The following is a 57,161-nucleotide window of genomic DNA, read 5'->3' on the forward strand; positions in this document are numbered from 1 at the left end:
CCGCCCCGCCAGCCGGCGGATCTTTGTCGCCCACACCGCCCCCGGGCGCTCCTGGATCCGCGCCACATCGGCCGATGATCTCGCCGCGCTGCCCGCGCTGGACTTCGCGGCCCTGGGCGCCGGCGACCACGACGGCCTCTGGGAGCCGTACACCGGAGACCCGCTGGCCCTGGTGTGCACCAATGGCAAGCGCGACCGGTGCTGCGCCCTGCTGGGCCGCCCGCTGGCCGCCGAGCTGGCCGCCACCGGGGCGGTGGATGTCTGGGAGATCACCCATATCGGCGGCCACCGCTTCGCCCCCACCCTGCTGGTGCTGCCCTATGGCTACGCCTATGGGCGGGCCACGGCGCCCGGGGTGAAGGAGGCGCTGGAGGCCGCCCGCCGGGGCCGGATGGTGACCGCCGACTGCCGGGGCCGGTCCTGCTGGGAGCGCCCGGCCCAGGCCGCCGAGCTGGCGGTCCGCCGGCTCACCGGGGAACGCGCCGCGGACGCCCTGGACGTCACCGGCACCGAGGGTGCGGCGCCCCGCTGGACGGTGACCGTGGCCCACGCCGACGGCCGCTCCTGGCGGGTGGTGGTCGAGCAGGGCACCGCCGGGCCGCCCCGGCCGGAGAGCTGCGGCAAGGCGCCCGCCACTCCGGCCCGGATGGATGTGATCTGCGTCACCCCGCTTTCTTGACGAACTCGGTGGTGTAGGTCTTCTCCAGATTCACCTTGGCGCCCTTGAGCGCCGGGTTGAAGGACTTGAGAACCTCATGGACGGTCTGCGGCCCGCCCTCCGGCATCACCCCGTCCTTGGTGAACATCGGCAGGGAGTTGGCCACCGCCTGGACATAGAGGTCCTTGCCGCCGCCCTTGGCGTAGTCCGGCGGCATCTTGGCGGCGATCTGCTCCGCCTTGTGCTGCGAGATCCATTTGAGGCCCTTCACCAGGGCGTTGGCCAGCTTCTGGACGGCATCCCGGTGCCCCTCCACCCAACTGGTGTTCATATAGAGGCTGGAGGAGGGGTAGAGCCCGCCGAGCGCGGCCTTGGAGCCCTCTGGGGTGCGCATATCGAGGATGACCTTGCCGGCGCCCTTGGCCAGGACCTGTCCCACCGTCGGGTCGGTGGTCATGCCGCCGTCTATGGAGCCGCGCTGCAGCGCGGAGATGAAGGTCTGGCCGGCGCCCACCGACACCGGGGTGAAGTCACTGGTGTTCACGCCGTTCTTGACCGCCAGGTACTTGGTCAGGAAGTCGGTGGAGGAGCCCAGTCCGGTGACCCCCAGCTTCTTGCCCTTGAAGTCCTTGGGTGAAGTCAGCTCCGTGGCGGCCTTGTTGGAGACCACCTCCACCTCACCCGGCGTCTGTCCCAGCTGTACCACCGACTCCACCTGCTTGCCCTTGGCCTGCAGGTCGAGGGTGTGGTCATAGAAGCCGACGGCGCCCTGGACATCGCCGGAGACCAGCGCGGTGGCGGCCTGCACCCCGGCCGGCTCGGTCAGCAGCTTGACCGAGACACCCTCCTGCTGGAAGTAGCCCAGCCGTTCGGTGAGCATCATCGGCAGATAGATCACCTTGTCCAGGCCGCCGACCATGATGGTCACGGTGTCCCCCTTGGCCGCCTCATTGGCCTTGGCCGACTCCGAGTTGGAGGAGGAGTCGTCGGCACAGCCGGCGAGCGCTAGACACAGCGCCCCGGCGGCCGTCAGCGCGCGGACTCTGGTGAACGTGCCGAACGTACGCATCTGCGGTTCCTATCGGTTCAGAGATCACGAGTCGGGGGGTGTGACTGCGGTGGGGGCCGGTTCAGCGGCTGCCGTCCGGGTGCCCGGACTTCCAGCGGAAGAGGCGCTTCTCCACGAAGGTCAGCAGCCCCTCCGCCAGCAGCGCGACGGCGGCCAGGATGGCCATCCCGGCATAGACGCCGGCCGGGTTGAAGTTGTTCTGGGCGGTGTAGACCAGGAGTCCGAGACCCTTGCTGGCGCCGAGGTACTCGCCGACGATGGCGCCGATCAGGGCGAAGCCGAAGCTGATGTGCAGACTGGTGAAGATCCAGGAAGTGGCAGAGGGAACCACCACTTGGAGGGTGACCTTCCGGTTACTGGCGCCCAGGACACGGGCGTTGGCCACCAGATTGCGGTCAACCTCCCGGGCGCCCTGGAAGGCGTTGAAGAAGACCGGGAAGAACACCAGCACCACCGCCGAGGCCACCTTGGAGGCCGGCCCCAGGCCGAACCAGAGCAGGAAGATGGGCGCCAGCACAATGCGCGGCAGTGCGTTGAGCACCTTGATGAACGGCCCCACCACCTCGGCCAGGAAGGGCATCCGGCCGAAGGCGATGCCGAGCACCACCCCGGCCGCCACCCCGATCACCCAGCCCTGCAGGGCCTCTTGGAGGGTGCACCAGATCTGTTCGCCGAGTGAGCCCTGGGCGGTGCCGTGCAGCGTCCACTGCTTGAGCTGGTCCCAGATCTTCGAGGGCATCGAGAAGTTGAAGGGATCGATGACCTTGGTGCGGGCCAGCACTTCCCAGGCCACCAGCAGTCCGGCCAGCAACAGCACCCGGGCGGCGAGCACCAGCAGACGGCGGTTACGGGCGGCGCGCGCCCTGGCCGCCGTACGGCCGCCCGCCCGCTGCCGCACGGCCGGTACGGTGACGGTCTCAGGCGACATGGGAGGCCCCCCTCTCCCTGGTGATACGGACCTCTTCGCCCAGCGCGGACCAGATCTCGCGGTAGATCTCGATGAACCGCGCCTCCAGGCGCACCGATTCCACCCGGCGCGGCCGGGGCAGGGCGATGGGGAACACCTGCTTGACGGTGGCGGGCCCGGCGGTCATCACCACCACCCTGTCGGCCAGGGCGATGGCCTCCTCCAGGTCATGGGTGACAAAGACCACGGAGGCCCTGGACCGTCCGTCCCGCGCACCGCCCCACAGCTCCAGCAGTTCGTCCGACATCAGCGCCCGGGTCTGGACGTCCAGCGCCGAGAACGGCTCGTCCATCAGCAGAATGGCCGGATCGTTGACAAAGGTCTGGGCGAGGGCCACCCGCTTGCGCTGGCCGCCGGAGAGCTGATGGGGGTAGCGGTCGGCGAAGGCCGCCAGTCCCACCCGGTGCAGCCAGTCCCGGGCCCGCTTCCTGGCCTCCGCCTTGGGCACGCCGCGAAAGCGGGGGCCCGCCATCACATTGGACAGCACGGTCCGCCAGGGGAAGACGGCGTCCTGCTGGAAGACAAAGCCGACCTGGGGATGGATGCCGTCCACCGGCCGGCCGCCGATCAGCACCTCACCCTCGGTGGGCTCCTCCAGGCCGCTCACCAGGGTGAGCGTGGTCGATTTGCCGCAGCCGGTCGGCCCCACGACCGCCACGAACTCCCCCTGCCCCACGGTGAGATCGAGCTCGCGCACCGCCGTGTGCGCGGCACCCGACGGCGTTCTGAACACCTTGCTCGCACCGCGCAGCTCAATCGCCGGGGTCCCGCCCGGTGGTGTGTCGTTGGTCATCCATCGCCTCCGCTAGCGGCTCTTCGGCTCCGCGGCCCTGTGCGGAACGCCGGTGGTGGAGGTTAGGAGTTGCCTACGACGCGTGGGCAGTCTTGTGCGCGCTGTGTGACTTGAGTGCACGAACCCTGTTCTACTCGTTTTGCTCACGCTAGAACAAGTGACAGGCATAGAAGTGCTGGGTAACCGGGCATGCTCCCAAGGCTGTTCGGTGCCCGGCCGCCGAATCGAACCCATGCTGCACTCCGACAAGGGGTGGTACCGACACGAAAGAGACGCTTATGCGCCCCCGGTGGCCCCGTCGGGTCTTCGCCCAAGTGCTGTCCGTACAGCTGCTGATCATCACTGGAGTGACCCTGCTCACCGCCGGCCTCATCCTGGCGCCACTGAGCTCCCAGCTGGATGACCAGGCGGAACAACGGGCGTTGGCCATCGCCGAGGCCACGGCAGCCCAACCCGGCGTGGCCGGAGCGCTGTTGGCCGACCCTCCCTCGCCGGACGGGCCGGTGCAGAGCGCCGCCGAACGCATCCGCCTTGCCACCGAGGCGAGTTATGTGGTGGTCGTCGACACCCAGGGCATCCGCTACTCGCACCCCACCCCCTCGCTGATAGGCCGTCATGTGAGCACCGACCCGCGGAAGGCACTGTCCGGGGCGGAGTGGACGGGCATCGAGAAGGGCACCCTGGGCCGCTCGGCACGCGGCAAAGTGCCGCTGCGGGACGGCGAGGGCGCCATCGTGGGCGCGGTGTCGGTCGGCATCCCCTACCAGAGCGTGCGACTGACGCTGCTGCGCTCGGTGCCCGGCATCCTGCTGTACGCCGGTGCTGCGCTGGGCGCCGGCGCGATCGCGGCACTGGCCGTCTCCTGGCAGCTGCGCAAACGCACCCATGGCATCGAACTCTCCGAGATCTCCGCCCTGCTCGGGGAGCGCGAGGCCATGTTGCACGGCATCCGCGAGGGCGTGCTGGCCCTGGACCGCGAGCAGCGGATCAGGCTGGTCAATGACGCGGCGCGGCGGCTGCTGGGCCTGGGGCCGGAGGACGTCGGCCGGCCCCTGGATGACGTCCTGCCGGCCGGCCGCACCGCCGATGTGCTGGCCGGCCGGGTGGCCGGCAGCGATCTGCTGGCGGTACGGGACGGCCGGGTCCTGGTCGTCAACCGGATGCGGACGGTCGACGGCGGCGCGGTGGCCACCCTGCGCGACCGCACCGAACTGGAGGAGCTGGGCAGGGAATTGGACGGCACCAGGGGACTGACCGAGGCGCTGCGCGCCCAGGACCACGAACACGCCAACCGGATGCACACCCTGCTGGGGCTGCTGGAACTCGAGCTCTACCAGGAGGCGGCGCAGTTTGTCGCCGAGGTGGCCGGCGCCCACCGGGCCACCGCCGAACAGGTCACCGAGCGGGTGCGCGAGCCCCTGGTGAGCTCACTGCTGGTGGGCAAGAGCGCGGTCGCCGCGGAACGCGGGGTGCTCTTCCGGGTGAGCACCGCCACCTGGCTGCCGGACCGGGTGACCGACCCCCGCGATGTGGTCACCGTGCTGGGCAACCTGGTGGACAACGCCCTGGACGCCGCCGCCTCCCGCACTCGGCGCGAAGACGAACCCCCCCTGGTGGAGGCGGACTTGCGCGCCGAGGGCAGCACCTTGGTGCTCCAGGTCTCCGACAACGGCCCGGGCGTCCCCGCCAAGGCCAGGGAACTGGTCTTCACCGACGGCTGGAGCACCAAGCAACCCACCGCACACCGCCGCCGCGGCCTGGGCCTGACCCTGGTACGACGCCTGGCCGAACGCTATGGCGGCACGGCCCGGGTGACCGAACGCGAGGGAGGCGGCGCGGTGTTCACCGTGGAACTGCCGGAGGCACTGCGCATGCGGGAAGAGGTGAACCGGTGATCGACGTCCTGGTCGTCGACGACGACTTCCGGGTGGCCGACATCAACTCCGCCTATGTGGCCAAGGTTCCGGGCTTCCGGGTCACCGCCAAGGCACACAACGCGGCCCAGGCCCTGTCCGTACTGGAGCGCGAACCGGTCGACCTGATGCTGCTCGACCACTACCTGCCGGACGAAAGCGGCCTGTCCCTGATCCAGCGCATCCGCCAGCTCGGCCACCTCACCGACGTCATCATGGTGACCGCCGCCCGCGACGTCGCCACCGTGCAGACCGCCCTGCGCTATGGCGCCCTGCAGTACCTGGTCAAGCCCTTCGCGTTCGCCGGACTGCGGGTGAAGCTGGAGGCATACGCCCGGCTGCGCCGGACACTGGAGGTCACCGCGGAGGCGGAACAGGACCAAGTCGACCAGATCTTCGGGACCTTGCGCACCGCCGCCGCCGGCGCTCCCCTGCCCAAGGGCCACTCCGCCCCCACCGCCGAGCTGATCCGCCAAGTGCTCTCGGACGCCGGCCAGCCGCTGTCCGCGCACGAGGTGGCCCTGCGCTCGGGGCTCAGCCGCTCCACCGCCCAGCGCTACCTCAAACGCCTGGAACAGTCCGGCCGGCTCAGCCTCACCCTCCGGTACGGCGAGACCGGCCGGCCGGAACACCGCTACACCTGGGCCGTCCGCTGACCACGGCCGCCGTCAGCCGCGCCGCGGCCGTGGCGGCTGGGCGATGCCGTGCTGGAAGGCGTACCGCATGGCCTGCGTCCTGTCCCGCAAACCGGCCTTGGCGAAGAGGTTGTTGATATGCGTCTTCACCGTCGCCGGGCTCACCTGCAGCCGCCGGGCGATCTCCGCATTGGACAGCCCCTCGGCGACCAGGGCCAGCACCTCCGCCTCCCGGGCCGTCAGCCCGTCCGGCAGCACCCGCGGACCCAGCCGCCCCGCCACACCCCCTCCGACGGCGGCGGCCGGCCCGCCATCCGAGGCGAGCCGCTCCAGCAACCGCCGCTGCACCTGCGGCGACAGCCCGGCCTGTCCCGATATCACGTTCCGCATCGCCTGCACGATCTCCTCCCCTCCGGCGTCCTTGGTGAGATAACCCCGCGCTCCGGCCTGCAGGGCCGGAAAGAGCGAGTCATCATCGCCGAAGGTGGTCAGCACCACGACCTGGGTGGCCGGGTACTCCGCCCGGATCCGCCGGGTCGCCTCCACCCCGTCGCACCGCGGCATGCGCAGATCCATCAGCACGATGTCCGGGGCGTGTTCGGCGACCTGCCGCAGGGCCTCCAGCCCGTCGGAGGCCGAACCCACGACCTCGACACCGGGCAGCAGCCCCAGCAGTATCACAATGCCTTCCCGCACCACCGTCTGGTCATCGGCGACCACCACCCGCACCGGCCGGTGTCCGTCCCCGCCCAACTCCCCGCTCCCCGGGCCCACTTCCCCACCACCGGCACCAGTCCTCATGCCGGCACCCGCAAACGCACCACAAAGCCCTCCTGATCAGGACCCACGGGCCCCGCCTCCAGCGTGCCGCCGAGCAGTTCGGCGCGCTCCCGCATCCCCAGCAGACCGTACCCGGCACCGGAGGACGCCAGACCGTTGATCTCCCCCCGTGCCCCTCCATCACGAACCAGCAGCTCCACCTCACCATCCAGATAGGCGAACCTCATCTCCACCCACGCTCCGGGAGCGTGCTTGCGCACATTGGTCAGCGCCTCCTGGGCGACCCTGCGCACGGCCAGTGCGGCCTCGGCCGGCAACCGCCTTGGTTCACCGGTCACTTCGAGCCGTGCCCCCTCGGAGGCCGCGACCTCCTTGAGGAAATCCTCCGTCTGTGCCAGCTCGCCCCGCAGCGCCGACAGCGCCTGCCGGGTCTCGGCCAGCCCCTGCCGCGCCATCACCCGGGCCGCCGTCACCCGCTCCAGGACGCGCTCCCGGTCCGCTCCGCTCTCCACCAGCAGCCGGGCCGCCTCCAGGTGGACCAGCTGGGCGGAGAGGCTGTGCGCCAGCACATCGTGGATCTCCCGGGCGATCCTGGCCCGTTCGGTCAGAGCCGCCGACTCGGCCTCCGCCCGCCGCGCCGCCCGCTCCTGGGCCAGCAGCCGGAAGCCGGCCCCGCGCGCCTCGTCGTCCAGCCGGAGCGAGTACCCCACCAGCAGGACCGCGGCCACCGTCCCGGCGCTCGCCAGGGGCCGGCCGGTACCCACCAGGGCGTAGTAGGCGCTCATGCAGACCAGGCCGCCGGTCAGCCCGAACCCGAGGGGAAGCCGTTCGATCGCGATGGCCCCGGCCACACACCACAGCCCGGCCGCCGCCACATGCGCCCCGCCGGCCACCGCGCCGACCCCCATCACCACCAGCACCGCCAGCCAGGCCACCGAGGGCAGCAGCCGCTGGGCCAGCGTCGAGTGGTAGTAGCCCCACACCGCGGTGGCGCAGATCAGGAACCCGATTGCGAAGGGCACATAGCCCCATCCCTGGATGGCCCCCTCATGAAGCGCCGCCCAGAGAAACCCGCCGGTCAGGACGATCCGCACGGTCCAGGTCAGCACCCGGCGCCGCCGGGGCACCCCCACCCTGGACAGCGCTTCCCGGGCAGGCCACTCGGTCCAGTTCTCGATCGGCACCTGGGGTTCCTCCGCCGCCATGGGGCGCTCAGCCACGGACAGGAACACCGTACGCCGGGCCCAGCTCCGCGGCCCGCCTGACCAGCAGCCCCGTACGTGCCAGCAGCATCGCCGCCATGGTCAGCAGCAAGGCCCCGGTTCCCTGGTGGACCCCGGCCAACACGCCCGCCCCGTACAGCCCCAGTCGCAGCAGGATCCCGCCCAGCCATACCCCCGCCGTGGCCTTGCCGCCCCGGGCCCATATCGCCCCGGACTCATCGGCCCATATTCGGGTGGTCCATGCCCAGGCCGCCCCCACCGCGAGCCCGCTGAGCAGCCCGCCGACCAGCAGCGCCAAGGACGCCGTGGGATGCGCGGAGTCGACCAGATCCGGCTTGCGCAGGGCCACGAACACCAGCACGGCCGGTAGCAGCCACCAGCGCCTGGCGTCCGCGGACAGCCGCCGCGGCCTGGCCTGCCCTACCAGCAGGAAGGCCACGACCGCGATGATCACCACCGCGTCGATCGGACCGGACATCGGAAGAGCCTCCGTGGAAGTGGAAGTGCGGATCAATGACACATCCGACGTTACGGAGGGTGCGCCCGGGCCCGGATCGGAGCAGGGGTGGGCTTCGGGTGGAGATTGACTCTCCACCCGGGGGTGGAGAGATCAGAAAGAGAGATCAGAAAGGCGGAGAGATCCGAGGCGCGGGGATCAGGCGTCGATACGCGAACGGTCCAGGGTGGCCGCGGAGTTGGTGATGAACTCCTTGCGGGGCGCCACCTCGTTGCCCATCAGCAGGTCGAAGGCGCGCTCGGCGGCCTCCAGGTCGCTGATATTGATCCGCCGCAGGGTGCGGTGGCGCGGGTCCATCGTGGTCTCCGCGAGCTGGTCGGCGTCCATCTCGCCCAGGCCCTTGTAGCGCTGGATGGAGTCCTTGTAGCGGATCCCCTTGCGGTCCAGCTCCATCAGGGTCTGCCGGAGCTCGTTGTCCGAGTAGGTGTAGATGTACCTGTCCTGGCCCTTCTTGGGGTGGGTCAGCTCCACCCGGTGCAGCGGCGGCACCGCGGAGAAGACCCGTCCCTCCTCCACCATGGGCCGCATATAGCGCTGGAAGAGCGTGAGCAGCAGGCACCTGATGTGCGCACCGTCGACATCGGCGTCGGCGAGGAAGATCACCTTCCCGTACCGGGCCGCGTCGATGTCGAAGGTACGGCCCGACCCCGCTCCTATCACCTGGATGATCGCTCCGCACTCGGCGTTCTTGAGCATGTCCGAGACCGAGGACTTCTGGACGTTGAGGATCTTGCCGCGAATGGGCAGCAGCGCCTGGAACTCGGAGTTCCGGGCCAGTTTGGCGGTGCCCAGCGCGGAGTCGCCCTCGACGATGAACAGCTCGCTGCGGTCCACGTCGTCACTGCGGCAGTCGGCCAGCTTGGCCGGCAGCGAGGAGGACTCCAGAGCGGTCTTCCGCCGCTGGGCCTCTTTGTGCTGGCGGGCGGCGATACGGGTGCGGGCAGCCGCGACGATCTTCTCCAGCACGGCCCTGGCCTGCTGCTTGGCATCCCGCTTGGTCGAGGTCAGAAATGCCTTGAGCTCCTTGGCGACCACATTGGCGACGATCCTGGAGGCCGCCGAGGTGCCCAGCACCTCCTTGGTCTGCCCCTCGAACTGGGGCTCCGCCAGCCGCACGGTCACCACCGCGGTCAGGCCCTCCATGGCGTCGTCCTTGACGACATCGTCCTCGGCGACCCGCAGCAGCTTGGTGGCCCGCAGCGCCTCGTTGACGGTCTTGGCGACCGCCCGCTCGAATCCGGCCACATGCGTGCCGCCCTTGGGGGTGGCGATGATGTTGACGAAGGACTTCAGGGTGGCGTCATAGCCGGTGCCCCAGCGCAGCGCGATGTCCACCCCGAGCTCACGGGTGACCTCGGTGGGGGTCATATGGCCACGGTCGTCGAGGACCGGGACGGTCTCCTTGAAGGTGCCCTGGCCGGTCAGCCGCAGCACATCGCAGACCGCCTTGTCCTGCGCCAGGTACTCGCAGAACTCGCTGATGCCGCCGTCGTAGCGGAAGACCTCCTCGGAGGTCTCCTCGCCGTTGAGCCCTCGCTCGTCCCGGACGACGATGGTCAGCCCCGGCACCAGGAAGGCCGTCTGCCGGGCGCGCCCGTACAGCGTCTCCAGCGAGAGCCTGGCGTCCTTGAGGAAGATCTGCCGGTCCGCCCAGTAGCGCACCCGGGTACCGGTGACCGCCTTGGCCACCTTCTTGCCCTTGAGCAGGCCGTTGGCCGGGTCGAAGGGCGCGTCCGGGCCGGACTCGGTGAAGATGCCGGGCACCCCGCGGCGGAAGCTGATCGAGTGCGTCCGGCTGTTGCGGTCCACCTCGACGTCCAGCCGGGAGGACAGCGCGTTGACCACCGAGGCGCCCACACCGTGCAGACCGCCGGAGGCCGCGTAGGAGCCACCGCCGAACTTTCCGCCGGCGTGCAGCTTGGTCATCACGACCTCGACGCCGGACAGCCCGGTCTTGGGCTCGACGTCCACCGGGATGCCACGGCCGTTGTCCCGGACCTCCACCGAGCCGTCGGCGTGCAGGACGACCTCGATGCGGTCGCAGAAGCCGCCCAGCGCCTCGTCGACGGAGTTGTCGATGATCTCCCAGAGGCAGTGCATCAGGCCGCGGCTGTCGGTGGAGCCGATGTACATGCCGGGACGCTTGCGAACGGCTTCCAGTCCCTCGAGGACGAGCAGGTGCCGCGCGGTGTAATTGGATCCGTCCCGGTCTGCCCCGGTCAGCACGGCGGTGGACGGCACGGACGTATCGGCGGTCACGCGGTTCGCTCCTCGCTGAATTTCTCTCTGGCCCGACTGCGGGCGCACTGGTTGGCTCGGTGCCGTTCAGAGGGTACCGAGGCCTGATAGAGCCTTTGCGCCGCCACCCGCGGCACAGCCATGCTAGTCGAATATCGGTCACACGTTCGATGACTCTATGGGGTGACGTGCACATCACGTTCCCTTCGAGGCATGAACCATTTAGGCTCCGGGCACGTCCTCAAGAACAACCCGGCAAGCCAGCCGGAGGACGAAAGCCCCAGCAACGTAAAACCGTAAGCCCCGAGCACAACGGCTCATTCGCCGCCAAACGTCAAGATCCGGCTCACTCGGAAGGAAGTTTCGAGGAAAAGCCACGAGCGGGAACGTTTTCGGCCTGGTTGGATGTTGACCCTGGTACGACAGCTCGTCGAGCTAGAGAAGAGGCGACGTGACTACTGTTCTGACCCCCGCGAGCCCGCTGACGGCCGCTGACCGCTGCGACCGGTGCGGCGCTCAGGCATACCTGCGCGTCGTTCTCCTGAGTGGCGGCGAACTGCTCTTCTGTGCCCACCATGGGCGCAAGTTCGAGCCAGAACTCAAGAAGATCGCCGCGGAGATACAGGACGAGACGGAGCGGCTCACCACCGTCCCGGCGTCCGCGTCCGACGAGGACCGCTGAGTCCGCAAGCATCGCTGACACATCGCATCCGACGACGAGCGAGGTCCGGCCGACCAGGGCCGGGCAGCCGCGGGCGGCCACCCCTCGGGGTGGCCGCCCGCTCTCGTGCCTTCAGCGGCCGGGTTTCGGGGCCCCTCCCGGTGGCGGCCCCGCCACCGGCGGTGCCGGGGGCGCCGGCTTCGGGGCCACCGGAGCCGGAGCGGCCGGTGCGGGAGCGGGAGCCGGAGCGGGCGAGGCGGGAGCGGGTGAGGCCGGCACGGCCGGCGCCGGAGCGGGCTTGGCGAAGTCCGGGCTGTGCTCCCTTACCAGGGGTGCCACGGCCGCGATCCGGGTGTAGACGCCAGGACGTCCGGGCAGCGCGCATCCACTCCCCCAGGACACCAGCCCCACCAGCCGCCCATGCACCACCAAGGGGCCGCCACTGTCCCCCTGGCAAGCGTCCAGCCGCCCCTGGGGCCATCCCGCGCAGAGCATGGACTCCTTGGTGTAGACCCCCTCCGGACCGCCCGGATAGGCCTGCTCGCACAGGTCGTCCTGCAGCACCAGCAGCGGGGCACCATGCAGGGTCTGCGGGTAGGCGCCACTGCCGGTCAGATCGCCCCATCCATAGACGGCGGCCGCGGCACCAGGCACATAGGCGGCATCGCCCAGCTGCGCTATGGGCAGCGCATACCCATCGGCCAGCCGCTGTGTCAGCGTGATCACGGCCACGTCCCCCGCATTGGTGCGGGTGTCATAAGCGGGGTTGACCCAGGTGTCCCGCACCGGCACCTCCGCTCCACCCGGCTCCCGCAGATCACTACGGCCGACGATCACCTTGAGGTCCTTGGCCTCGCCTGGCTCGACGCCCAGCACCTCACGGGAGAGGCAGTGGGCCGCGGTGATCACGGTGACGGCGCCGACCACCACACCACCGCAGAACTGGCCCGCCCTGGTGTCACCGAACCGCTGCCGACTCGCCAGAGCCACTGTCCACGGGGCGTCAGAAATCTTCACCAGCTGCCCGCCGACCACCGACCGGTCGTCGGCCGACGCCGGACCGGGCACCGCCAGCAGCAGCACGATCAGCCCGGCCAACGAATAGCTCAACGCGGCGCGCATACGGTCTCCTGACGGTCTGAATCCTCTTGCCTACCCAGCGTCAACCCGAAGACCACTCGGCGCATCCGGAAGAGCGGTTGGGCCCGGCCCCTCCGAGGAGAGACCGGGCCCAACCGGTGCCAAGAGATGGCCGGAACTAGTCCAGGTAGTCCCGGAGCACCTGGGAGCGCGACGGGTGACGCAGCTTGGACATGGTCTTCGACTCGATCTGACGGATGCGCTCACGCGTCACCCCGTAGACCTTGCCGATCTCGTCGAGGGTCTTGGGCTGGCCGTCGGTGAGACCGAACCGCATGGAGACCACGCCCGCCTCACGCTCGCTGAGCGTGTCCAGAACGGAGTGCAGCTGCTCCTGGAGCAGGGTGAAGCTCACCGCGTCGGCCGGCACGACCGCCTCGGAGTCCTCGATGAGGTCACCGAACTCGCTGTCGCCGTCCTCGCCCAGCGGGGTGTGCAGCGAGATCGGCTCACGCCCGTACTTCTGGACCTCGATGACCTTCTCCGGGGTCATGTCGAGCTCCTTGGCCAGCTCCTCCGGGGTGGGCTCACGGCCCAGGTCCTGGAGCATCTGGCGCTGGACGCGTGCCAGCTTGTTGATGACCTCGACCATGTGCACCGGGATGCGGATGGTGCGGGCCTGGTCGGCCATGGCGCGGGTGATCGCCTGGCGGATCCACCACGTCGCATACGTGGAGAACTTGTAGCCCTTGGTGTAGTCGAACTTCTCGACGGCACGGATCAGACCGAGGTTGCCCTCCTGGATCAGGTCCAGGAAGAGCATGCCGCGGCCGGTGTAGCGCTTGGCCAGCGAGACCACCAGTCGGAGGTTGGCCTCCAGCAGGTGGTTCTTGGCCCGGCGCCCGTCCTCGGCGATGATCTCCAGCTCGCGCTTGAGCTTGGGGGCCAGCTTGTCGGCGTTGGCGAGCTTGTCCTCGGCGAACAGGCCGGCCTCGATGCGCTTGGCGAGCTCGACCTCCTGCTCGGCGTTGAGCAGCGGGACCTTACCGATCTGCTTGAGGTAGTCCTTGACCGGGTCGGCGGTGGCACCGGCCACCGCGACCTGCTGCGCGGGGGCGTCGTCCTCGTCCTCGTCGGACAGGACAAAACCCTTGCTCTCGCCGGTCTCGTCCTCGTCGTCGCCCTTGCCGGGAGTGGGGGTCTCGTCGACGAGCTCGTCCTCGAGGAGCTCGTCGGCGTCCTTCTTGGCGGCGGCCTTCTTGGTCGTCGCCTTCTTGGCGGTGGTCTTCTTGGCCACCGTCTTCTTGGCAGCCGTCTTCTTGGCGGCGGCCTTCTTGGCGGGAGACACGGCTTCCTCACCCGCGTCGTCCCCGTATGCACCGGACTGGGCGGAGGCGGGAGACACGGCGGACGCCGTGGCCGTGGCGGACCGGGACGTGGCCGTCTTGGAGGAAACGGCCTTGGTGGCGGTGCGCTTCGCCGGGCTCTTCGCTGCGACGCTCTTGCGGGTGCGCTTGGGCGCCTCTGCGGCACTGACCATCAGCGTCACACCCTCCTCGTCGAGGACCTGGTTGAGGCTGCGCAGAACATTCTTCCACTGGGTTGGCGGAATCTGGTCAGCCTCGAAGGCCCGACGCACGTCGTCGCCGGCGATCTGCCCCTCGGCCTTTCCCTGCTCGATGAGCGCCATCAGAGACTCGGATTCGGCGATCTCCGGCGGGAGCGTACGGGATGTGCTGGCCGACACGAACAACCTCTCGGAACGATGGAAACGGCTTCCGGCCCCGTCCGCGGCGGACTGGAGCCGACGACCGCCGGCAAGGATGAACCGACGGCGCAGGCAGTGGTGCGGTGCAACACAGCGCCTCAAACGAGGCTTGTATTCCCTCCGCGGCCACCACCTCTTTAGTCATCGCGCAGCCTCAGGGAGCGTTACGCCCAATCCCCGTGGCCCGAGTCACACCGCATAACGGCCTGAAAGGCGACTGAACTGGACAGATCGCCGCGATACTCGTCCGCCGCGGGCGCCACAGGGGGCTGTTCATCCGGCTCGCGCGCACGGTCGTACGCGGGAGCCGGATGAACAGCCCCGCGCGTACCGTCCCGTCCGTCCGGCGCTGTCGCCGCGGTCAGTGCTCGCGCGGCGCGGGTACCACCCGCTCGACCTCGGGGTGGGACACGAGGAGTTGACGCATCGCGGCTTCTGCGGCGGCGGCGTCCCCGGCCCCCACCGCGTCCACGACGCGCAGGTGGTGGCCCACGCCGGCCTCGGTGGGCCGGTCACAGCCTCCGGCGGAGGCGCCGGAGACGTGCAGGGCGGCGGAGACGATGCCGGAGAGGTGCTCCAGCATGCGGTTGCCCGCCACCTGAAGCAGCAGGGTGTGGAACTCGGTGTCGGCCCGGGAGAAGGTGAGCGAGTCACCCTGGGCCAGCGCGTGCCCCATGATCTCGGCCATGTCGGCCAGGCGCCGCTGGACTTCCTCGCGGCCGTGGCCGGCGGCCAGCCGGGCGGCCAGCGGCTCGATGATCCACCGCAGTTCGCACAGCTCGCGGCGCTGGTCGTCGCGCTGCGGGCCGAAGGCCCGCCACTCGATGATGTCGGGGTCGAGCAGGTTCCAGTCGCTGACCGGACGGACCCGGGTGCCGACGTTCGGCCGGGCACTGACCAGGCCCTTGGCCTCGAGGACGCGCAGGGATTCACGGACGACGGTGCGGGAGACTTCGAAGCGCTGCCCGATCTCCTCGGGGACCAGCGGGCGGTCGGCGCCTAGATCGCCGGAGACGATCATCTGCCCCAGCTGTTGCACGAGTTGGCCGTGCAGGCCCCGGCCGCGGCTTCCGGCGGAGCGACGGCCGGCCCGGCCCAGTTCCGCCTCGCCTTCCCAGGCGGTGGCGGGGCCGCGGTCCACCCCGGTGGCATCCGCGTAGGAGTAACGGTCAAGCTCGCCCGGGCCCGAAAGGCCGGAGTCGGCGGGGCGAGCCGCGGTCATCATGGTGTGCGCAAGGGTACTCACGCTTCCTTTGTCGGCGACCGGCGGAAGCGCCTTGAGGTCTTTGGTGAAAAGCACACGAAAGGGTGATCGCCCATTACCTTACAATTGACGCCGAAACGGACACAAAGGGGCACGGTCCGAGGTTGCGTCAATACGGAGAGCGACCGAGGTGGCGCCGCTCCGGCGGGCGGCGGACCGCGCTGGGCGCATATCCACGGATCTTGACGGGCGCCGCGGTGACTCCTTCCTCTCCTTCGTTCACGCTGTGTTGACCGGTCGCGGCCGGCTCCCGGGGTCCGGCCCAATAGCACAGCTCTCAGCGCGGGCGGCCCCTGAGAACGGTGAGCACATAGGCACCCAGGAGGCCGGTGAGCGCCAACACCAGGGCCCAGCCGATGGGTTGGGACAGCAGGCGCAGCGCCGCCGAGAGCCCCTGGTCCAGGCCGGACGGCCACTGCAGGAGCACCGTGGAGCGCAGACGCTCCGGAAGGCCGATCAGGGAGCGGGCCGCGGGCCGGGCGAAGAGGGCGGCGAGCAGCGGCACCACCAGCGTCGGCACCGCGAGCACCGAGAGCAGCCCCAGGACAGTGGAGCGGAACAGGCCGGCGGCGAGCAGGCCCGCCCAGGCGCATCCCAGCACCAGGGCGATCCACCCGGTGAAGGCCACGGTCCGGGCGCCGGGAAGCGCGACCGCGGAGCTCCCGAACAGCAGCCAGCCCGCCAGCGCGTCGAGGGCGAGTGAGGCCAGAGCGAGCAGGGTGGCGGCGGCGCCGGTGATGGCGACCTTGGCGCCGAGCAGCCCCAGGCGGCGGGCGGCGGGGCCGTCGGGATCGAGTGCCGGATAGCGGAACTCCTGACCGAAGGCCAGTGCGCCGAGCAGGCCGGCCCCAAAGGCGGCCGGGGGCAGCGGCAGCGCGGCGGGCCAGCCCGTGAGGACGTCGGTGGGCGGGGCGCCGAAGCGGCCCAGCAGAACGGCGGCGAGCAGGGAAGCCGCGACGGTGGCGGCCGCCACCACCCACGGGGTACGCACCCCGGTGGTCCGGCGCAGTTCGTACCGCAGCGGCCACACGAGGCCGGGCGTGGCCAGGGCCGGGTGCACCTCGCCCTGGGGGGCGGTGGCCGGGGCCTCGGGCGGGCCGTCCTCGCGGACCGGGCCGGTGTCGCTCGTCTCCTCTGTCAGCCGGTGCACCAGGATGCCGTGCCGGAAGGCGGCCTCTCCGACGGCGGCGCAGTTGCTGCCGTAGACGAACAGCCGGCTGCCGCCGTCCTGCACCACTTCCGGCACCGGCGCGTCCGGCACTGGGGTCACCTCGGCGCCGAGGACCTGGGCGAGGCGGCTCGCGTAGGGGGACTGGACGACGATCCGGGGACGCAGCCGGGCGCCGGTGAACTCGGTGACGGTCTGGTCGGCGATGAGCCGGCCCTGGCCGATGGTGACGACCTGATCGGCGATGCGGGCCGCCTCCCCGGGCGCCCGGGAGGTGGCCAGAACGGTGCCGCCATGGGCCGCGAAGCCGCGCAGCAGGCCGTGCAGCCAAGAGATCTCCCGGGGCGACAGTTCATGGGAGGGCTCGTCGAGCACCAGGGTGTGGGGGTCGCCGAGCAGGGCCGCGGCGAGGCCCAGCCGGCGGTCCATGCCCCGGGAGAGGTCCCCCAGGCGCTGGCCGGCCAGCCCGGCGAGGCCGACCACCTCGAGCACCTCGTCCACCCGCTTCAGGGGTACTCCGGCGGCCGCGGCGAGCATGCCCAGGTGGTTGCGGGCGGTACGGGCGGGGTGGCCGGGGGCGTCGCCGAGGAGGACGCCGATCTCGCGGGCGGGATGCGGGACGCGGTCCAGGGGGCGGCCGCGGAAGAGGGCGATCCCGCGTCCCGGGTCGCGGCGCAGCAGCAGGCGCAGGGCGCTGGTCTTGCCCGCGCGGGGCTCGCCCAGCAGGACGGTGATGCGGCCGGGGCGGGCTTCGAAGGACAGGTCGGCGACGGCGAGGGGCTGGTTGCGGCGGGGGGCGCTGGTCAGTCCGATGGCCTGGATCATGGCTTCACTCGCGGAACGGGAGACGGCCCTGCGCTCGGGCGTGGGCGGTGCGGGACGCTTTCCGCAGCACCGTAACCCGATATGTCCTATTTGCTGCGGAGCGTAGCCACTACCGGCCCGTGTCACCTCCGGACGGCGGACGGCCGCTTCCGGCGTGCGGGCAACCGGCCCCCTTACGCCTCGGGGCGCAGCATGGGCGGGTTGAGGAGGGTGGCGCCGCCGGCCCGGAAGAGCTGTGCCGGGCGGCCACCCTGGCGGGTGGTGGTGCCGCCGGTGGGCACCAGGAAGCCTGGGGTGCCGGTGACCTTGCGGTGGAAGTTGCGCGGGTCCAGGGCGACTCCCCAGACGGCCTCGTAGACCCGGCGGAGCTCGCCGACGGTGAACTCCTGGGGGCAGAAGGCGGTGGCGAGTGAGGAGTACTCGATCTTGGAGCGGGCGCGTTCCACTCCGTCCGCAAGGATGCGGGCGTGGTCGAAGGCGAGCGGGGCGGCGGGCTCGCCTTCCCGTTCGTCGAGCAGTTCGTTCACCGGGGCCCAGCGGACGCTGTGCGCGTCGCCGCCGGCCCGCGGGGCGGGCAGGTCGGGGGCCAGGGCGAGGTGGGCCACGCTGACCACGCGCATCCGGGGGTCGCGCTTGGGGTCGCCGTAGGTGGCGAGCTGTTCGAGGTGGGCGGCGTTGGCCGGGGCCGGGCCGGCCGGGTCCTGAACGTGCAGCCCGGTCTCCTCGGCCAGTTCGCGGGCGGCCGCGGTGGACAGGTCCTCGTCTCCGCGTACGAACCCGCCGGGCAGCGCCCATCGGCCTTGGTAAGGGGGCTCGCCCCGGCGCACGGCCAGCGCACACAGCGCGTGGCGGCGCACGGTGAGCACGACCAGGTCGACGGTGACGGCGAAGGGCGGGAAGGCCGACGGGTCGTAGGGCATGACGCGATCATAGTCGTCTGCCTGACGATAAACAGGGCCTTGACCACGGACGATCCCCCTACCGCGCGGACCGGCGGGCGGCTCGGCGCGCACCCCCTCTCACACCCCCAGCTGCAGGCCGTCGGCGGCCTCCTCGACCATGCCCAGGCCCAGCCTGCTGATCCGCACCGAGAACGGCTGCTCGGCGACGCGCAGGCCGGTGAACCGCAGGGCGCCGAGCGGGGCACTGCGCGGGGGACGGATGGTCACGCTGTGCGCCGGGACGTCCGGCCGTACGCCGGCGAACGCGGCCAGCAGCTGGACCATGCTGGCCGCGGCCACGGCGGCGGGCCGGCAGGCGGCTGGGTGGGGCAGCGGGACGCTGCCCGCGGTGCGCTGCTCGCCCGCGTACATCTCGGGCAGCCGATGGCCGAAGGCCTCGGCGGCGTCAAGCGCTCCCCGGGCCAGGGCGCCCGCTTCCGTCTCGTAGCCCGCGACGGCCAGGCCGGCCACGGCCACCACGGTCTCATGCACCCGCACCGCGCCTCCGCGGTGACCGAAGGGGTTGTACCCGGGCTCCTTGACGCCGAGGCTGCGCAGGCCCCAGCCGCAGTCCAGCGCCGGGCCGCCGAAGAGCCTGGCCAGTTGTTCGGTCCGCACCTTGTCCAGCAGCCCGGGCGCGTAGGTCCCGCCGCCCAGCAGGCCGGTGTCCAGCAGGTGGGCGGCGGCGCTGCCCAGATGGGGTATGCGGTGGCCATCGGGGGTGAGCGCCGCCAGCGGGCGGCCGCCGGAACGGTCCTCGGCCCAGAACTCTTCCTGGAACCGGTGGCGCAGGGCGGTTGCCCACTCCCGCCACTCCCCGGCGCCGGGCCTGCCACAGGCCGCCAGTAGGTCGGCGCCGAGCAGGGCGGCGCGGTGGGCATGGGCCTGTACCTCACAGCGGTACGGCCCGCCCGGGAAAGGGTCGGCCAGATAGCCCCGGCGGCCGACCGCCGCCCGCAGCCAGCCCAGACAGCGCTCGGCGGCCGGGAGGAGCGCGTGGGTCTCCTGCTCGGACAGGCCCCACCGCCGTGCTTCGGCGAGGACCACCGGAAACAGCAGCGTCGCTTCGACACCGGTGCAGCCGGGCGGCAGATGGGGGCCGGACTGGCGCAGCGCCCCCGGGATGCGGCCGTGGTCGGGACCCGGCCCGGACACCTGGTTACGGGCCAGGGCGCGCAGCGTGCCGGCCGCCAGCCTGACTCCCAGCGGCAGGGTCATCCGGGCCGCCCAGAGGGCCTCGGCGGACGAAGGGCGGCCGCAGCGCCAGGGCACCCCGGCGGCCACCTGGGCATCGGTGGATCCGGGCTCGCGGACCAGCAGGGCGCGGAGGTCGTCCAGGCAGGTCGCCAGCAGCGCCGTCACCCGGGGGTCGTCCCCCTCGGCCTGGGCATCGGCCCAGAAGGTGCCCGAGCGGCCGCGTGCGGCCGGTTCCGGGCGCCGGGGACGGCCCGGGAACTCCGGCCGGACGCGCAGCTCAATGCTCCGGGTACCGCCGGCCGGCAGCCGTATCTCCCAGCAGAGCAGGCCGGCCGATGCCAGCACATCGTCCGCCGGGGGGTCCGCGGTGAGCACCGCGTGCAGCCCGGGGGCCGTCCAGCGCAGGCCGGAGCCGTGCACGGCGGCGGGGATCTCCGGGCCCGGCCGGCCCGCCGCCACCGCGCCCAGCTCGGCCAGGTCGGTACCCAGCGCGACCTCGACCGCCAGCCGCAGTTCGCGGGCGGCGGCGCTGTGCACCATGATCCGTTCGACGCCCTCCGCATCGCGCAGCCGCTCCACGGTGACCACCGGGTCGGGCCCCTCGTCGGCGTGGGTGCGGACGGTGCCCATGAACCGGGCCCGGGCCGCGTCCAGCAGCCGGCCCTGGACCGGGACCGGTTCCGCCCCCGCCACGCGCACCCGGCAGCGCGCCAGCAATCGCCGCCCTTCCCGGTAGAAACCGTCAAGCCCTTGGCCGGTGAGCTGCCCCTGCTCGGTGGAGATCGCCAGCGCGGGCAGCGCCACACAGATCAGCGCCTGGTGCACCGGCTGCGGGCCGGGTGTGCGGGCGGGTACGGCACCGGCGCCCCGGGGTGCCGGCGGGCGGGGCACCGGACGGGGCTGGGCTGCGGTGTCATGCACTTCTCTGCGCTCCCTGCGGGCGGCTGGAACGGGACGACGGATCGCGGCCGAGGGGGCCACTCAGGTGAACGGCGACGCCCCCGGTGAGGTCACGCGGGCCGGGCGCGAGGAGCCGGTCAGCGCCGGTCGCGCACCCCGCGCCGGCCGGTGTGCCGCTTGGAACGCGGCTTGCCGGCCGGTCCGCCGGCGGCGCCCGGACCGGCGGAACCGCCGGGCGCACCGCCCTTCGCGCGCCGGGGCTCCGGCTTCGAGGGCGAAGGCGCCGGGGACTCGTGTCCAGCGGAATCCTTGGGCGGTGCCGCGTTGGCGGGGCCGGGCGGGCTGCCCGCCGCGTCGCGGCCGGTCCGGTCCCGGCGCAGGCAGCGGCGCAGGCGCTCGGGGTCCATCCCCTCGTTGCACGCCTGGTGCAGGAGGCGGGCGAAGAGGTAGTGCGGGTCGGCGCTCAGCGCCAGGCCGAGGGCGACCCTGGCCTCCGGGATGCCGCCGGTGGACCAGGAGACCCAGCCGGCCAGGGCCAGCGGGGCGGCGGCGTGTTCGGTGTAGGGCGCCACGCAGCGCCGGGCCAGCGCCCGCCACAGGCGCAGCACGGCGCTTGCCCGCGGCCCCTCCATCCAGGCGGCAGCGCCGTCCCGGGTCGCGCGGTCCTGCAGTCCGATCAGGAGGGCGGCCGCCTCCTCGGCGGTGAGCAGCGCGTCGTCCCGCATGTCCTGCTCGGCCATGCCGGTCGCCTGCGGGGCTTGCCCGAACCTCCGGACCACCAGTTCCGCCAGGTCCAGGGTCTCCCGCCGCACGGTGTCGCGGCCCGGGCCGCTCAGGATGCGCGGGACCAGTCCGGCCGCCGCCGCGTCCAGCGCCCGGCACTGCTCCTCGGCCCGGCCGCCGGTCAGCGGTGCGAACCGGGCTTCCAGCTGGCGCAGCGAGCCGACGACCTGGATCCCTGCGTAGGCGGCCGCCGCGGCCATCACCGAGGTGCCGGGCACGGCCAGGGGCGTGCCGTCCGGTGGACAGCAGCGGGCGTCGGAGCAGCAGTAGGACCAGAAGCGGCCGTCGGAGACGCACAGCGCCTCGAAGACCGGGACGTCGAGCCCGCCGCAGGCCAGCCGCAGGGCCTGGGCCAGGGGTCGCAGGGCCTCCATGGTCTCGCGGCCGGTCCCGTCCGGTCCGGGGTCCCGGCACAGATACAGGACCAGGCCATCCGGCCTGGCACCGCGCTGGACGCATCCGGCGACCAGTGTCTCGGCGAGCTGTTCGCCGATGGCGGGCCATTCCTCACGGTCGGCCGGGATGCCGGTGCGCAGGCGCCCGCCGAAGCGGCCGCGGTCGCCGTGCAGGGCGATCATGACGATCGAGTCGTCGGGGTGGTAGCCCAGCAAGTACGGGAGAGCGTCGGCCAGTTCGGCCGGGCTGCGCAGGACGACATGACCCTCGTCGGGCGCTCGGCGGCCGGCGGACGGGGTGGACGGGCGGGCGGGTTCCTCGTGATTGACCATGGGCCGAGCGTCCCGTGGTTTCGCCCCGGTCCGCCAGGCCTGTGGATAACTCCCGCATATTGTCCTACCGGGATTGTGGACAGCGTTCGCGCCTTGTCGGTGGTCTCGTGTTGCATGGGGTCATGACCAACGAAGCCCTCCGCACCTCGGCCGACGCCGTCCTCGCCCGTCTGGTGGCCGACCCCACGGGCACGGCCCGGCTGCGCACCGACCAGTGGCGCGCCATCGAGGCCCTGGTGGCCGACCGCCGTCGCGCGCTGGTGGTGCAGCGCACCGGCTGGGGCAAGTCAGCGGTGTACTTCGTGGCCACCGCGCTGCTGCGGGAGCGCGGCAGCGGCCCCACGGTGATCGTCTCCCCGCTGCTGGCGCTGATGCGCAACCAGGTGGAGGCGGCCGCCCGGGCGGGTATCCGGGCCCGGACGATCAACTCCTCGAACACCGAGGAGTGGGAGAGCGTGCAGGCGGAGATCTCGGACGGCGAGGTCGATGTACTGCTGGTGAGCCCGGAGCGGCTGAACAACCCGGACTTCCGCGATCAGGTGCTGCCCAAACTCGCCGCCTCCACCGGGCTGTTGGTGGTCGACGAGGCGCACTGCATCTCCGACTGGGGCCATGACTTCCGGCCGGACTACCGCCGGCTGCGCACCATGCTGACCGAACTTCCGCCCGGGGTGCCGGTGCTGGCGACCACCGCCACCGCCAACGCCCGGGTGACCGCCGATGTGGCGGAGCAGTTGGGCACCGGCGAGGGCGGCGGCCGGGCCCTGGTGCTGCGCGGGCCGCTGGACCGGGAGAGCCTGCGGCTGAGCGTGCTGCAACTGCCCGATGCCGCCCACCGGTTGGCCTGGCTCGCCGACCACCTGGACGAACTGCCGGGTTCCGGCATCGTCTACACCCTGACCGTCGCCGCCGCCGAGGAGGTCACCGCCTTCCTGCGCCACCGGGGCCACACCGTGGCCTCCTACACCGGCAAGACCGAGAACGCCGACCGCCGGCAGGCCGAGGAGGATCTGCAGGCGAACCGGGTGAAGGCGCTGGTGGCGACCTCCGCCCTGGGTATGGGGTTCGACAAGCCGGACCTGGGCTTTGTGGTCCACCTCGGCTCGCCCTCCTCCCCCATCGCCTACTACCAGCAGGTCGGCCGGGCGGGGCGCGGGGTGCGGCATGCCGAGGTGCTGCTGCTGCCCGGGCGTGAGGACGAGGCGATCTGGTCCTACTTCGCCTCGCTGGCCTTCCCTCCCGAGGAGCAGGTGCGCCGCACCCTCGAGGTGCTGGCCTCGGCCGGGCGCCCGGTCTCGCTGCCCGCCCTGGAGCCCCTGGTGGAGCTGCGCCGGTCCCGGCTGGAGACCATGCTCAAGGTCCTGGACGTGGACGGCGCCGTGCGCCGCGAACGCGGCGGCTGGACGGCCACCGGGCAGCCCTGGTCCTACGACGCCGAGCGGTACGCCTGGGTCGCCCGGCAGCGCGAGGCGGAACAGCGGGCGATGCGCGAGTACGCCGCCACCGAGGACTGTCGCATGGAGTTCCTGCGCCGCCAGCTGGACGACGAGCAGGCGGCACCCTGCGGGCGGTGCGACAACTGCGCGGAACCCCGGTTCGCCGCCGAGGTCTCCGCGGCGGCGCTGGCCGCCGCCCGGGGCGAACTGGGCCGTCCGGGAACGGAGGTCGAGCCCCGCCGGATGTGGCCCACCGGGATGCCGGCGGTGGGGGTCGATCTCAAGGGCCGCATTCCCGTGGCGGAGCAGGCCGAGCCGGGGCGTGCCCTGGGGCGGCTCTCGGACATCGGCTGGGGCAACCGGCTGCGGCCGCTGCTGGCAACCCAGGCTCCGGATGGTCCGGTTCCGGTCGATGTCGCCGAGGCGGTGGTGACGGTACTCGCCGACTGGGCCCGCGGGCCGGGCGGTTGGGCGTCCGGCGAGCCAACCGCCCCTGCGCGCCCGGCCGGTGTGGTGACCCTCGCCTCCCGCACCCGGCCACGGCTGGTGCAGTCCCTGGGCGAACACATCGCCACCGTGGGCCGCATACCGCTGCTGGGTACGGTCGTCTACCGGGAGGGGACGGCGGACACCCGGATCTCCCGCACCAACAGCGCCCAGCGGCTGATGGCGCTGGAGGGTGTGCTGACGGTGCCGCCGGCGCTCGCCCAGGCGTTGGCCGCGGCGGACGGCCCGGTCCTGCTGGTGGACGACTTCACCGACACCGGCTGGACGCTCGCGGTGGCGGCCCGGCTGCTGCGCCGGGCCGGTGCGAAGGGGGTGTTGCCGATGGTCCTGGCCGTGCAGGGGTGAAGCGTGCCGGGCCGGGCAGGAGGCGATGAGGTAGTGGAAGGGCGGCGGCGGAAGGCGCGATACCGGTCACTGGCGTCAATTGATCGTTGCCGCAGCGTAGTCGGCGCCGCGAGAATTGAACCGGCTCCCCGTTCCCGCCCGTTCACCCTCCCTGGGGCGTGGTCCCGGTATGCCCTCACCGAAGCCCGCCCCGGACCGTGGGCACGCAGACGAAGGGACAATCATGGCCTTCGGCTTGGCTCCGCCCCCGTCCACCCAATCCGCCGCTCCCACCGGCCGGTTGCTGGAACCGGCGGAGTGGGCCAGAGCCGGGATCCCGCTGCTGCGCAACCCCCGGGACGTGGTCACCGGACTGCACATCCGCCATCTGCCGACGCCACCCACCGCGGTCATCGCCGTGCTCGACCCGGACGAACGGCTGGTGGCCAGTGCCTCCTTCGGATACCGGGACGCCACCGCGGACGGCTGGCAGCGCCGCAACGCGCTGCTCACCCAACTGCGCCGGGTGATACCGCACGACCTGCGCAGGCGCGTTCCGGTGCGCACGGCGGTGCTGCTCTACTGCCGCAAGGGCGAGGCCCATTGGACCCCGGAGGACGGTGCCTGGATGTGGGGGCTGCGGGACGCCTGCCTCCTGCACGGGCTGCGCTGCGGCGCGTACATCACCCTGACCGAGACGGGGTGGCACATCCTCGGCGAGGGCCGCAGCGGGCGCCAGCCGCGCTCGCCCGCGCCCCTGGGCAGGCCGCTGGGCACGCCATTGTGCTCCGGCACGGCGCTGCCCGACGCGCTCCCGGCGGCCCGCTGAACCGGGCGGCGTGCCGCCGCCCGTGCCCGGCCACCGGAGTGCGGCAGGGCGGGCGAGGTCCCGGCCGGCCTGCCCCCGGAGGAGCGGACCGCGGCCGGGTCAGGGCGTCAGACGCCCGCGGACAGCAGGCCGTTGACCCGCTGCGGATCGCCGCAGACGATCAGCAGCGCGCCGGCCAGGCCCAGGGCGGCGGGCAGCGCCTTGGCCACCGAGGCGTCGCCGCCGTTGACGGCGACCACCACGACCGGGCGGCCCTTGACCTGCCCGGCGTCGGCGGCCGCGTAGAACACATCGTCCGCGGCCTCGTGCTGCGCCCAGTAGGAGGCTTCGCCGAAGGAGAGTTCATGCGCCGCCCATGGGTGGGGGGCGCCGGTGGTGAGCACCAGGATCTCGCCAGGTGCTCGGCCGGTGTCGAGCAACAGGTCTACGGCTTCGTCCGCGGCGTCCAGGGCACCCTCCGCGGAGGCGGGTATCAGCTGGATCTGCGGGGCGGCCGGGGCGGCCTGGGCCGGGGCACGGCGCGGACCGGGATTGCCGGGCCGCATCGGTGCCGGACGGGGGCCGGGAACAGGGCGGGGGGTCGGCGCGGTGCGGCCGGCGGCCGGAACAACGCGGGGACCCGGGACACTCTCGTGAATCTGAGGCTCCTCGGGGATGAGAGGCATGAGTTGATGTCTATCAAACGCCGGTGCGATTCGCATCGGCGGGTGGCCCTTCGCGGGTCAGAACTCGAAACCGAGCTGACCACTGGCTTCCAGGGCGTTCCTTCCACGGTGTTCAGGGTCTTCAGGACTGGCGGGCGCGATTCGAACCCGCTTCAAATGCTGCCACTTGGGCAGGGCGTCCAGGTAGGCCCAGGACAGCCGGTGGTGCGGGGTCGGGCCCAGCCGCTCCAGGGCCTCGCGGTGCACCGGCGAGGGATATCCGGCATTGTCGCAGAAGCCGAAGTCCGTGTGGGCCAGGCCCAGTTCGGCCATCATGGCGTCCCGGCGCACCTTGGCGATCACCGAGGCGGCCGCGACCGCCACGGAGGACCGGTCCCCCTTGATCACCGTGCGGACCCGCCAGGGGGCTCCCAGATAGTCGTGCTTGCCGTCCAGGATGATGGCGTCGGGCCGCACCGGAAGCAGTTCCAGAGCACGGCATGCCGCCAGCCTGAGCGCCGCCGTCATTCCGAGCTCGTCGATCTCCTCCGGCAGGGAGTGCCCCAGGGCGTAGCAGGTCACCCAGGACTCCAGCTCGACGGCGAGCGTGGTGCGCCGCTTGGGCGTCAGCAGCTTGGAGTCGGTGAGGCCCTCCGGCGGCCGGCGCAGACCGGTGACGGCCGCGCACACGGTGACCGGCCCCGCCCAGGCACCGCGGCCCACCTCGTCGACACCGGCGACGATCTTTGCTCCGGTGGTCGCTCGAAGCGAGCGCTCGGCGCTGTGAGTGGGCGGTTGGTAGGGCATGGCGCCAGCAAGGTTACGCCCCCGCGGCCGCCGGTGCGGCCCCGGGGGCCCCTTCGTCGCGGGGGTCAGCGGGGGGCGTGCGGAAGCCAGCCGGGAAGCGCCTCGGTGGCGGCGAGCCAGTCGGCCGGCGGTGCGCCCCGGCCGCCCGCCGCGATCACTCCGCCGACGATGGCACAGGTGGTGTCCACATCCCCGCCCGCCTGGGCGGTGGTCCAGAACGCCGCCTCGAAGGAGTCCAGATGACGGGCGGCGGCCCATAGCGCGAAGGGCACGGTGTCCATGGCGCTGGTGCGCCGACCGCAGCCCAGCACGGCCGCCACGGTGGTGGTGTCCGCGTAGTCGAGCATGTCGCGGGCCCGGCGCAGGGCGGCCTGCACAGCGCTGCGCGGCACCAGGGCGATCACCCCGTCCAGCAGCGCCTCCGGCTTCACCGGGCCGCCCGGGGAGGCGGCGAAGGCCGCTGCGGCGGCGACCGCCATGGCGCCGGCCACCGCCTCGCGGTGCTGGTGGGTGGTGTAGGCCGAGATCTCGGCCTGGTGGGTGGCCTGCTCGGGGTCGTCCGCGTACCAGGCGCCCAGCGGGGCGATGCGCATGGCCGCGCCATTGCCCCAGGAGCCCTGGCCCTTGAACAGGGCGGCCGCCAGTTCCCGCCAGTCGCCGCCTTCCCGGATCAGGCGCAGCATCCGGTTGACCGCCGGTCCGTACCCCCGGTCGAAGTCGTGGTGCTCGGCGAACGACCGGGCCAGGGCGTCCTGGTCGATGCGGCCGTGCGCGGCGAGGACGGCCAGCACGGAGCAGGCCATCTCCGTGTCGTCGGTCCACTGCCAGGGGCCCGCGGGCACCTCCCGGCGCTTGAGGAGCGGGTAGTTGGCGGGTACGAAGTACTGGGAGCCGAGGGCGTCCCCGACGGCCAGCCCGCGCAGGGAGGCCGTGGCCCGGTGGAATCGGTCAGCGGTCATCGCAGCGAACTCTAGCCGCTGAAGCCGTACGACTCGGGGGTGCACCAGCGCTCGAAGGGGCGGTCGAGGTGGTAGCGGCCGTCCAGTCCCAGCAGCAGGGCGCGGGTCTCGCCGTTGCCGGGGTTGGACAGGCTCTCGAACTCGGCCACGGTCCAGTGCAGCCAGCGCATGCAGAACAGCCTCATGGTCAGTCCATGGGTGACCAGCAGGACGTTGGGCGGATGGGCCGGGTCCTCGAAGCTGCGCCACAGGCTCTCCAGGAAGGCGCCCACCCGGTCGTAGACATCGGCCCCCGACTCGCCCTGGGCGAAGCGGTAGAAGAAGTGGCCGTAGGCGTCCCGGTAGGCCTTCTGCCGGTGCACATCCGCGCGGTCCTGCCAGTTGCCCCAGTCCTGTTCGCGTAGCCGGGGCTCCTCGCGCACCCTGACCCGGCGCGGGTCGAGCCCCAGGGCCTGGAAGGTCTGGTGGGTGCGGCGGTAGGGGGAGACATAGGCGGAGATCTCCTCGTCCCCGAAGAGCTCGCGCAGCCGCTCCCCGGCCTCCTCGGCCTGCCGGCGGCCCCTGGCCGTCAGGCTGAGGGCATGGTCGGGCTCCCGCTCGTAGACCGTGTCATCGGTGTTGCCCACCGATTCGCCGTGCCGGAGGAGAACGATGCGCCGGGGCCGTGCCATGCGGCCACCCTAATTCGAACATCATCCGGGCGCGAAGTGGCGACCGGAAGCGGATGACCGGGGCGCGGGCCTTCAAGCGCGACCGCCGTTACCTCACCCCCGGCGGAGCAGCGGCCCGGGCCGCCCGCGCCTCGGGAGCCGCCCGCGCCCTGCACCGCCGCGCTCCGGTCCGAGCGCGCCGCACAGGGCCTGCGGCGGCTCCACGAGGAACGCTTCACGCGGCGCGACGGGCACCGCGGCCGCCGTGCGGGCGGCTGCCCGGCCCGGCGGGGCGCCGAGAGAGCCGGGCGCTCAGACCGTCCACGAGGGCTCTATCCGCACCACGTCGCCGCTGATCGCCGCGACATCCGCCTCGGTCTGTGCCCGCAGCGCCAGCCGCTCCACCCGGTCCTCGCGGTACTTGCCGTGCTCGGCCTCGGAGTTCCACATGGACAGCACCAGGAACTCCTGGCCGGGCGCCTCGCCGAAGATCCCGCGGAGCATGCCCGGCGAGCCCGCCATGGCCGGGTTCCACACCTTCTCCTGCATCAGCATGAAGTGTTCCACCCGGTCCTCACGCACCCGGCAGTGCGCAAACCGCACCACATCGGCATCCGTGAACTGCGGCCGGAATCCCACCTTGACATCGAAGCGGTGCTCGAACAGCCGCACCTGGATGTCCTTGTAGGTACCGGCCTGGGCGGCGGCCAGTCTGTCGTGCGACCGCGCCATGAAGGAGTCGTAGAACGCCCGGCTCTCCCAGAAGTTGAACAGATGTACCACCCCGGGACGCCCCCGGCTCCAGCCTCCCCCCTGTCCCCGGAACCCCGGTTCGCCCAGCAAACCCGCCCATTTCCGCTGCCCCCGTTCGAAACCGCGGCGGTCCACCACGGTGCAGCGAATCCACTTGACCAGCACCGACCCATGGTACGACCAGGGACGTGGCGTGCGTCACGGTGCGACGGAGCACACCCGTGCGAGCGCCTCGGCATCCGCGTCGTCCAGCTCGATCAGAAACTGACCGCGCAGCACCTCGCGCAACTCCCCAACCGCCACGTCCCGTTGCTCCCAGGCGCCGTCGGCGCGCACCACCGTCAGGGACGAGCCCACCAGCGACCGGCGTACGCCCGCCTCGGTGCGCTGCACCACCAGCCGGGAGACAAACGGAGAGCCGGCATGGGTGGAGGTGTAGTGGTTCATCACCGCGTAGTCGGCCGGAAGGCGCCGCTCCGGGCCAATGGTGTAGAGGGCGGACCAGCCCCCGGGGCGCCGGGTACGCAGCACCCGCGCCCCATGCCGTTCCCTTTCGATCGCGAACTCCCGGCCGTCCTGACGCACTTGGGCCGCCGCCCGCAGCGGCATGGGCTCCAGCAGACCGTCCCCGCCGAAGCCGACGTCGCACAGCCAGTCCCGGCCCTTGGCCCGGACCCCCAGCGCCATGTGCGTGACCGGCAGCACCTTGCCGTCGCCCCTGTTCAGCCGGGCGCCCAGGCCCCAGACGGTAAAGCCGAGGCGCTCCAGTACCGCCGCCAGCAAGAGATTGTGCTCAAAGCAGTATCCGCCGCGCCGCCGGTCCACCAGCTTCTCCTGGAGGGCCTTGATATCCAGCAACACCGGCCGCCCCAGCAGGATTTCCAGGTTCTCGAACGGGAATACCGCCAGATGTGCCCGGTGGATCACCCGCAGTGTCCCGGCATCGGGGCCCGGCACCCGGTCCACACCGATGCGCGCCAGATAGGCGTCCAGGTCCAACTCGTCACTGTTCCAGGTGAATTCCCTCATCGCGGTACGCCCTCCGCACGCCGGTGAACGATTGCCAGCCTCGCCCCATCGACGCTCAGCGCCGGAAAAGGGGGCAGCGGAAAAGGGTGAGGCGGAAGGAAACCCTCCAGGGTCTCCTTCCGCCTCACCGCGCTACTCCGGGCGCTCGGTCAGCTGCAGCCGCTGGTCGAGCCGCAGCCCTCGCACAGATAGCAGCTGCCCGCGCGGCGCATCTTGGTGCCGCAGGAGAAGCACAGCGGCGCGTCCGCGCTCAGCCCCAGCCGCATCTCCGCCAGTTCGGTGGAGTTGTGGGCCTGCTTGGCGGCGGCCGGCGCGGGGTTCACCGGCTGGGCCGGCAGCTCCGGCCTGGGGCTCTCCAGCTGGCGCGGGGCGGACTGGGCCAGGCCCTCGACGTCCATCTCCTCGTCGGCCGGCTCATAGGAACCGGTCTCCAGGTGGCGCTGGCGCTCCTCGGCGGAGTGGATGCCCAGCGCGGAGCGGGTCTCGAAGGGCAGGAAGTCCAGCGCCAGGCGGCGGAAGATGTAGTCCACGATGGACTGGGCCATCCGCACATCCGGGTCGTCGGTCATACCGGCCGGCTCGAAGCGCATGTTGGTGAACTTGGAGACATAGGTCTCCAGCGGCACGCCGTACTGCAGACCCACCGAGACGGCGATGGAGAAGGCGTCCATCATGCCCGCCAGGGTGGAACCCTGCTTGGACATCTTAAGGAAGACCTCGCCCAGGCCGTCATCCGGGTAGGAGTTGGCGGTCATATAGCCCTCGGCGCCGCCCACCGTGAAGGAGGTGGTGATGCCGGGACGGCCCTTGGGCAGCCGCTTGCGCACCGGGCGGTACTCGACGACCTTCTCCGCCGCGGCGGTGGCCGCGGTCTCGACGACCTTGTCCTCCTTCTTCTTGGCGGAGAGCGGCTGGCCGACCTTGCAGTTGTCGCGGTAGATCGCCAGCGCCTTCAGGCCCAGCTTCCAGCCCTCGAAGTAGACCTCCTCGACCTCCTCGACGGTGGCCGACTCGGGCAGGTTGACGGTCTTGGAGATGGCGCCGGAGAGGAACGGCTGGGCGGCGGCCATCATCCGGACATGGCCCATGGCGGAGATCGCCCGCTCGCCCATGGCGCAGTCGAAGACCTCGTAGTGCTCGGGCTTGAGGCCCGGGGCGTCGATGACATTGCCGTGCTCGGCGATGTGCGCGACGATCGCCTCGACCTGCTCGGCCTGGTAGCCGAGGCGCTTGAGCGCCTTGGGCACCGTGTTGTTGACGATCTGCATCGAGCCGCCGCCGACCAGCTTCTTGAACTTCACCAGCGCCAGGTCCGGCTCGACACCCGTGGTGTCGCAGTCCATCATCAGGCCGATGGTGCCGGTCGGAGCCAGCACGGAGGCCTGGGCGTTGCGGAAGCCGTTCTGCTCGCCGAGGCGCAGCACGTCCTGCCAGGCCTCGGTGGCCGCGGCCCACACCGGGGTGTCCAGGTCGTCCATCCGCTTGGCGACGGTGTTGGCGTCGGCGTGCTGCTTCATCACACGCTGGTGGGCGTCGGCGTTGCGGGCGTAGCCCTCGTACGGGCCGACGACCGAGGCCAGTTCGGCGGACCGGCGGTAGGAGGTGCCGGTCATCAGCGAGGTGATGGCACCGGCCAGGGCGCGGCCGCCGTCGCTGTCGTAGGCGTGGCCGGTGGCCATCAGCAGGGCGCCGAGGTTGGCGTAGCCGATGCCCAGCTGGCGGAAGGCGCGGGTGGTCTCGCCGATCTTCTGGGTGGGGAAGTCGGCGAAGCAGATGGAGATGTCCATCGCGGTGATGACCAGCTCGACGACCTTGGCGAAGCGCTCGGCGTCGAACGACTGGTTGCCGGCCTCATCATCGCGCAGGAACTTCATCAGGTTCAGCGAGGCCAGGTTGCACGAGGAGTTGTCCAGGTGCATGTACTCGCTGCACGGGTTGGACGCGGTGATCCGGCCCGTCTCCGGCGAGGTGTGCCAGTGGTTGATGGTGTCGTCGTACTGGATGCCGGGGTCGGCACAGGCCCAGGCGGCCTCGGCCATCTTGCGGAACAGCGACTTGGCGTCGACCTCCTCGATGACCTCGCCGGTCAGCCGGGCGCGCAGCCCGAACTTCGAACCGGTCTCGACGGCCTTCATGAATTCGTCGTTGACGCGGACCGAGTTGTTGGCGTTCTGGTACTGGACCGAGGTGATGTCATCGCCGCCCAGGTCCATGTCGAAGCCGGCGTCGCGCAGGGCGCGCACCTTCTCCTCTTCCTTCACCTTGGTCTCGATGAATGCCTCGACGTCCGGGTGGTCGACATCCAGGACGACCATCTTGGCCGCGCGGCGGGTGGCGCCACCGGACTTGATCGTTCCTGCGGAGGCATCGGCGCCGCGCATAAAGGAGACCGGACCGGAGGCATTGCCACCCGAGGACAGCAGTTCCTTGGAGGAGCGGATGCGGGAGAGGTTGAGGCCGGCGCCGGAGCCGCCCTTGAAGATCATCCCCTCTTCCTTGTACCAGTCGAGGATCGACTCCATGGAGTCGTCGACGGACAGGATGAAGCAGGCGGAGACCTGCTGGGGCTGGGCGGTGCCGACGTTGAACCACACCGGGGAGTTGAAGCTGAAGACCTGGTGCAGCAGCGCGTAGGCCAGCTCGTGCTCGAAGATCTCCGCGTCCGCCGGGGAGGCGAAGTACCCGTGCTGCTCACCGGCCTTGCGGTAGGTGCGCACCACGCGGTCGATCAGCTGCCGGAGGCTCGCCTCGCGCTCCGGCGAACCCACGGCGCCGCGGAAGTACTTGCTGGTGACGATGTTGACCGCGTTCACCGACCAGAAGTCGGGGAACTCCACGCCGCGCTGCTCGAAGTTGATCGAGCCGTCGCGCCAGTTGGTCATGACGACGTCACGACGCTCCCAGACCACCTCGTCATACGGGTGCACGCCCGGGGTGGTGTGGATGCGTTCGATCCGCAGACCCTTGCCGCCCTTGTTTCCCTTGGAGCGGGAACCACGTGCCGGGCCGCTCGCCGTCTCTGTCATGCCGCCTCCCTCTACCGGGCAAAACGCCCTTGTGCGCCCATTTCTTCCGTGACGCGATGTGTGTCTTCCGCCCTGGCGCGCACCGCGCACCGGGCTGGTCTGAGCTGTCGCCGCTGCCGCTGTCAGTCGGCGGCCGCGGCGGGGGCCGGGACCTCGGGTTCCCGGTCAGGGCCGCCGCCGGAGGCGTCCCGCCGCAGTTCCGCGACGGCGGCCTCGAAGTCCTCGAGCGAGTCGAACGCCTGGTACACGGAGGCGAACCGCAGATACGCCACCAGGTCGAGATCCTTGAGCGGGCCGAGTATGGCCAGGCCCACGTCATGGGTGGAGAGCTCGGCGCTGCCGGAGGCGCGCACCGCCTCCTCGACCCGCTGGCCGAGCTGGGCCAGGGCATCCTCGGTGACCGGGCGGCCCTGGCATGCCTTGCGCACCCCGGAGATCACCTTGTTACGGCTGAACGGCTCGGTGACCCCGCTCCGCTTGATCACCATCAGTGACGCGGTCTCCACCGTCGTGAACCGACGGGAGCAGTCGGGGCACTGCCGGCGTCTGCGGATCGAGCAGCCGTCATCGGTGGTCCGGCTGTCGACCACGCGACTGTCGGGGTGCCTGCAGAAGGGGCAGTGCATGGCTCTCCACCCTCCTTCACCCTCGAGGTGCCTCGACCAGTTGTGTACGACTCGCGGTACGACTCGCGACTCCGCCAAGGCCGTTCACTGCCCCGCGAAGCAGCCACAAGCATAGGCGATAGCCGTCACCGGAGATGACCGGGACCGGCCGGGGACCACAACCTGTGGGCGATAGCCGTCATCAAAGCACTAGATCTGGTGCCCGGGGGTCAGGCACGCCCTATGCGTGTCGCCCGGCGGCGGCAGCATGGAAGCCTACGCGAGGGCCCGCCAAGCCCGGCGGAGGGTGCGCGGATGACACACTTGGGGCCCGGCCCAAGGCGTCCGCGGCCGCCCGGTGAGCGGCCAGGGGCGGCTCCACAGGCGAAGTGATCTTCGCCCGTACACCCTCCCGACTGATCAAGTCAGCGAATCGGCGATATTTCACTCGAACGTGTGTTTGGCGCAACCTTTCGAAAGCAACTACCGTTGTCCAGCTAGGGAGAACATTTCGAGAGGGGCCGACGTGACCACCACCGCAAACAGCGCCACCATCACCGCCCAGGACCGCTCCCAGAACCGACTCGACCAGACACACCCGATGAATGACAGCACCATGAACACCGAGGGGCCCAAGCCGGCCCGCTCGCTGCCAGGCCGCCCCCCAGGAATCCGGGCCGACAGCTCGGGCCTCACCGACCGGCAGCGCCGTGTGATCGAGGTAATCCGGGATTCCGTCCAGCGCCGCGGCTACCCACCCTCCATGCGCGAGATCGGGCAGGCGGTGGGGCTCTCCAGCACCTCCTCGGTGGCCCACCAGCTGATGGCCCTGGAGCGCAAGGGCTTCCTGCGCCGGGATCCGCACCGGCCCCGCGCCTATGAGGTCCGTGGCTCGGACCAGCCCAGCACCCAGCCCACCGACACCACCGGCAAGCCCGCCGCCTCCTATGTCCCCCTGGTCGGCCGGATCGCGGCCGGCGGCCCGATCCTGGCCGAGGAGTCGGTCGAGGACGTCTTCCCGCTCCCCCGCCAACTGGTCGGCGACGGTGAGCTCTTCGTTCTCAAGGTGGTGGGCGACTCCATGATCGAGGCCGCCATCTGCGATGGGGACTGGGTGACGGTGCGCCGCCAGCCGGTGGCCGAGAACGGCGATATCGTGGCGGCCATGCTCGACGGCGAGGCCACGGTCAAGCGCTTCCGGCGCGAGGACGGCCATGTGTGGCTGCTGCCGCACAACGCCGCCTACCAGCCGATCCCGGGCGACGAAGCCACCATCCTGGGCAAGGTCGTGGCGGTACTGCGGCGGGTGTGAGAGCACCGAGACCGGGCCCCGGAGCCACTGCGCCGGTTCCGGGGCCCCGCCGTGTCCACGCCGGGGCCCGCCCCGGCCGCTTCTCCCGCCCCGGCTACTTCTCCTGCTCGCAGGCGGCGGCGTCGATGGCGGCCAGCGAGCGGCGCACCTGGTTACGGTCGGTGGTGTACCAGAAGTCCGGCATGGAGGCCCGCAGGAAGGAGCCGTACCGGGCGGTGGCCAGCCGGGGGTCCAGCACCGCGACCACCCCGCGGTCCCCGGTGGCACGTACCAGCCGGCCCGCCCCCTGGGCCATCAGCAGGGCGGCATGGGTGGCCGCCACGGCCATAAAGCCATTGCCCCCGTCCTGCTCCACCGCCCGCTGCCGGGCGCTCATCAGCGGATCGTCCGGCCTCGGGAAAGGCACCCGGTCCATCACCACCAGCTGACAGCTCGGCCCGGGCACATCCACCCCCTGCCACAGGGACAGGGTGCCGAACAGACAGGTCCTGGGGTCGGCGGCAAAGGTCTTGATCAGCTCGCCCAGGGTCTCCTCGCCCTGGAGCAGGATGGGCAGCTCCAGCCGCCCGCGCAGTTCCTCGGCGGCGGCCTGGGCCGCCCGCATCGAGGAGAACAGCCCGAGGGTACGGCCGCCGGCGGCCTCCATCAGCTCGGCCAGCTCATCGAGCATGTCCGAGCGGCTGCCCTCGCGGCCGGGCTGGGAGAGGTGCCGGGCGACATAGAGGATGCCCTGCTTGCGGTAGTCGAAGGGTGAGCCCACATCCACCCCCTGCCAGGGCGGCTGGTCCTCGCCCGTCACACCCTCGGGCGCCAGCCCCAGCGAGGCGGCCACCCCGTTGAAGTCCCCGCCGAGCTTGAGCGTGGCGGAGGTGAGGACCACCGAACGCTCGGTGAACAGCTTCTCGCGCAGCAGCCCGGACACCGACAGCGGTGCCACCCGCAGGGAGGCCCCGAAGCGGTCATGGCGCTCGTACCAGACCACGTCGTACTCCGAGCCCTCCACAATGCGCTCGGCCACCGCATGGACCGTCTCCACCGAGGCCAGCGCCTGCTTGCGCACCGCGTCCTCGTCCTGGACGGACTTGTCCCGGGTGTTGCCGATGGCGGAGATCACCGTCCGGGCGGCGTCCCGCAGCATCATCAGCACCTGGGCCAGGTCCTCGGGGACCTCCTCCAGGCGGCCGGGCAGCGCCAGCTCCATCAGCCGTTCGAAGCCCTCGGCGGCGGTCTGCAGCGCGTCTGCCGCCTTCTCGTCCACCAGCTTGGCCGCCCGGCGCACCGCCCGGTTGACCTGGCCGGGGGTGAGCTCGCCGGTCGCCACCCCGGTGACCCGGGAGACCAGCTCATGGGCCTCGTCCACGATCAGCACCTCATGGCTGGGCAGCACCGGGGCGCCTTCGATGGCGTCGATGGCCAGCAGGGCGTGGTTGGTCACCACCACATCGGCCAGCTTGGCCCGCTCCCGGGCCGCCTCCGCGAAACACTCCGCCCCATAGGCGCACTTGGAAGCCGACAGGCACTCCCGGGAGGTGACCGAGACCTGGGACCAGGCCCGGTCGGAGACCCCGGGGGTGAGGTCGTCCCGGTCGCCGGTCTCCGTCTCGTCCGCCCAGTCCCGAAGGCGCAGCAGGTCCTGGCCGAGCTTGCTGGTGGGGGCGGCGGCCTCGAAGGGATCGAAGAGGCCCTCCTCCTCTTCCTGGGGCACGCCCTCGTGCAGCCGGTGCAGGCACAGATAGTTGGAGCGGCCCTTGAGCATGGCGAACTCCGGGCGGCGGCGCAGCAGCGGATGCAGGGCCGCCACGGTACGTGGCAGGTCCCGCTCCACCAGCTGGCGCTGGAGCGCCAGGGTGGCGGTGGCCACCACCACTCTCTCCCCGTGCGCCAGGGCGGGCACCAGATAGCCCAGCGACTTACCGGTACCGGTGCCGGCCTGCACCAGCAGATGGGCGTTGTTGTCGATCACTTCGGCGACGGCCCCGGCCATGGCGGCCTGGCCCGGGCGCTCGGAGCCCCCGACGGCGGCGACGGCGGCCTGCAGCAGGTCGGTGAGCGAGGGCTTGGAGGAGGTGGCAGTCATAGCCCGTCAAGCCTACGGGGCGGCACTGACATCATGGGCCGACTTCCGTCCCGACGGCTCCTCCCTTACGACTCCTACAGCTCCTACAGCACGCCGCTCCTACAGCACGCCGCGCAGCGCTCGTTCGCGCATCATGAGCGCGGTGTGCCTGCCGGGCAGTTCCAGTTCGGCGGCCAGCCGGAAGCCGGCGGCCAGGTGGGCCGCGATGCCGGGCACATTGCGCAGATCGGGGTCGGCGATCACCCGGCCGCAGCCCGGGCGGCGCTCCAGCACCAGGTCGGCGACGGTACGCAGCAGCAAGGTGCCCAGTCCATGACCCCGGTCCGGGGCCCGGCCGAGCAGCAGCCGGACGCCGGTGTCATGGGGGCGGGCCCGGTAGTGCCGGGCGATCAGGTCGAGGTCGGCGCGGTAGATCTCCCAGTAGCTCATGGCCACGCCCGCGAGCACTCCCAGGCAGGCCGCGCTGCGCCCGTCGGCGCGCTGGAGCCCGGCCAGATGGCCGGCCGTGACCGTCCGCGGGCCATCCAGCCGCCAGACCGCGGCCACCGCTGGATCGTTCATCCACCGGCCGATCAGCGCGAGGTCGCGTTCGGGGCGTACCGGGACCAGCTGGAAGGGCCCGGCGGCGGTGGCCACCGGGCCCCAGCCGGCCAGGCCGTCCAGCAGGTCGGCGGGGCGCGGGGCGGGCGGGCCGGCGGCGATGAACTCCCGGAGTTCCTCGGTGAGCCTGAGGTCGAGGGTGTCCTCGCGGTCATCACTCATCCCGGGCCCCCGGCAAGGGGGTTGGCGATGGTGACCCGCTCGGTGCGCGGCCCGGCCGGGCAGCTGAGGGCGGGTGTGTCCAGCAGCAGGCCCGGCAGCGCGGAGCGCGTCTCGGCGGGGGCGGTGGCGGCCTCCTGGAGGAAGCGCCGCAGGGCGGCCAGCAGGATCCGTTCGTCGGCCAGACGCTGGGCGCCCAGCGCTCCGATCAGCCCCAGCAGATTGTCCACGCCCAGCCGGCAGGCGAACTCCTCGTCCGCCCGGTCGTCGGGCACGGCGGCCGGGTTCCGCGGGTGCAGCCGGCGGCGCAGCCGGTGGTGCAGGCTGCCCCGGTGCCGGCCGCCGGCCGGCCAGCCCTCGGCGTCCAGCAGCACCAGGGTGTGGTGCCGGTCCGCCCGCAGGACGATCCCGGCGGCGCCGTCCAGCCAGAGCAGCGGCCGTACCACCGTCTCCAGGTAGCGCAGGAACCACTCGGTGGAGACCGCTCCGGCCGGGCGGCCGGTGCGCCGCACCAGGCGGGCGACGATCACGGCCAGCCGGGAGCACAGCGCCGGATGCCCGGCGGGCGCGGTGCGCCCCGGCCAGGGGCGCGGGGCGAGCAGGCCGGCCAGGCTGACGGCATCCTCGCCCGGGGCGAAGGGGTGGTGGCGGATGCCCAGGCCCAGACCGGGCACCGGGGTGCCGTCGGCGGTGTCCACTCCCAGCCAGGCCGGGTCGCGCACCACATCGAAGCCCGGTCCGCAGGCGGCATGCCACCGCTCGGCCAGCCCGGCGCGCAGCATCCGGTGCAATTCCAGGCCGTCCGCCAGGAGTTGGCGGTCGTTCTCGCCCAGCCGGAGCAGGGCGGGCGCGCCAGGGCGGTACACCGTGCGCACGGCGGCGGTGGCGTACCAGGGCCCGCCATGGGCGCCGAGGTCATAAAGCAGCCCGGCGTCCAGCAGCCGGGCGACGGCCGGCTCATGATGCAGCCTCGGTACCCGGGCGGGGTGGACCGGCAGCGGCACGGTGTCCGGCGGCAGCGGCAGGCCGGGGGCGGTGAGCCGGGCGGCCAGCAGGGGCGCCTCCACGGTCCGGCCGCGTTCGGTCCAGGCGGAGTCGGCGGCCAGCACCGAGCGGTGGACACCCAGCCAGTGCAGCCGGAAGGGCTCGCGTGACTCCGGCGGATAGCCGTCCGTCTCCCCCAGCCCCGCGCCGGGCAGCGCCTGCTCACCGTGCAGGAAGTGCTCCCCGTCCTCCGTACCGGGGCCGAGGCGCCGCTGCCGCAGGAAGGCGGTGGTGCGGCGGACCAGCTCCGCTGTCAGCACGATGAGTTCGGCGCCGTATCCGGCCGGGGCCCGTCCGGAGTGCACCGCCTCCCGGCCGAGCAGGGCGGCCATGGTGACGGCGTCCAGCGCGGGGGCGCCGTCCGGGCCGTCCAGCAGGCCCGGCGGGCCGAAGCGGTGGCTGCCGGTGGCGGACCAGTAGGGGACGGGCACATGCAGCACCCGGCCGTCGGCGGCGAGCGGGATGCGCAGGCAACTGCCCTGTGGGCGGGCGATGTTGGCCTCCCGTACCCAGCGGCGCAGCAGGTGTTCCAGGACCGCGGCGTCCGCGGCGCGGGCCGGATCGGGGTGGTCCAGGGGGTCGACGGGGCCGCGCGGCCCGGGGACCGCGGCCTGCCGGGAGGGCGCCGCCACGGCGGTGGTTGCGTTCATGCGGTGTGCGGCGGGCGGCCGGTCAGGCCGGGGACGCCACGCCTTCCTCCTTGGGCTCGCTGGGCGTGGGGGCACGGTGGCCGGGGCGGGAGATCTCGGCCAGTGCGTCGGCCAGCCTGGCGAGCACCGCTTCGGCCTGTTCGTCGGTGATGGTGAGCGGGGGCAGCAGCCGGACCAGCGGAAAGGGCCGGGCGCCGATCCCGACCATCAGGCCGCGGCGCAGGCACTCCCGGCGCAGCGCCTCGGCCTGGTCGAGCAGCTCGATCTCCAGCATCAGGCCGCGCCCGCGCACCCCGCCGACGCACCCGTGTTCCGGGGCCAGCCGGCGCAGCCGGGAGAGCATCCGCCCGCCGAGCACCCGGGCCCGCTCGGCCAGTCCGTTCTCCCGGACGTGGCGCAGGGTGGCCGCGCCGGCCGCCAGGGCGAGCTGATTGCCCCGGAAGGTGCTGGCACCGCTGAGCGAGGACTCGGCGCCCAGGCTCTCCTGGTGCACCACCACCGCCAGCGGCAGCCCGCCGCCCACGGCTCCGGAGAGCACCATCACATCGGGCACCACCCCGCTGTGCTCCACCGCCCAGAAGGTCCCGGTCCGTCCGACTCCGGTCCGGCTCTCGTCGACCACAAAGGGGACCGAGTGCGCGGCGGCGGTGTCCCGCATCCGGCGCAGCCGGTCGTCGGAGGAGACGGTGGCCGGGGAGACCAGGCAGCCGTCCCGGCCGGTCGCGGAGCGCACCAGCTCCAGGGCGGCGGTGACCGCCTCGGTGTCGCCCGGCCCGCAGAACCGGATCCGGGCGCCCTCGGCCAGCTCGCCCGGCAGGGTGCGCAGCAGCTCGCCGGTGAAGGCGCGTTCGGCGGGGGTGGCCAGGCCGGGGACATGCAGCGGGGCCTCCGCGTCCAGCACGGAGCGGACCGCCTCCAGCACCACCGGGTGGTTATGGCCCAGCACCAGCGCCCCGGCGCCGGGGAAGCAGTCCAGATAGCGGCGGCCGTCGGCGCCCTCCACGATCAGACCCCGGGCCCGCACCGGCACGATGGGCAGCGGGCAGGGGGGAGTGGCAGGCCGCGTCTCGCGGGCCGCTGACGCCACGTCGGGCAGCGTCGGCGGCGGTGACTGGGTCAAGCCCACGACTACGGACCCTCCTTGTGCTGCTGACTTGTGCTGCTGAACGCCGACCGTCCCCCGTACGTACCAACGACGGCGGATGCCGGGGAACACGGCCGAGTGCAAGATCCTTCGATGCGGAACCGTTCCCCCGGCCGCTGTCGTCCTCGGCAGCATCGGCGTAGTTCGGCATAGTGTTGCCCTGCCCCACCGCCGGGGCGGTGCCTGACATACGTATAGATCGGGGGATTTCACTCCATGCCTTCCCAACGCCCGCCCGCTGCCCGCCGATACGACGGCTGGCGGGCGCTGCGTGCCCATGGCTCGCGCACACTGGCCGCCGCGGCGGTGGCCACCGCGCTGGCGCTGTCGGCCACGGCCTGCGGTCCGTCCGATGACAAGGCCGCCGGCAACGACAAGGCCAGCGCCGACAGTCAGCAGAGCGACAACACCATTCAGCTGCCCAAGGGGTTCAGCCTCAAGGACATCGAGAAGTGGAAGAACGGCGACTGGAAGCACTGGGACAAGGACCGCTGGCTGCGAGAGGCCCGTGACTTCATCAACCCCATGATCAAGGGGCACTGGAAGCCGGACACCATGAAGGACGCCCAGTCCGACGACAAGAAGTTCTCCGGCAAGGACGCGCCGGGCACCGCACCCGGCGCCGGCCAGGGCGACCAGGGCGTCACCGACCCGGCACCGCGCCCGGTGCGGGCCCAGGCCGTCAAGCTGCCCTACCACCGCAGCGTGCCGCCGGTCGGCAAGGTGTTCTTCGACTCCCCGCAGGGCCACATGGTCTGCTCGGGCACGGTCGTCAAGGACCCGGCGCACCCGGGCAAGTCCAACCTGGTGTGGACCGCCGGGCACTGTGTGCACGCGGGCAAGAGCGGTGGCTGGTACCGCAATATCGCCTTTGTCCCCTCCTACAACGACAAGGGCCTGCCCGGCACCCAGGTGAACACCGCACCGGTGCAGGATGTCGCCCCGCACGGTGTGTGGTGGGCCAACTGGGCCCAGACCTCCACCCAGTGGATCACCCAGGGCGCCGAGACGGGCGGCCTGGGCGCGCCCTATGACTTCTCGGTGCTGCATGTGCAGCAGGAGAACGGCGGCGGCAAGTCGCTGGAGGAGACCGTGGGCAGCGCGCTGACCGTGGACTTCAACGCTCCGCAGGTCAAGTCCATCAGTTCCATGGGGGCTTGGGGCTACCCGGCCGCGCCGCCCTTCGACGGACAGAAGATGTACGACTGCATCGACCGGCCGGGCCGGCTCTCGCTGGACCCCGCCCAGCCGACCATGTACCGCATCGGCTGCACCATGACCGGCGGTTCCTCGGGCGGCGGCTGGTTCGCCAAGGGGCCGGACGGCAAGGCGGAGCTGGTCTCCAACACCTCGATCGGCCCGGCCGACAGCCGCTGGCTGGCGGGACCGCACCTGGGTCCGGAGGCCAAGGGCGTCTATGACGCCATCAGCCGGAAGTTCGCCAACAAGGGCTGAACCGGCCGGACATGAGAAAGGTCCGGACAGGAGCAGAGTCCGGACAAGAGAAAAGGGCCCGTTCACCGGCTGGTGCCGGGGAACGGGCCCTTTCGCTCGCTCAGGCCTGCGCGGCGGGAATGAAACGCCGCAGGTCCGCGGCGAGTTCCTCGTGCACCCGCGCCTTGACCAGGGTGCCCTCCGGGGTGTGCTCCTCGGAGATCACCTCGCCGTCGGAGTGGATCCGGGCCACCAGCGAACCCTGGGTGTAGGGCAGCAGCGCCTCGATCTCCACGGCGGGGCGCGGCAGTTCCTCGTCGATCAGCGCCAGCAGCTCGTCGATCCCCGCACCGGTGCGCGCGGAGACCGCGATGGAGTGCCGCTCGATGCGCAGCAGTCGCTGGAGCACCAGCGGATCGGCCGCGTCCGCCTTGTTGATCACCACGATCTCCGGTACGTCGACCGCGCCGACGTCCCGGATCACCTCGCGCACCGCCGCCAGCTGCTCCTCCGGCGCCGGGTGCGAGCCGTCCACCACATGCAGGATCAGGTCGGAGTCGCCGACCTCCTCCATGGTGGAGCGGAACGCCTCGACCAGGTGGTGCGGCAGGTGACGGACAAAGCCGACGGTGTCGGCCAGGGTGTAGAGCCGCCCGCTGGGGGTCTCGGCCCGGCGCACGGTGGGGTCCAGGGTGGCGAACAGGGCGTTCTCCACCAGCACCCCGGCGCCGGTGAGCCGGTTGAGCAGCGAGGACTTGCCCGCGTTGGTGTAGCCGGCGATGGCCACCGACGGCACCTTGTTGCGGCGCCGTTCCTGGCGCTTGATGTCGCGCCCGGTCTTCATCTCCGCGATCTCCCGGCGCAGCTTGGCCATCTTCTCGCGGATCCGGCGCCGGTCCGTCTCGATCTTGGTCTCACCGGGGCCACGGGTGGCCATGCCGCCGCCGGAGGAGCCGGAGCCGCCACCGCCCATCTGCCGGGACAGCGACTGGCCCCAGCCGCGCAGCCGCGGCAGCATGTACTGCATCTGGGCCAGGGCGACCTGGGCCTTGCCCTCCCGGGACTTGGCGTGCTGGGCGAAGATGTCCAGGATCAGGGCGGTCCGGTCGACCACCTTGACCTTGACGACATCCTCCAGGTGGATCAGCTGGCCGGGGCTGAGCTCACCGTCGCAGACCACGGTGTCGGCGCCGGACTCCAGGACGATGTCCCGCAGCTCCTGGGCCTTGCCCGAGCCGATGTAGGTGGCCGGGTCCGGCTTGTCCCGGCGCTGGATGACGCCGTCCAGGACCATGGCGCCCGCGGTCTCGGCGAGCGCGGCCAGCTCCGCCAGGGAGTTCTCCGCGTCCTGCACGGTGCCGGAGGTCCAGACGCCGACCAGCACCACGCGCTCCAGGCGCAGCTGGCGGTACTCGACCTCGGTGACGTCCTCGAGCTCGGTGGAGAGGCCGGCCACCCGGCGCAGCGCCGCGCGGTCGGCACGGTCGTACTGGTCCCCGTCGCGCTCCCCGTCGATCTCGTGGCTCCAGGCGACGTCCTCTTCCATCAGGGCGTCGGCCCGGAGGTTCTCCGGAAGGCTCTGCCGGTCCTGCCGGTCCTGGGGAAGGGAAGAAGTGGAGGTCATGTGATCCTTTGCGTCCGGGGGGCGCGGATGCCGCCCCATGGGGTTGACGAATGCGGCAACGCTCGGCACCCCCGGGAGATTCCCGCGGCGCCGCTGCCGACCGGTCGATGGTCCCATGGCACGCAGCGGAGGGTCACGCGGGTTTCCGGGTGACCTTCCAGTCGGGGTGGCCCGGCATGGGCGGGGTGGTGGGCGAGTACAGCCAGGCGCGCAGGAAGGATCCCAGGTTGTGCCCGGTGACCCGGGAGGCCAGGGTGATGAAGTCGGCGGTGGTCACGCTGGTGTCCCGGTGGGCGGCGAGCCAGGCGCGCTCCAGGCGCTCGAAGGCGGGGGCACCGATCTTCTGCCGCAGGGCGTACAGCACCAGGGCGCTGCCGTCGTAGACCACCGGCCGGAAGATGCTGATCTTCTTGCCCGGCACCGGTGCCTTGATGGCGGCCGGCGGGCCGCCGTCCACCCGCATCAGGTCGGAGTACTGGTAGGCCACCCGCATCCGGTCCGCCAGCTTCCGGCCGCCCTTCTCCTCCGCGTACAGGGACTCGTACCAGGTGGCATGGGCCTCGCTCAGCCACAGGTCGGACCAGGTGCGCGGGGTGACGCTGTCGCCGAACCACTGGTGGGCCAGCTCGTGCACCATCACCGACTCCACATACCAGTCGGGCAGGGTGGCCCGGCTGAACAGGTCCCTCTCGAACAGGGAAAGGGTCTGGGTCTCCAGCTCATAGCCGGTGGACGCCTGGGCGATCAGCACGCCGTAGTTCTCGAAGGGGTAGCCGCCGATCCGGTGCTCCAGCCAGGAGAGGTGCTCCGGCGTCCTGGACGTCCACTTCTCCAGCTGCGCCCGGTCGGCCGCGGGCACCACATCACGCAGCGGCAGCCCGTGCGGCCCGGTGCGCTCGGCGACCGCGGAGTGTCCGATGGAGACCTGGGCCAGCTCGGTGGCCATGGGGTGCCGGGTGCGGTACGTCCAGGTGGTGGCCTCGCCCTCGGTGCGGTGGCCCAGGGCGAGGCCGTTGGCCACCACCGTCAGGTCCTTGGGGGCGGTGACCCGGAAGGTGAACCAGGCCTTCTCCGAGGGGTGGTCGCTGCCGGGGAAGACCCGGTGGGCGGCGTCCGCCTGGTTGGCCATCACCAGGCCGTCGGCGGTACGGATCCAGCCGCCGTCCCGCCCACTGCCCGGGTCGCTGGTGTGGTGGACGGTGATGGTGAACCAGCCGCCGCTGTGCAGCACTTCGGCCGGGGTGACCACCACATCCTCTTCGACGGGGATGAACTGGGCCGGTTTTCCGTCGACTTCGATGGACCGCACGGTGCCCCGGGCGAAGTCCAGGTTGAACCGGCGCAGCCGCTGGGTGGCACGGGCCCGGATGGTGGTCACCGCGTCCAGCGGCCGGTCGTTGCCGTGGTAGTCCAGGGCGATGTCATAGGAGTGCACGTGGTAGCCGGGGTTGCCCAGGTAGGGGAAGAGCCGGTCACCGATGCCCAGCGGCCTGGGCGGCGGGGCGGCACCGCCCAGCAGCAGCAGAGCCGCGGTGGCGGTCACGGCGGCGCACAGGCGGCGGAGGGGGAAGCGGGGCCCGGGTGAGTGCGGCATGCGCCTACCGCTATCAGCGCCCGTCGGCCGGGCATCGGCGGCGCGGCGCAAGTCTCGCCCGTAAGAGCAGACGGGATATGTGTGCGAGATACCCGGGCGAGACCTCAGGCGGGGGCGGCGGTCACCGGCCAGCCCGCGCGGCCGACGTCATAGACGCCGGGCACCCGTCGCATGGCCCGCATCAGCTCCGGAAGCTGGGCCGGGTCGGGCAGTTGCAGGGTGTAGGTGTGCCGGACCCGCTGCTGGTGCGGCGGCTCCACGGCCGCCGAGATCACCGCGGCGCCCTCCGCGGCGATCACCTCGGTGAGGTCGGCCAGCAGCCGCGGCCGGCTGAAGGATTCGGCGCGCAGGGTGACCCGGCAGTCGCCCATGGCGGCCCCCTGGGCCTCCCGCCAGCGCACCGCGACGGTCGTACGCCCGGCCGTCACCATCCGCGCCACCACCGGGCACTGCGCCCGGTGCACGGTGATGGTCCGCCCGCGCACCGCGAATCCGGTGACCTCGTCGGGCGGCACCGGGGTACAGCAGCCCGCCAGGCGGATATGGGCCGCCGCCAGGTCGGCGCCCTGGGCGGCCACCGCCACCGGTCCCGGCCCGGCCGGGGCGGCCGTACGGCCCGGGGCCCGGGCGGGGGCCGGCGGGACGGGCGGCGGCGGGGCCACCGGGTCGGGGGCCGGGTGGGTGCCATGGGTGGCCAGCCAGCGGCCGATGGCGATCCGGGCGACCGGGGTACGGGCGTGCTCCAGCCAGTCCGGCGAGGGGCCGGAGGCGGCGTCCGGCGAGGGGGACATCAGCAGGTGCAGGGTGTCCCCGTCGCGGAGCACGGTACTCAGCCGTACCAGGCGGCCGTTGACACAGGCGCCGATGCAGTGGTGGCCGTCCTCCGCGTACTGGGCGTAGGCCGCGTCCACACAACTGGAGCCGCCCGGCAGGCCGATGGTGCCGCCGTCCGCGCGGAACACGGTGATCTCCCGGTCCTGGGCCAGCTCATCGCGCAGTGAGCTCCAGAAGGTGTCCGGGTCGGGGGCGGCGCGCTGCCACTGCAGCAGCCGGGAGAGCCAGCCGGGGCGGGTGGGGTCGGTGGTCTCCCCTTCCGCGTCGGGGGTCTCGGCGGCCGCGTAGGGATTGCCCAGAGCGATCACCCCGGCCTCGGCGACCTTGTGCATCTGATGGGTGCGGATGAGGACTTCGGCGGCCTCCCCGCCCTCGCCGGCGATGGCGGTGTGCAGCGACTGGTACAGGTTGAACTTGGGGACCGCGATGAAGTCCTTGAACTCGGAGATGAACGGCGTGAAGCAGGTGTGCAGTTCGCCGAGCACCGCGTAGCAGTCGGCGTCCTCGGCGACCAGCACCAGCAGCCGGCCCAGGTCGGACCCGGTGAGCTCACCGCGCTTGAGGCGCACCCGGTGCACGGAGACGAAGTGCCGGGCGCGCACCAGCACTTCGGCGCTGATCCCGGCCTCGCGCAGCACGGCGCGCACCCGGGCCGCGGTGGCCCGCAGCGGATCGGGCGCGCCGGCGTGGGCCAGCACCAGCTCGCGGGTACGGGCGTACTCCTCGGGGTGCAGGATGGCGAAGACCAGGTCCTCCAGCTCGGCCTTGAGCACCTGCACCCCGAGCCGCTCTGCCAGCGGGATCAGCACATCGCGGGTCACCTTGGCGATGCGGGCCTGTTTCTCCGGGCGCATCACGCCCAGGGTGCGCATATTGTGCAGCCGGTCGGCCAGTTTGATGGACATCACCCGCACGTCGTTGCCGGTGGCCACCAGCATCTTGCGGAAGGTCTCCGGCTCCGCGGCGGCGCCGTAGTCGACCTTCTCCAGCTTGGTGACCCCGTCCACCAGGAAGCGGACCTCCTCGCCAAACTGCTCGCGGACCTGATCCAGCGTCAGATCGGTGTCCTCGACAGTGTCGTGCAGCAGCGAGGCGGTCAAGGTGGTGGTCTCGGCGCCCAGTTCGGCCAGGATCAGGGTGACCGCCAGCGGGTGGGTGATGTACGGCTCGCCGCTCTTGCGCGTCTGGCCGCGGTGCGAGGACTCGGCGAGCAGATAGGCCCGGCGCAGGGTGTCCAGGTCGGCGCCGGGGTGGTGGACCCGGTGCACCTTGGCCACATGCTCAAGCGCGTCCGGCAGCCGGCCGCGCGAGGCGGAGCCGCTCAACGCGGCCCGGCCCAGCCGTCTGAGGCCGATGCCGCGGCCCCGGCCGCGGCGGGGAGGACGTTCGTCCGTGGCCTCTGCGCTCATGGGCACCTCCGGCAGCGTGGACCGGCGGTCGGCTGGCGCCTGACGACCGGTGCTTGATGCTACCGACCCCATCACGCACCGCTCAGCCCCTCTCGCCCAGAGTGAACCGGATCACCCATTCGAGCGAGGCGTCCATCCGGTAACCGGCTAAGCGGACCGCCCGTCGGTCCAGGGCCGCCGGGCGGCCCACGGCCCGTCAGCCCAGCAGGGAGGCGTCCAGCAGGCCCTCGGCCACGATCACGGCGGGGCCGGTCATCTCCACGGTGCCGTCCGGGTTCTCACGGATCACCAGACGGCCGCCGGGGACATCCACGGTGTAGCTGACCGGCCGGCCGTCGACGGCCGGATCGGCGCCGTCGCGGCGGGCCGTGGCGACCATCACCGCACAGGCGCCGGTGCCGCAGGAACGGGTCTCGCCGGAGCCGCGCTCATGCACCCGCATCGCCACATGCCGCGGGCCGCGGTCCACCACGAACTCCACATTGGTGCCGTCCGGGTAGGCCGCCGCCGGGCTGACCCCGGGGGCCTCGTACAGCCGGCCCGCCTCGGCGAGGTCGTCGACGAAGCAGACGGCGTGCGGATTGCCCATGTTGACGTGGCGCGCGGGCCAGCTGCGGTCGCCGACGGTGACGGTGACGCCGCCCTCGGGCAGCAGGGCCCGGCCCATGCCGGTGGTGACGTCCCCGGGGGTCCCGTCCGGGCCCGGCTCCGCCAGGTGCACCCGGCGGATCCCGGCCCGGGTGGCCACCGCCACCTCGCCCGCCCCGGCCAGGCCTGCGTATTCCAGGTAGCGGGCGAAGACCCGCACCCCGTTGCCGCACATCTCGGCGATGCTGCCGTCGCTGTTGCGGTAGTCCATGAACCACTCGGCCTCACCGGCCAGATGACGCACCTCGGGGTGCGCGGCGGACCGCACCACCCGCAGCACGCCGTCCGCGCCGATGCCCGCGCGCCGGTCGCACAGCCGCGCCACGGCGGCCGGGGACAGCTCCAGCCGGCCGTCGGGGTCCGGGATGATCACAAAGTCGTTCTCGGTGCCATGACCCTTGAGGAAGGCGATCTGCGCGGTGTTCACGCTCCGATGGTACGCAGCGCGCACGGAGCTCAGCGCAGCCGGGCCACCCGCCAGACCGCCAGCAGCACCAGCAGTGCCACCACCGCGGTGTACGAGGCCACAAACCGCCAGTCCGGGCGGCCGCCCGAGCCGCGCTGCGGCAGGCCGGGCCAGGTGTAGCCGACCCGGCGGGCGGCCATCACGCCCCACCCGGCGGCGCAGCCGCTGATCAGCAGGCCGAGCATGGCCACCACCGGGCCGCCGTCGCCGAAGTCGAAGGCGAGCGGGAAGGCGAACATCAGCGAGCCGATGGCGGCCAGCAGCACGATCGGTGCCAGCTGCCACAGCCGCAGCCGGCGCGGCGGGCGCAGCTCCCGGAAGGAGGCGGGCACCACGCCCTCCGGCGCGGTCTCCTCGGTGTCCTCGGGACCGTCCGGCGTCAGCGCCTCCAGATCCGCGCGCGGCGGCTGTTGTGATGTGTCACGAGGGCCGGCCTCCATCGCCACGCGCCCTCCCAACCCCGGACTCCACGGCTCGCTCGACGCTTGATGATGGCACGCTGCGGAACCGCGGAATGACACCTGGCACTTCCCGATGCCATCACGTGATCAGGCTGTGACCGCTCGTTCGACCAACGCCAGTGCCAGCCCGGTCAGTTCCGCCCGTCCCACGGCGGAGCCGTCGAGCCAGTTGACCCGGGAGTCGCGGCGGAACCAGGAGTCCTGGCGGCGGGCGAACCGCTTGGTGGCCCGCACCGTCTCCGCCAGCGCCTCGCGCTCGGTGCACTCGCCGGCCAGGAAGGCCAGCACCTGCTGGTAGCCCAGCGCCCGGGAGGCGGTGCGCCCCTCGCGCAGCCCGGCCCGCTCCAGCGCGCGGACCTCCTCGACCAGCCCGTCCGCCCACATCCGGTCCACCCGGGTGGTGATCCGCTCGTCCAGCTCGGGGCGGGCCACGTCCACGCCGATCTGCACCGCGTCGTACACCGGCGTCTCGCCGGGGAGGTTGGCGGTGAAGGGGCGGCCGGTGAGCTCTATGACCTCCAGGGCGCGCACGATGCGGCGGCCGTTGCCCGGCAGGATGGCGCGGGCCGCCTCGGGGTCGGCGGCGGCCAGCCGGGTGTGCAGCGCCCCCGGGCCCAGCTCCGCCAGCTCCGCCTCCAGCCGGGCGCGCACGGCGGGGTCGGTGCCGGGGAACTCCAGGGCGTCGATGGCCCCCTTGATGTAGAGGCCGGAGCCGCCGACCAGGATGGGGGTGCGGCCCTCGGCCAGCAGCCGGTCGATCTCGGCGCGGGCCAGTCGCTGGTACTCGGCGACGCTGGCAGCCTCGGTAACGTCCCAGATGTCCAGCAGATGGTGCGGCACCCCCTGCCGCTCGTCCGTCGTCAGCTTGGCGGTGCCGATGTCCATGCCCCGGTAGAGCTGCATGGAGTCGGCGTTGACGACCTCGCCGCCCAGCCGCTGGGCGAGGGCCACGCCCAGGTCGGACTTGCCGGCCGCGGTGGGCCCGACGACGGCGATGACCCGCGGTGCGGGAGCTGCGTTTCTCACCGCACCAGTCTCGCAAACCTCGGCGCGCCCCCTCGAACGAGCTACGTGACGCGGCGCCACCGCTTTCGTTGCCTGTTGCGAGGTTCCGAGAGCCGGTTCCCGCTCCGGTGCCCCGCCAGGCGCGGTGGAGCGTCCCCGGCGACCAGGGATTTCACTGACCCCAGTAAGGTAATGGAGTAGATATGGGCGTGTTTTCAAGGTTTCGCCGTCAGAAGTCGGAGGCGTCAACGGAGGAGGCCGCGGCGGCCGCTCTGACGGCGGAATCGTCCGACGCGGCGGAGACCGCCGAGGCCGCGCCGGAGGCGGTCGCCGAGGAGGCCACCGAGCAGACCACCGCGGCGGTCGCCGAGGAGGCGGCCGAGGCGGCCGCCACGGACGGGGGCGAGGCTGCCGAGGGAGTCGAGATTCCCAAGCAGCAGTCCGCGGAGGAGGCGGCGGACAGCGAGGCCGGTGAGGGCGCCCGCAAGTAGCCAGCTGGACCATACGACGAGGGGTAGGTGCCCAGCCATGGGCCTGTTCGATGATCTCAAGGCCAAGCTCGAACCGGTGAAGGGCAAGGTCGGCGACCTGGTGCAGCAGCACGGGGCGCGGATCGAGCAGGGCATCGACAAGGCGGCGCAGGCGGTGGACGCCAGGACGGACGGCAAGTACACCAGCCAGATCCGCACCGGCACCGGCAAGGCCAAGCAGGCCCTGGACCGGCTGGGCGAGCAGGACGGCCGGGGCGGCCGGGCCTGAAACCCCCGGAGGTCCGGAACCCCGGATACGGCGACGGCCGCGGAGCTCACCGCTCCGCGGCCGTCGCCGTATCCGGACGGTTCAGGACCAGGCGGCCACCAGGTAGCCCACCCCGTACGGCGCCCCGTCGTACAACAGCGAACCGCGCAGCGCGGCGCCTTCCCCCGCACCGGCCAGCACCTGCCAGGGCGCGCGCCCGGCGGCCTGCAGCTCGGCGGCCAGGGTGGGGTCGAGGGCGGCCAGGGCGGCGGTGTCCGCGGCGCCCAGCGCCCGGGCCGCGGCGGCGTCGAAGCCCTCGGCCCGCTCGTCCAGGTAGCCCGGGGCCTTCACATCGCGGCAGGCGCTGCCGTCGCCCATCACCAGCAGCGCCAGCCGTTCGTCCGCGGCCGCCAGCGCGCGGCCCCGGCCCAGGCAGTCCTCGGGCGCGTCCTCCGGCGCCAGGCCCAGGCCGGTCACCGGTGCCGCCGACCAGCCGGTGCGGGTCAGCAGCCAGGCGCCCACCGCCAGCGGGGCCGGCAGCCGGCGGTCGCCGGCGGCGCCGGCGCCCAGCCGCACCTCGAGGTCCACGCCGAAGGGGCGGAAGGAGCCCGGGGTGCCCGGCGGGTACTCGCCCTCGCCGGGGCCTACCACCACCAGCCGGTCCGGACGGGCGGCGGCCAGCACGGCCACCGCGTCCAGGCAGGCGGCACGCAGCGGATCCAGCTCGGACGCGGCCCCGGCGGCGACCTCCGGGACCAGCAGCGGCGGACAGGGGCAGACGGCGGCGGCGACAAGCATGACCGGAACGATACGCGCCGCGGCGGGCTCAGTCGCAGCCGCAGCCGGCGCCGGTGGGGGCCGGGGCGGGCGCGGGAGCGCCGATGGACGGGATGCCCAGCATCACGCCCTGGGGCTTGGCCTGCGCCGCGGCGTTGCGCTTCTCCCAGGCGTCCCCGGCCCGGGTGCGGCGCACGGCCTTGGCCGGGCCCTCGGCGAGCAGGTGGTGCGGGGCGGCGTAGGTGATCTCCACGGTGACCATGTCACCGGGGCGGACCGGCTCCTCGGGGCGGGTGAAGTGCACCAGGCGGTTGTCGGGCGCCCGGCCGGACAGCCGCCGGGTCGCGTCGTCCTTGCGTCCCTCGCCCTCGGCGACCATGACCTCCAGAGTGCGGCCGACCTGCTTCTTGTTCTCCTCCCAGGAGATCTCCTCCTGCAGGGCGACCAGGCGCTCATAGCGCGCCTGCACGACCTCCTTGGGGATCTGCCCGTCCATCTCGGCGGCCGGGGTGCCCGGGCGCTTGGAGTACTGGAAGGTGAAGGCCTGGGCGAAGCGCGCCTCGCGCACCGTGTGCAGGGTCTGCTCGAAGTCCTCCTCGGTCTCGCCGGGGAAGCCCACGATGATGTCGGTGGAGATGGCGGCGTCCGGCATGGCGGCGCGCACCTTCTCGATGATGCCCAGGAAGCGCTCCTGGCGATACGAGCGGCGCATCGCCTTGAGCACGGTGTCCGAGCCGGACTGCAGCGGCATGTGCAGCTGGGGCATCACATTGGGCGTCTCGGCCATCGCGGCGATCACGTCGTCGGTGAAGTCGCGCGGGTGCGGCGAGGTGAAGCGGACCCGCTCCAGGCCCTCGATCTGCCCGCAGGCGCGCAGCAGCTTGGAGAAGGCCTCGCGGTCGCCCATGTCGGAGCCATAGGCGTTGACGTTCTGGCCGAGCAGGGTGATCTCGGTGACGCCCTCGGCGACCAGGGCCTCGACCTCGGCCAGGATGTCGCCGGGGCGGCGGTCCTTCTCCTTGCCGCGCAGCGCCGGGACGATGCAGAAGGTGCAGGTGTTGTTGCAGCCGACCGAGATGGAGACCCAGGCGGCGTAGGCGCTCTCCCGCCGGGTGGGCAGGGTGGAGGGGAAGGCCTCCAGCGACTCGGCGATCTCGACCTGCGCCTCCTGCTGGATACGGGCCCGCTCCAGCAGCACCGGCAGCTTGCCGATGTTGTGCGTGCCGAAGACCACGTCCACCCAGGGGGCCTTCTTGACGATGGTGTCGCGGTCCTTCTGGGCCAGGCAGCCGCCGACCGCGATCTGCATCCCGGGGCGCCGGGACTTCACCGAGGCCAGCCGGCCCAGGTTGCCGTACAGCTTGTTGTCGGCGTTCTCCCGCACCGCGCAGGTGTTGAAGACCACGATGTCGGCCTCGCCCTCGGCGGAGCCCTCCGGGGCGCGGACATAGCCCGCGTCCTCCAGCAGTCCGGAAAGCCGCTCGGAGTCATGGACGTTCATCTGGCACCCGTAGGTGCGGATCTCGTAGCTTCGAGTAACGCCCACTTCGTCCACTGCTCCGGTCCGGTCGCTGCTGCTGGTCATTGCTCCAGGGTAAGGGGGGCGCCGGAGAGCCGCGTCACTCGATCACCGCACTCGATCAGCCGCGCTCGATCACCCGCACCACGGTGTCCGCGAGGAACGGCGCCCCGTAAGGGGCCGGGTCGAGCTCCGGGCCGGTGGTCAGGACGTCCAGCCCCAGCGGGGTGTCCCCGGTGACCAGCCCCGAGCGGTCGTCCTCGGGCAGGTGGTAACGCACCAGCAGGGACGGCTCGCTGAGCGCCGCCAGGCGCAGCACCAGGGTGGCCTCGTCGGGGTCGTCCATGGCGCCGCCGAACAGCCGGGAGGGGATGGGGGTGAACCGCAGGGCGCTCTTGAAGGCGAACAGGCCCGGCTTGGCCACATGCCCGTAGAGGGCGGGGTCGGTGCCCAGCGAGATGTCCCGGCAGCCCAGTTCACGTGCGGTCCGGAAGGCCTGCATATACATGGCGCGCACAATGCGGTGCTGCCGGCCGTCCGGCTCGGTGGCCACAAACCGGATCACCACGGTGGAGTCCTCGCGGATCCGGCACACACAGCCGCCGATCAGCTTGTCGTCGGCGACGGCGTGCACCGCGAAGTACTCGCCGGCCCGCTCCAGGATCTCGTCGCGGTCGAAGCGGGCGTAGGGCACGCCGTGCCGCATGGTGGCGATCTGCCGCTCGTACAGCGCCAGGAACTCGTCGTAGCCAGCGGCGCTGACCGGCGTCGCCACCTTCATCCGGATGCCGTGGTCGGTGACGAACCGCAGCCCGGCCCGGACGCTGCGGCGCTCCTTGCCGGAGAGCCGGTCCAGGAACGCCTCCTCCGAGGGGCCGGCCGGGGCGAGCCAGGTGATCCAGGAGGGATGCACGGTAAAGCCCGCCCGCCGCAGCTCCGGCCAGCAGGCGGGCTCCGGGCCGGTCACCCGGACCATGTCCAGCTCGTCCCGTCGCGACGCCCAGTCGGTGTGCAGGGCCTCGTCGGCGGTCACCTGGGCGGTGGTCAGGCCGCCGGTGGTCTCCACGACCATCCTTGTGCCTCCTCGGCAGGCGTTTCAGAAGGATTCGAGCGCTGCGGCGGGGACCTCCAGCCGCTGCTCCCGCCGGCCGTGGCGGGTCCGCAGGATCACCCGGGCCCCGTCGCGGCCGGGCAGGATCTGGACGGTGCGCTCGTCCGTCCAGCCGGAGAAACGGAACTCGCCCTCTCCGACGTGCACCAGGCCGAAGACCGGCTTGCCCGCGATGAACAGCACCAGCCGCCCGTCCTGGAGATCCACCCGGGCCGGCAACTGCCGCTGCGGCAGCAGGAACTGGCCCTCGGCCTCCTCGAAGTCCGGGAAGGACTCGGGGAGTTCGAAGGAGCAGCGGTAGCGGTCCAGGTCGCCGGCCGGGGCCGCCGGGCGGTTGAAGAGCACCTCGTCCATGTCGAGCGCGGCGCGGAACTCCTCGGGGAACAGGGTCAGCAGCTCGGGGGTGAGCGTGGTGTCGATGATCATGTGGACGCGCTTGCGCTCCCCGGCGTTCTTGACCTGGTGCAGCCGGCAGAAGTCGCCGAACCAGAAGGAGCCGGGCTGCCAGCAGGACAGGTCGCCGTCCATCAGCAGGGTGGCGCCGGGGTTGGTGATGAAGGGAATGTGCAGCCGCAGGTTGGCCCAGGGGAAGCCGATCTTGGTGTCGAAGTGCAGCTCACTGACCGCCCCGGGACCCAGCGCCAGCAGGCGGACGCTGCGCAGCGGCGCCGGGATGGCGGCCAGGATCTCGTCGAGGTAGGGGACCTCGGCCCGCCACGGGGTGTCGGCGAACTCGTCGAGACCGGCGCCGCCCGGGTCGGTGCGCTCCACGCTGCCGGTGGGGCTGCGCAGCGGCAGGGCCCGCCAGTCGAAGTCCGCGTACTCCGCGGGTCCGGTGGTCTCGAACGTCCGCTGCAACGGCCACTGTTGCCGGTCCAGCCGCTCCAAGTCCGCGCGGAGCCTGGCCACATCGAAGACCGGCAGCAGCCGGGCGGTGGACGGGTGGCTGCCCACGGTGGGCTCACAGACCTGGTAGGCGACGGTCATCTCACATCTCCCCGAAGGCTCGACGGTTGTCGTGACGCAAGTCGGAACGCGGTGCCCTGCTGGTCCACTGTGGCCGCGGCCGGTATCACCACCGTCTTGCCGCTCTCTCGCCCCGGCCGCGACCGGATGACTCAGGGGCTGGGCACCGTCTGGTCGGCCTCCGCCACCGCGGCGGCGGCCGGAACGCGCCGTGCGCCGCGCCCCACGGCCGCCAGGCCCAGCAGCACCAGGCCGCACACGGCGCCCAGCAGCAGGAACGGCAGCCGGCCGGTGATCTCGTAGAGGGCCATCCCGATGACCGGACCCAGCACGCTGCCGATGTCCGAGACCAGCCCGAACAGCCCGAAGGCCTTGCCGCCATGGCCCGCGGCCTTCAGTTCGACGATGCCCCGCCGGGCGGTGAGGAAGAGGGTGGCGTAGCCGACCATGAACACCATGAAGCAGCCGCCGACCGCCACCACCTCGGCGCTGGCGGCCATGGCGCACAGACCCACGGCCGCGAAGCCCAGGCCGATGGCGGTCAGCGTGCGCAGGCGCACGGTGTAGCGGCCCAGCAGCCACATGACCAGGCCGGAGGTGGCCAGTCCGGCGACGAAGACCACCGAGATGGCGGTCCGCGCCGAGGAGTCGGAGCCCTTGCTGAGGTAGACCGGCAGCACCGGCTCCAGTGCCGAGTAGACCAGGGTGGTGAACATGTCCAGCCCGCCGAGCAGCAGGGCCCACACCCACCACCGTCCCTGGGCGAGCGCGCCGGTGGCGGCCGGCTCCTCGTTCTGCTCCTCGCCCTCCTGCTCCGGCCCGGTCTCACCGGGGCCCGGGATGGCCCGCAGCAGGCCGACGGCGGTGGCCGCGGTGACCACGGCGCCCGCCAGGAACAGCCCGGACAGTCCGACCGGTACGGCCGCTCCGGCGATCAGCGGTCCCAGCAGGAAGCCGGCCACCGCCGCCGAGCCGAAGTTGCCCATCATCCGGCTGGTGGAGATCCGGTACTGCCGGCACAGGGCCGCCATCCCGGCGTAGAGGGCGGGAGACACCAGTCCCTCGCCGATCCCCCAGCAGACCCGGGCGGCCAGCAGCGAGAAGCCGTCCCGGGCCAGCGCGGTGAGCACAATGCCCAGGGCCGCGGTGAGCATGGACAGCAGGGCCACCCGGTCCGCCCGCCACCGGTCCACCCACCAGCCGCCGACCGGCTGGGCCAGCGCCTTGGCCGCCGCGAACAGCGCGAAGGTCAGCGCGATCAGCACCGGCCCGGCGTCCACCCGGTCCTCCAGGTCCGGCACAAAAGGGATCATCACGGTGTAGGAGGCGTTGACGCTGATGACCGCGATCAGCAGCAGCGCGGCGCGGCGCCGGCCGGGCCCCATCTCACTCCCCCCGGATATAGGCGGAGAGCACCTCGTGCATCCGCGCCAGTCCGGCGGTCAGATCCGGCCGGGGGCGCGGAGCGTAGACCAGGGCGTACAGGTCGGTGCCGGTCAGGGCGTGCCGCTCCTTGAACCGGTAGTTGTCCCGGCCCCATTCGATGCGCTTCATGCCCTGCTGGTAGGCCCACTCGGTGCTGCGGTACATCAGGGCGACATAGGTGCTCAGGTCGTGCAGGGTGGCGTAGGCCACCCCGCCGCACATAAAGGTGACCTCGTCCCCGCGCCGGAACGCGAAGAACGCACCGACCAGTTGCCCGTCCACCTCGGCCGCCACCATAAAGGCGCCGGGCACCCGCAGCATGCCGTGCAGGGCGTCCTCGTCGAACAGCGCGGGCCAGTCGTTCTTGTCGCTGGTGTCCACGGTCAGCGGGAAGGCGGCCGGCACCAGCGGGTGGGCGTCGGGGCCCTCGATCATCCGCACCGTCAGGCCGCGTTCGGCGCCCCGGCGCAGCCGCCGCTCCACATCC

48 protein-coding genes (2 of these 48 running past the window's edge) are annotated in these 57,161 nt (G+C 72.1%); 10 read left to right on the plus strand and 38 right to left on the minus strand.

What is annotated here, in order from left to right; genetic code table 11:
• Positions 1–679 carry the 3' portion of a sucrase ferredoxin gene (locus ACIHFE_RS10695; RefSeq protein WP_400105472.1) on the plus strand. The gene continues 227 nt to the left of window position 1, outside the view, so 679 of the gene's 906 nt are visible here — the last part of the coding sequence; its start codon lies off the left edge, out of view; it ends in the stop codon at positions 677–679.
• On the opposite strand, the gene ACIHFE_RS10700 is transcribed toward ACIHFE_RS10695, so the two are convergent.
• From ACIHFE_RS10700 to ACIHFE_RS10710, 3 genes are all read right to left on the minus strand, one after another.
• Positions 663–1,727 (minus strand): ABC transporter substrate-binding protein, encoded by a 1,065-nt coding sequence (locus ACIHFE_RS10700; RefSeq protein ID WP_400105473.1) that lies wholly within the window; start codon positions 1,725–1,727, stop codon positions 663–665. The genes ACIHFE_RS10695 and ACIHFE_RS10700 overlap by 17 nt on opposite strands.
• A gap of 61 nt (positions 1,728–1,788) precedes the next feature.
• Positions 1,789–2,655, minus strand: a complete 867-nt coding sequence (locus ACIHFE_RS10705; protein WP_400105474.1) for an ABC transporter permease — start codon at positions 2,653–2,655, stop codon at positions 1,789–1,791.
• Positions 2,645–3,487: an ABC transporter ATP-binding protein gene (locus tag ACIHFE_RS10710; protein WP_400105475.1), complete on the minus strand. Its 843-nt coding sequence runs from the start codon at positions 3,485–3,487 to the stop codon at positions 2,645–2,647. Before ACIHFE_RS10710 ends, ACIHFE_RS10705 begins: the two co-directional genes overlap by 11 nt.
• Positions 3,488–3,765: 278 nt before the next feature.
• Here ACIHFE_RS10710 and ACIHFE_RS10715 point away from each other — a divergent pair, with 278 nt between their 5' ends.
• On the plus strand, positions 3,766–5,382 hold the full coding sequence (locus tag ACIHFE_RS10715) for an ATP-binding protein (RefSeq protein WP_400105476.1): 1,617 nt from the start codon (positions 3,766–3,768) through the stop codon (positions 5,380–5,382).
• Positions 5,379–6,056, plus strand: a complete 678-nt coding sequence (locus ACIHFE_RS10720; RefSeq protein WP_400105477.1) for a response regulator — start codon at positions 5,379–5,381, stop codon at positions 6,054–6,056. The genes ACIHFE_RS10715 and ACIHFE_RS10720 overlap by 4 nt, the downstream gene beginning before the upstream one ends.
• Before the next feature lie 12 nt (positions 6,057–6,068).
• Here ACIHFE_RS10720 and ACIHFE_RS10725 read toward each other — a convergent pair whose 3' ends face one another.
• The 4 genes from ACIHFE_RS10725 to ACIHFE_RS10740 form a co-directional block, all read right to left on the minus strand.
• On the minus strand, positions 6,069–6,836 hold the full coding sequence (locus ACIHFE_RS10725; RefSeq protein ID WP_400105478.1) for a response regulator: 768 nt from the start codon (positions 6,834–6,836) through the stop codon (positions 6,069–6,071).
• On the minus strand, positions 6,833–8,020 hold the full coding sequence (locus tag ACIHFE_RS10730; protein WP_400105595.1) for a sensor histidine kinase: 1,188 nt from the start codon (positions 8,018–8,020) through the stop codon (positions 6,833–6,835). The genes ACIHFE_RS10725 and ACIHFE_RS10730 overlap by 4 nt, the downstream gene beginning before the upstream one ends.
• Before the next feature lie 7 nt (positions 8,021–8,027).
• Positions 8,028–8,516 (minus strand): DUF1453 domain-containing protein, encoded by a 489-nt coding sequence (locus tag ACIHFE_RS10735; protein WP_400105479.1) that lies wholly within the window; start codon positions 8,514–8,516, stop codon positions 8,028–8,030.
• 177 nt (positions 8,517–8,693) lie between these two features.
• Positions 8,694–10,814, minus strand: a complete 2,121-nt coding sequence (locus tag ACIHFE_RS10740; RefSeq protein WP_400105480.1) for a type IIA DNA topoisomerase subunit B — start codon at positions 10,812–10,814, stop codon at positions 8,694–8,696.
• A 430-nt stretch (positions 10,815–11,244) separates the two neighbouring features.
• Between ACIHFE_RS10740 and ACIHFE_RS10745 the strand changes: the two genes are divergently transcribed.
• The gene (locus tag ACIHFE_RS10745; RefSeq protein WP_400105481.1) at positions 11,245–11,475 is read left to right on the plus strand and encodes a hypothetical protein; all 231 of its coding nucleotides are present in this window, start codon (positions 11,245–11,247) and stop codon (positions 11,473–11,475) included.
• Positions 11,476–11,586: 111 nt separating this feature from the next.
• Here ACIHFE_RS10745 and ACIHFE_RS10750 read toward each other — a convergent pair whose 3' ends face one another.
• The 7 genes from ACIHFE_RS10750 to ACIHFE_RS10780 form a co-directional block, all read right to left on the minus strand.
• Positions 11,587–12,576 (minus strand): S1 family peptidase, encoded by a 990-nt coding sequence (locus ACIHFE_RS10750; RefSeq protein WP_400105482.1) that lies wholly within the window; start codon positions 12,574–12,576, stop codon positions 11,587–11,589.
• A gap of 136 nt (positions 12,577–12,712) precedes the next feature.
• Positions 12,713–14,281, minus strand: a complete 1,569-nt coding sequence (locus ACIHFE_RS10755; RefSeq protein WP_400105483.1) for an RNA polymerase sigma factor — start codon at positions 14,279–14,281, stop codon at positions 12,713–12,715.
• Between the two features lie 382 nt (positions 14,282–14,663).
• Entirely contained in the window at positions 14,664–15,602 is a 939-nt protein-coding gene (locus ACIHFE_RS10760) for a FadR/GntR family transcriptional regulator (protein WP_400105484.1), read from the minus strand.
• Between the two features lie 241 nt (positions 15,603–15,843).
• Positions 15,844–17,559, minus strand: coding sequence for an ATP-binding cassette domain-containing protein (locus ACIHFE_RS10765; protein ID WP_400105485.1), 1,716 nt, complete (start codon positions 17,557–17,559; stop codon positions 15,844–15,846).
• Between the two features lie 173 nt (positions 17,560–17,732).
• Positions 17,733–18,479 (minus strand): NUDIX domain-containing protein, encoded by a 747-nt coding sequence (locus ACIHFE_RS10770; protein WP_400105486.1) that lies wholly within the window; start codon positions 18,477–18,479, stop codon positions 17,733–17,735.
• 99 nt (positions 18,480–18,578) lie between these two features.
• Positions 18,579–20,618, minus strand: a complete 2,040-nt coding sequence (locus ACIHFE_RS10775) for a glycogen debranching N-terminal domain-containing protein (protein ID WP_400105487.1) — start codon at positions 20,616–20,618, stop codon at positions 18,579–18,581.
• Between the two features lie 116 nt (positions 20,619–20,734).
• On the minus strand, positions 20,735–22,108 hold the full coding sequence (locus ACIHFE_RS10780; RefSeq protein ID WP_400105488.1) for a DUF4192 domain-containing protein: 1,374 nt from the start codon (positions 22,106–22,108) through the stop codon (positions 20,735–20,737).
• 122 nt (positions 22,109–22,230) lie between these two features.
• Here ACIHFE_RS10780 and ACIHFE_RS10785 point away from each other — a divergent pair, with 122 nt between their 5' ends.
• Positions 22,231–24,396 (plus strand): RecQ family ATP-dependent DNA helicase, encoded by a 2,166-nt coding sequence (locus ACIHFE_RS10785; RefSeq protein ID WP_400105489.1) that lies wholly within the window; start codon positions 22,231–22,233, stop codon positions 24,394–24,396.
• Positions 24,397–24,619: 223 nt separating this feature from the next.
• Positions 24,620–25,204 carry a hypothetical protein gene (locus ACIHFE_RS10790; protein ID WP_400105490.1) on the plus strand — a complete coding sequence of 195 codons (585 nt, stop codon included), beginning with the start codon at positions 24,620–24,622 and terminating at the stop codon, positions 25,202–25,204.
• A 107-nt stretch (positions 25,205–25,311) separates the two neighbouring features.
• On the opposite strand, the gene ACIHFE_RS10795 is transcribed toward ACIHFE_RS10790, so the two are convergent.
• The 8 genes from ACIHFE_RS10795 to nrdR form a co-directional block, all read right to left on the minus strand.
• Positions 25,312–25,869 (minus strand): hypothetical protein, encoded by a 558-nt coding sequence (locus ACIHFE_RS10795; RefSeq protein WP_400105491.1) that lies wholly within the window; start codon positions 25,867–25,869, stop codon positions 25,312–25,314.
• Positions 25,870–25,926: 57 nt separating this feature from the next.
• On the minus strand, positions 25,927–26,655 hold the full coding sequence (locus ACIHFE_RS10800; RefSeq protein ID WP_400105492.1) for a ribonuclease HII: 729 nt from the start codon (positions 26,653–26,655) through the stop codon (positions 25,927–25,929).
• A 65-nt stretch (positions 26,656–26,720) separates the two neighbouring features.
• On the minus strand, positions 26,721–27,614 hold the full coding sequence (locus ACIHFE_RS10805; protein ID WP_400105493.1) for an ADP-ribosylglycohydrolase family protein: 894 nt from the start codon (positions 27,612–27,614) through the stop codon (positions 26,721–26,723).
• Between the two features lie 11 nt (positions 27,615–27,625).
• Positions 27,626–28,285: a histidine phosphatase family protein gene (locus tag ACIHFE_RS10810; RefSeq protein ID WP_400105494.1), complete on the minus strand. Its 660-nt coding sequence runs from the start codon at positions 28,283–28,285 to the stop codon at positions 27,626–27,628.
• Positions 28,286–28,576: 291 nt separating this feature from the next.
• Complete coding sequence (locus ACIHFE_RS10815) at positions 28,577–29,182, minus strand: YdbC family protein (protein WP_400105495.1); 606 nt, start codon at positions 29,180–29,182, stop codon at positions 28,577–28,579.
• Positions 29,183–29,215: 33 nt separating this feature from the next.
• Positions 29,216–30,046 carry an arylamine N-acetyltransferase gene (locus ACIHFE_RS10820; RefSeq protein ID WP_400105496.1) on the minus strand — a complete coding sequence of 277 codons (831 nt, stop codon included), beginning with the start codon at positions 30,044–30,046 and terminating at the stop codon, positions 29,216–29,218.
• A 149-nt stretch (positions 30,047–30,195) separates the two neighbouring features.
• Positions 30,196–33,072, minus strand: coding sequence for a vitamin B12-dependent ribonucleotide reductase (locus ACIHFE_RS10825; protein ID WP_400105497.1), 2,877 nt, complete (start codon positions 33,070–33,072; stop codon positions 30,196–30,198).
• A gap of 122 nt (positions 33,073–33,194) precedes the next feature.
• Positions 33,195–33,698 (minus strand): transcriptional regulator NrdR, encoded by a 504-nt coding sequence (gene nrdR, locus ACIHFE_RS10830; RefSeq protein ID WP_400105498.1) that lies wholly within the window; start codon positions 33,696–33,698, stop codon positions 33,195–33,197.
• Between the two features lie 505 nt (positions 33,699–34,203).
• On the opposite strand from nrdR, the gene lexA reads away from it, so the two are divergent.
• Positions 34,204–34,989: a transcriptional repressor LexA gene (gene lexA / locus ACIHFE_RS10835; RefSeq protein WP_400105499.1), complete on the plus strand. Its 786-nt coding sequence runs from the start codon at positions 34,204–34,206 to the stop codon at positions 34,987–34,989.
• Positions 34,990–35,083: 94 nt separating this feature from the next.
• On the opposite strand, the gene ACIHFE_RS10840 is transcribed toward lexA, so the two are convergent.
• From ACIHFE_RS10840 to ACIHFE_RS10855, 4 genes are all read right to left on the minus strand, one after another.
• Complete coding sequence (locus ACIHFE_RS10840; protein WP_400105500.1) at positions 35,084–37,066, minus strand: ATP-dependent DNA helicase; 1,983 nt, start codon at positions 37,064–37,066, stop codon at positions 35,084–35,086.
• A gap of 99 nt (positions 37,067–37,165) precedes the next feature.
• Entirely contained in the window at positions 37,166–37,828 is a 663-nt protein-coding gene (locus ACIHFE_RS10845; RefSeq protein ID WP_400105501.1) for a GNAT family N-acetyltransferase, read from the minus strand.
• A complete protein-coding gene (locus ACIHFE_RS10850; RefSeq protein WP_400105502.1) occupies positions 37,825–39,519 on the minus strand; it encodes an IucA/IucC family protein in 1,695 nt (564 codons plus the stop codon). The genes ACIHFE_RS10845 and ACIHFE_RS10850 overlap by 4 nt, the downstream gene beginning before the upstream one ends.
• A gap of 22 nt (positions 39,520–39,541) precedes the next feature.
• On the minus strand, positions 39,542–40,645 hold the full coding sequence (locus tag ACIHFE_RS10855; protein ID WP_400105503.1) for an aminotransferase class III-fold pyridoxal phosphate-dependent enzyme: 1,104 nt from the start codon (positions 40,643–40,645) through the stop codon (positions 39,542–39,544).
• Positions 40,646–40,879: 234 nt separating this feature from the next.
• Between ACIHFE_RS10855 and ACIHFE_RS10860 the strand changes: the two genes are divergently transcribed.
• The gene (locus ACIHFE_RS10860; protein ID WP_400105504.1) at positions 40,880–42,118 is read left to right on the plus strand and encodes a trypsin-like serine peptidase; all 1,239 of its coding nucleotides are present in this window, start codon (positions 40,880–40,882) and stop codon (positions 42,116–42,118) included.
• A gap of 100 nt (positions 42,119–42,218) precedes the next feature.
• Here the strand turns inward: ACIHFE_RS10860 and hflX are convergent, their stop codons facing one another.
• From hflX to miaA, 6 genes are all read right to left on the minus strand, one after another.
• Complete coding sequence (gene hflX, locus ACIHFE_RS10865) at positions 42,219–43,721, minus strand: GTPase HflX (RefSeq protein ID WP_400105505.1); 1,503 nt, start codon at positions 43,719–43,721, stop codon at positions 42,219–42,221.
• Positions 43,722–43,854: 133 nt separating this feature from the next.
• The gene (locus tag ACIHFE_RS10870; RefSeq protein WP_400105506.1) at positions 43,855–45,315 is read right to left on the minus strand and encodes a M1 family metallopeptidase; all 1,461 of its coding nucleotides are present in this window, start codon (positions 45,313–45,315) and stop codon (positions 43,855–43,857) included.
• A 104-nt stretch (positions 45,316–45,419) separates the two neighbouring features.
• Positions 45,420–47,558, minus strand: a complete 2,139-nt coding sequence (locus ACIHFE_RS10875) for a RelA/SpoT family protein (RefSeq protein ID WP_400105507.1) — start codon at positions 47,556–47,558, stop codon at positions 45,420–45,422.
• A 196-nt stretch (positions 47,559–47,754) separates the two neighbouring features.
• Positions 47,755–48,633, minus strand: coding sequence for a diaminopimelate epimerase (gene dapF, locus ACIHFE_RS10880; RefSeq protein ID WP_400105508.1), 879 nt, complete (start codon positions 48,631–48,633; stop codon positions 47,755–47,757).
• 29 nt (positions 48,634–48,662) lie between these two features.
• Positions 48,663–49,112 (minus strand): hypothetical protein, encoded by a 450-nt coding sequence (locus ACIHFE_RS10885; RefSeq protein ID WP_400105596.1) that lies wholly within the window; start codon positions 49,110–49,112, stop codon positions 48,663–48,665.
• Between the two features lie 108 nt (positions 49,113–49,220).
• Positions 49,221–50,159, minus strand: a complete 939-nt coding sequence (miaA, locus tag ACIHFE_RS10890; RefSeq protein ID WP_400105509.1) for a tRNA (adenosine(37)-N6)-dimethylallyltransferase MiaA — start codon at positions 50,157–50,159, stop codon at positions 49,221–49,223.
• Between the two features lie 182 nt (positions 50,160–50,341).
• On the opposite strand from miaA, the gene ACIHFE_RS10895 reads away from it, so the two are divergent.
• On the plus strand, positions 50,342–50,629 hold the full coding sequence (locus tag ACIHFE_RS10895) for a hypothetical protein (RefSeq protein ID WP_400105510.1): 288 nt from the start codon (positions 50,342–50,344) through the stop codon (positions 50,627–50,629).
• Between the two features lie 37 nt (positions 50,630–50,666).
• Positions 50,667–50,897: an antitoxin gene (locus ACIHFE_RS10900; protein ID WP_400105511.1), complete on the plus strand. Its 231-nt coding sequence runs from the start codon at positions 50,667–50,669 to the stop codon at positions 50,895–50,897.
• Between the two features lie 81 nt (positions 50,898–50,978).
• Here ACIHFE_RS10900 and ACIHFE_RS10905 read toward each other — a convergent pair whose 3' ends face one another.
• From ACIHFE_RS10905 to ACIHFE_RS10930, 6 genes are all read right to left on the minus strand, one after another.
• On the minus strand, positions 50,979–51,674 hold the full coding sequence (locus tag ACIHFE_RS10905; protein WP_400105512.1) for a class III extradiol dioxygenase subunit B-like domain-containing protein: 696 nt from the start codon (positions 51,672–51,674) through the stop codon (positions 50,979–50,981).
• 28 nt (positions 51,675–51,702) lie between these two features.
• Positions 51,703–53,238, minus strand: coding sequence for a tRNA (N6-isopentenyl adenosine(37)-C2)-methylthiotransferase MiaB (gene miaB, locus ACIHFE_RS10910; RefSeq protein WP_400105513.1), 1,536 nt, complete (start codon positions 53,236–53,238; stop codon positions 51,703–51,705).
• A gap of 55 nt (positions 53,239–53,293) precedes the next feature.
• Positions 53,294–54,244 carry a GNAT family N-acetyltransferase gene (locus tag ACIHFE_RS10915; RefSeq protein ID WP_400105514.1) on the minus strand — a complete coding sequence of 317 codons (951 nt, stop codon included), beginning with the start codon at positions 54,242–54,244 and terminating at the stop codon, positions 53,294–53,296.
• 24 nt (positions 54,245–54,268) lie between these two features.
• A complete protein-coding gene (locus tag ACIHFE_RS10920; protein WP_400105515.1) occupies positions 54,269–55,270 on the minus strand; it encodes an aspartyl/asparaginyl beta-hydroxylase domain-containing protein in 1,002 nt (333 codons plus the stop codon).
• 131 nt (positions 55,271–55,401) lie between these two features.
• Positions 55,402–56,634 (minus strand): MFS transporter, encoded by a 1,233-nt coding sequence (locus tag ACIHFE_RS10925; RefSeq protein ID WP_400105516.1) that lies wholly within the window; start codon positions 56,632–56,634, stop codon positions 55,402–55,404.
• Between the two features lies 1 nt (position 56,635).
• On the minus strand, positions 56,636–57,161 hold the final stretch of the coding sequence (locus tag ACIHFE_RS10930; RefSeq protein ID WP_400105517.1) for a GNAT family N-acetyltransferase. It continues 560 nt past the right edge of the window; the window shows 526 of its 1,086 coding nt (coding positions 561–1,086); its start codon lies off the right edge, out of view; its stop codon occupies positions 56,636–56,638.

It is taken from the genome of Streptomyces sp. NPDC052396 (assembly GCF_044593195.1).
Lineage (GTDB): Bacteria > Actinomycetota > Actinomycetes > Streptomycetales > Streptomycetaceae > Streptomyces.

What these genes read in the sequence shown, in the direction of transcription:
- ACIHFE_RS10700 (WP_400105473.1), bottom strand. Translation starts at nt 1,727, where the DNA reads ATGCGTACGTTCGGCACGTTCACCAGAGTCCGCGCGCTGACGGCCGCC.
- ACIHFE_RS10705 (WP_400105474.1), bottom strand. Translation starts at nt 2,655, where the DNA reads ATGTCGCCTGAGACCGTCACCGTACCGGCCGTGCGGCAGCGGGCGGGC.
- ACIHFE_RS10710 (WP_400105475.1), bottom strand. Translation starts at nt 3,487, where the DNA reads ATGACCAACGACACACCACCGGGCGGGACCCCGGCGATTGAGCTGCGC.
- ACIHFE_RS10715 (WP_400105476.1), top strand. Translation starts at nt 3,766, where the DNA reads ATGCGCCCCCGGTGGCCCCGTCGGGTCTTCGCCCAAGTGCTGTCCGTA.
- ACIHFE_RS10725 (WP_400105478.1), bottom strand. Translation starts at nt 6,836, where the DNA reads ATGAGGACTGGTGCCGGTGGTGGGGAAGTGGGCCCGGGGAGCGGGGAG.
- ACIHFE_RS10730 (WP_400105595.1), bottom strand. Translation starts at nt 8,020, where the DNA reads ATGGCGGCGGAGGAACCCCAGGTGCCGATCGAGAACTGGACCGAGTGG.
- ACIHFE_RS10735 (WP_400105479.1), bottom strand. Translation starts at nt 8,516, where the DNA reads ATGTCCGGTCCGATCGACGCGGTGGTGATCATCGCGGTCGTGGCCTTC.
- ACIHFE_RS10750 (WP_400105482.1), bottom strand. Translation starts at nt 12,576, where the DNA reads ATGCGCGCCGCGTTGAGCTATTCGTTGGCCGGGCTGATCGTGCTGCTG.
- ACIHFE_RS10765 (WP_400105485.1), bottom strand. Translation starts at nt 17,559, where the DNA reads ATGATCCAGGCCATCGGACTGACCAGCGCCCCCCGCCGCAACCAGCCC.
- ACIHFE_RS10770 (WP_400105486.1), bottom strand. Translation starts at nt 18,479, where the DNA reads ATGCCCTACGACCCGTCGGCCTTCCCGCCCTTCGCCGTCACCGTCGAC.
- ACIHFE_RS10780 (WP_400105488.1), bottom strand. Translation starts at nt 22,108, where the DNA reads ATGGTCAATCACGAGGAACCCGCCCGCCCGTCCACCCCGTCCGCCGGC.
- ACIHFE_RS10785 (WP_400105489.1), top strand. Translation starts at nt 22,231, where the DNA reads ATGACCAACGAAGCCCTCCGCACCTCGGCCGACGCCGTCCTCGCCCGT.
- ACIHFE_RS10790 (WP_400105490.1), top strand. Translation starts at nt 24,620, where the DNA reads ATGGCCTTCGGCTTGGCTCCGCCCCCGTCCACCCAATCCGCCGCTCCC.
- ACIHFE_RS10795 (WP_400105491.1), bottom strand. Translation starts at nt 25,869, where the DNA reads ATGCCTCTCATCCCCGAGGAGCCTCAGATTCACGAGAGTGTCCCGGGT.
- ACIHFE_RS10800 (WP_400105492.1), bottom strand. Translation starts at nt 26,655, where the DNA reads ATGCCCTACCAACCGCCCACTCACAGCGCCGAGCGCTCGCTTCGAGCG.
- ACIHFE_RS10805 (WP_400105493.1), bottom strand. Translation starts at nt 27,614, where the DNA reads ATGACCGCTGACCGATTCCACCGGGCCACGGCCTCCCTGCGCGGGCTG.
- ACIHFE_RS10810 (WP_400105494.1), bottom strand. Translation starts at nt 28,285, where the DNA reads ATGGCACGGCCCCGGCGCATCGTTCTCCTCCGGCACGGCGAATCGGTG.
- ACIHFE_RS10820 (WP_400105496.1), bottom strand. Translation starts at nt 30,046, where the DNA reads ATGAGGGAATTCACCTGGAACAGTGACGAGTTGGACCTGGACGCCTAT.
- ACIHFE_RS10825 (WP_400105497.1), bottom strand. Translation starts at nt 33,072, where the DNA reads ATGACAGAGACGGCGAGCGGCCCGGCACGTGGTTCCCGCTCCAAGGGA.
- nrdR (WP_400105498.1), bottom strand. Translation starts at nt 33,698, where the DNA reads ATGCACTGCCCCTTCTGCAGGCACCCCGACAGTCGCGTGGTCGACAGC.
- ACIHFE_RS10840 (WP_400105500.1), bottom strand. Translation starts at nt 37,066, where the DNA reads ATGACTGCCACCTCCTCCAAGCCCTCGCTCACCGACCTGCTGCAGGCC.
- ACIHFE_RS10845 (WP_400105501.1), bottom strand. Translation starts at nt 37,828, where the DNA reads ATGAGTGATGACCGCGAGGACACCCTCGACCTCAGGCTCACCGAGGAA.
- ACIHFE_RS10850 (WP_400105502.1), bottom strand. Translation starts at nt 39,519, where the DNA reads ATGAACGCAACCACCGCCGTGGCGGCGCCCTCCCGGCAGGCCGCGGTC.
- ACIHFE_RS10860 (WP_400105504.1), top strand. Translation starts at nt 40,880, where the DNA reads ATGCCTTCCCAACGCCCGCCCGCTGCCCGCCGATACGACGGCTGGCGG.
- hflX (WP_400105505.1), bottom strand. Translation starts at nt 43,721, where the DNA reads ATGACCTCCACTTCTTCCCTTCCCCAGGACCGGCAGGACCGGCAGAGC.
- ACIHFE_RS10870 (WP_400105506.1), bottom strand. Translation starts at nt 45,315, where the DNA reads ATGCCGCACTCACCCGGGCCCCGCTTCCCCCTCCGCCGCCTGTGCGCC.
- ACIHFE_RS10875 (WP_400105507.1), bottom strand. Translation starts at nt 47,558, where the DNA reads ATGAGCGCAGAGGCCACGGACGAACGTCCTCCCCGCCGCGGCCGGGGC.
- ACIHFE_RS10885 (WP_400105596.1), bottom strand. Translation starts at nt 49,112, where the DNA reads ATGGAGGCCGGCCCTCGTGACACATCACAACAGCCGCCGCGCGCGGAT.
- ACIHFE_RS10895 (WP_400105510.1), top strand. Translation starts at nt 50,342, where the DNA reads ATGGGCGTGTTTTCAAGGTTTCGCCGTCAGAAGTCGGAGGCGTCAACG.
- ACIHFE_RS10900 (WP_400105511.1), top strand. Translation starts at nt 50,667, where the DNA reads ATGGGCCTGTTCGATGATCTCAAGGCCAAGCTCGAACCGGTGAAGGGC.
- ACIHFE_RS10905 (WP_400105512.1), bottom strand. Translation starts at nt 51,674, where the DNA reads ATGCTTGTCGCCGCCGCCGTCTGCCCCTGTCCGCCGCTGCTGGTCCCG.
- miaB (WP_400105513.1), bottom strand. Translation starts at nt 53,238, where the DNA reads ATGACCAGCAGCAGCGACCGGACCGGAGCAGTGGACGAAGTGGGCGTT.
- ACIHFE_RS10915 (WP_400105514.1), bottom strand. Translation starts at nt 54,244, where the DNA reads ATGGTCGTGGAGACCACCGGCGGCCTGACCACCGCCCAGGTGACCGCC.
- ACIHFE_RS10920 (WP_400105515.1), bottom strand. Translation starts at nt 55,270, where the DNA reads ATGACCGTCGCCTACCAGGTCTGTGAGCCCACCGTGGGCAGCCACCCG.
- ACIHFE_RS10925 (WP_400105516.1), bottom strand. Translation starts at nt 56,634, where the DNA reads ATGGGGCCCGGCCGGCGCCGCGCCGCGCTGCTGCTGATCGCGGTCATC.